The organism is Streptomyces sp. TRM49041, from assembly GCF_008271805.1.
GTDB lineage: Bacteria > Actinomycetota > Actinomycetes > Streptomycetales > Streptomycetaceae > Streptomyces.
In genome coordinates, this window is record NZ_VSRY01000166.1 from 169,756 (window position 1) to 225,258 (window position 55,503).

54 protein-coding genes, 1 pseudogene and 1 riboswitch (1 of these 56 only partly in view) are annotated in these 55,503 nt (G+C 71.2%); of the genes and pseudogenes, 30 read left to right on the top strand and 25 right to left on the bottom strand.

Annotated features, from left to right (window positions below):
* The 3 genes in view from rsgA to FVS66_RS29650 are tightly spaced (at most 27 nt apart) and all read right to left on the bottom strand, a layout consistent with a single transcriptional unit that may run on beyond the window.
* Positions 1-138: the 5' portion of a ribosome small subunit-dependent GTPase A gene (gene rsgA / locus FVS66_RS29640; RefSeq protein ID WP_149184321.1), read on the bottom strand. It extends 873 nt beyond the left edge of the window; the window shows 138 of its 1,011 coding nt (coding positions 1-138); the start codon lies at positions 136-138; the stop codon falls past the left edge of the window.
* A gap of 5 nt (positions 139-143) precedes the next feature.
* The gene (aroA, locus tag FVS66_RS29645; protein ID WP_149184322.1) at positions 144-1,490 is read right to left on the bottom strand and encodes a 3-phosphoshikimate 1-carboxyvinyltransferase; all 1,347 of its coding nucleotides are present in this window, start codon (positions 1,488-1,490) and stop codon (positions 144-146) included.
* A 27-nt stretch (positions 1,491-1,517) separates the two neighbouring features.
* The gene (locus tag FVS66_RS29650; RefSeq protein ID WP_149184323.1) at positions 1,518-2,222 is read right to left on the bottom strand and encodes a M50 family metallopeptidase; all 705 of its coding nucleotides are present in this window, start codon (positions 2,220-2,222) and stop codon (positions 1,518-1,520) included.
* Between the two features lie 50 nt (positions 2,223-2,272).
* Between FVS66_RS29650 and FVS66_RS29655 the strand changes: the two genes are divergently transcribed.
* The 8 genes from FVS66_RS29655 (at position 2,273) to def (ending at position 9,868) form a co-directional block, all read left to right on the top strand.
* Entirely contained in the window at positions 2,273-3,088 is an 816-nt protein-coding gene (locus FVS66_RS29655) for an SOS response-associated peptidase (RefSeq protein WP_149184324.1), read from the top strand.
* 35 nt (positions 3,089-3,123) lie between these two features.
* A complete protein-coding gene (locus FVS66_RS29660) occupies positions 3,124-3,765 on the top strand; it encodes an alpha/beta family hydrolase (RefSeq protein ID WP_149184325.1) in 642 nt (213 codons plus the stop codon).
* Between the two features lie 279 nt (positions 3,766-4,044).
* Positions 4,045-4,701 (top strand): sigma-70 family RNA polymerase sigma factor, encoded by a 657-nt coding sequence (locus FVS66_RS29665; RefSeq protein ID WP_187645750.1) that lies wholly within the window; start codon positions 4,045-4,047, stop codon positions 4,699-4,701.
* Positions 4,698-4,997 carry a mycothiol system anti-sigma-R factor gene (gene rsrA / locus FVS66_RS29670; protein WP_149184327.1) on the top strand — a complete coding sequence of 100 codons (300 nt, stop codon included), beginning with the start codon at positions 4,698-4,700 and terminating at the stop codon, positions 4,995-4,997. The genes FVS66_RS29665 and rsrA overlap by 4 nt, the downstream gene beginning before the upstream one ends.
* Positions 4,998-5,197: 200 nt before the next feature.
* Positions 5,198-6,832 carry an HD-GYP domain-containing protein gene (locus FVS66_RS29675; RefSeq protein WP_149184328.1) on the top strand — a complete coding sequence of 545 codons (1,635 nt, stop codon included), beginning with the start codon at positions 5,198-5,200 and terminating at the stop codon, positions 6,830-6,832.
* The gene (locus tag FVS66_RS29680; RefSeq protein WP_149184329.1) at positions 6,829-8,067 is read left to right on the top strand and encodes an HD domain-containing protein; all 1,239 of its coding nucleotides are present in this window, start codon (positions 6,829-6,831) and stop codon (positions 8,065-8,067) included. Before FVS66_RS29675 ends, FVS66_RS29680 begins: the two co-directional genes overlap by 4 nt.
* Positions 8,068-8,164: 97 nt before the next feature.
* Positions 8,165-9,145, top strand: a complete 981-nt coding sequence (locus FVS66_RS29685; protein ID WP_149184330.1) for a hypothetical protein — start codon at positions 8,165-8,167, stop codon at positions 9,143-9,145.
* Positions 9,146-9,217: 72 nt separating this feature from the next.
* On the top strand, positions 9,218-9,868 hold the full coding sequence (gene def / locus FVS66_RS29690; protein WP_149184331.1) for a peptide deformylase: 651 nt from the start codon (positions 9,218-9,220) through the stop codon (positions 9,866-9,868).
* Between the two features lie 90 nt (positions 9,869-9,958).
* Here the strand turns inward: def and FVS66_RS29695 are convergent, their stop codons facing one another.
* The 3 genes from FVS66_RS29695 to FVS66_RS29705 all read right to left on the bottom strand — a co-directional run bounded on the left by FVS66_RS29695 (position 9,959) and on the right by FVS66_RS29705 (position 14,222).
* Positions 9,959-10,975, bottom strand: a complete 1,017-nt coding sequence (locus FVS66_RS29695) for a ribonucleotide-diphosphate reductase subunit beta (RefSeq protein WP_149184332.1) — start codon at positions 10,973-10,975, stop codon at positions 9,959-9,961.
* Positions 10,975-13,401 carry a ribonucleoside-diphosphate reductase subunit alpha gene (locus FVS66_RS29700; RefSeq protein ID WP_149184333.1) on the bottom strand — a complete coding sequence of 809 codons (2,427 nt, stop codon included), beginning with the start codon at positions 13,399-13,401 and terminating at the stop codon, positions 10,975-10,977. Before FVS66_RS29700 ends, FVS66_RS29695 begins: the two co-directional genes overlap by 1 nt.
* A gap of 147 nt (positions 13,402-13,548) precedes the next feature.
* Positions 13,549-13,678, bottom strand: a riboswitch (cobalamin riboswitch).
* Positions 13,679-13,721: 43 nt separating this feature from the next.
* A complete protein-coding gene (locus tag FVS66_RS29705; RefSeq protein WP_149184334.1) occupies positions 13,722-14,222 on the bottom strand; it encodes a GNAT family N-acetyltransferase in 501 nt (166 codons plus the stop codon).
* 82 nt (positions 14,223-14,304) lie between these two features.
* Between FVS66_RS29705 and FVS66_RS29710 the strand changes: the two genes are divergently transcribed.
* Complete coding sequence (locus tag FVS66_RS29710) at positions 14,305-14,910, top strand: Uma2 family endonuclease (RefSeq protein ID WP_149184335.1); 606 nt, start codon at positions 14,305-14,307, stop codon at positions 14,908-14,910.
* 77 nt (positions 14,911-14,987) lie between these two features.
* Here the strand turns inward: FVS66_RS29710 and mctP are convergent, their stop codons facing one another.
* The 3 genes from mctP to FVS66_RS29725 form a co-directional block, all read right to left on the bottom strand.
* A complete protein-coding gene (gene mctP, locus FVS66_RS29715) occupies positions 14,988-16,592 on the bottom strand; it encodes a monocarboxylate uptake permease MctP (protein WP_149184336.1) in 1,605 nt (534 codons plus the stop codon).
* The gene (locus FVS66_RS29720) at positions 16,589-16,852 is read right to left on the bottom strand and encodes a DUF3311 domain-containing protein (protein ID WP_149184337.1); all 264 of its coding nucleotides are present in this window, start codon (positions 16,850-16,852) and stop codon (positions 16,589-16,591) included. The genes mctP and FVS66_RS29720 overlap by 4 nt, the downstream gene beginning before the upstream one ends.
* A 134-nt stretch (positions 16,853-16,986) precedes the next feature.
* Positions 16,987-17,772: a GntR family transcriptional regulator gene (locus FVS66_RS29725; protein ID WP_149184387.1), complete on the bottom strand. Its 786-nt coding sequence runs from the start codon at positions 17,770-17,772 to the stop codon at positions 16,987-16,989.
* A 303-nt stretch (positions 17,773-18,075) separates the two neighbouring features.
* Here FVS66_RS29725 and FVS66_RS29730 point away from each other — a divergent pair, with 303 nt between their 5' ends.
* The 4 genes from FVS66_RS29730 to FVS66_RS29745 all read left to right on the top strand — a co-directional run bounded on the left by FVS66_RS29730 (position 18,076) and on the right by FVS66_RS29745 (position 22,963).
* Complete coding sequence (locus FVS66_RS29730) at positions 18,076-19,380, top strand: sugar ABC transporter substrate-binding protein (protein ID WP_149184338.1); 1,305 nt, start codon at positions 18,076-18,078, stop codon at positions 19,378-19,380.
* Between the two features lie 113 nt (positions 19,381-19,493).
* Positions 19,494-20,567 carry a carbohydrate ABC transporter permease gene (locus FVS66_RS29735; RefSeq protein WP_187645751.1) on the top strand — a complete coding sequence of 358 codons (1,074 nt, stop codon included), beginning with the start codon at positions 19,494-19,496 and terminating at the stop codon, positions 20,565-20,567.
* Entirely contained in the window at positions 20,564-21,430 is an 867-nt protein-coding gene (locus FVS66_RS29740; protein WP_149184340.1) for a carbohydrate ABC transporter permease, read from the top strand. The genes FVS66_RS29735 and FVS66_RS29740 overlap by 4 nt, the downstream gene beginning before the upstream one ends.
* A 9-nt stretch (positions 21,431-21,439) precedes the next feature.
* Positions 21,440-22,963 (top strand): glycoside hydrolase family 3 protein, encoded by a 1,524-nt coding sequence (locus tag FVS66_RS29745; protein WP_149184341.1) that lies wholly within the window; start codon positions 21,440-21,442, stop codon positions 22,961-22,963.
* Between the two features lie 87 nt (positions 22,964-23,050).
* Here the strand turns inward: FVS66_RS29745 and nagB are convergent, their stop codons facing one another.
* Positions 23,051-23,836 (bottom strand): glucosamine-6-phosphate deaminase, encoded by a 786-nt coding sequence (gene nagB / locus FVS66_RS29750; protein WP_149184342.1) that lies wholly within the window; start codon positions 23,834-23,836, stop codon positions 23,051-23,053.
* A 141-nt stretch (positions 23,837-23,977) separates the two neighbouring features.
* Here nagB and FVS66_RS29755 point away from each other — a divergent pair.
* Both FVS66_RS29755 and FVS66_RS29760 read left to right on the top strand, forming a co-directional pair.
* A pseudogene (locus FVS66_RS29755) lies at positions 23,978-24,260 on the top strand (glucosamine-6-phosphate deaminase); the annotation flags it as partial.
* A 434-nt stretch (positions 24,261-24,694) separates the two neighbouring features.
* The gene (locus tag FVS66_RS29760; protein WP_149184388.1) at positions 24,695-26,164 is read left to right on the top strand and encodes a PAS domain-containing sensor histidine kinase; all 1,470 of its coding nucleotides are present in this window, start codon (positions 24,695-24,697) and stop codon (positions 26,162-26,164) included.
* A gap of 252 nt (positions 26,165-26,416) precedes the next feature.
* Here the strand turns inward: FVS66_RS29760 and FVS66_RS29765 are convergent, their stop codons facing one another.
* Positions 26,417-26,674 carry a WhiB family transcriptional regulator gene (locus tag FVS66_RS29765; RefSeq protein ID WP_003953983.1) on the bottom strand — a complete coding sequence of 86 codons (258 nt, stop codon included), beginning with the start codon at positions 26,672-26,674 and terminating at the stop codon, positions 26,417-26,419.
* A 317-nt stretch (positions 26,675-26,991) separates the two neighbouring features.
* A complete protein-coding gene (locus tag FVS66_RS29770) occupies positions 26,992-27,960 on the bottom strand; it encodes a diacylglycerol kinase family protein (RefSeq protein ID WP_149184343.1) in 969 nt (322 codons plus the stop codon).
* Between the two features lie 78 nt (positions 27,961-28,038).
* Here FVS66_RS29770 and FVS66_RS29775 point away from each other — a divergent pair, with 78 nt between their 5' ends.
* Positions 28,039-28,464, top strand: coding sequence for a hypothetical protein (locus FVS66_RS29775; protein ID WP_149184344.1), 426 nt, complete (start codon positions 28,039-28,041; stop codon positions 28,462-28,464).
* A 63-nt stretch (positions 28,465-28,527) separates the two neighbouring features.
* Here the strand turns inward: FVS66_RS29775 and FVS66_RS29780 are convergent, their stop codons facing one another.
* From FVS66_RS29780 to FVS66_RS29790, 3 genes are all read right to left on the bottom strand, one after another.
* Positions 28,528-29,445 (bottom strand): RNA polymerase sigma factor SigF, encoded by a 918-nt coding sequence (locus tag FVS66_RS29780; RefSeq protein ID WP_262387287.1) that lies wholly within the window; start codon positions 29,443-29,445, stop codon positions 28,528-28,530.
* Positions 29,446-29,492: 47 nt separating this feature from the next.
* A complete protein-coding gene (locus tag FVS66_RS29785; protein WP_149184346.1) occupies positions 29,493-29,906 on the bottom strand; it encodes an anti-sigma regulatory factor in 414 nt (137 codons plus the stop codon).
* Positions 29,907-30,169: 263 nt separating this feature from the next.
* Positions 30,170-31,090, bottom strand: a complete 921-nt coding sequence (locus FVS66_RS29790; RefSeq protein ID WP_149184347.1) for a 1-aminocyclopropane-1-carboxylate deaminase/D-cysteine desulfhydrase — start codon at positions 31,088-31,090, stop codon at positions 30,170-30,172.
* 197 nt (positions 31,091-31,287) lie between these two features.
* On the opposite strand from FVS66_RS29790, the gene FVS66_RS29795 reads away from it, so the two are divergent.
* On the top strand, positions 31,288-32,712 hold the full coding sequence (locus tag FVS66_RS29795; RefSeq protein WP_149184348.1) for a family 2B encapsulin nanocompartment shell protein: 1,425 nt from the start codon (positions 31,288-31,290) through the stop codon (positions 32,710-32,712).
* 120 nt (positions 32,713-32,832) lie between these two features.
* Positions 32,833-33,876: a family 2 encapsulin nanocompartment cargo protein polyprenyl transferase gene (locus FVS66_RS29800; protein WP_149184389.1), complete on the top strand. Its 1,044-nt coding sequence runs from the start codon at positions 32,833-32,835 to the stop codon at positions 33,874-33,876.
* 211 nt (positions 33,877-34,087) lie between these two features.
* Here FVS66_RS29800 and FVS66_RS29805 read toward each other — a convergent pair whose 3' ends face one another.
* The gene (locus FVS66_RS29805) at positions 34,088-34,663 is read right to left on the bottom strand and encodes a TetR/AcrR family transcriptional regulator (RefSeq protein ID WP_149184349.1); all 576 of its coding nucleotides are present in this window, start codon (positions 34,661-34,663) and stop codon (positions 34,088-34,090) included.
* Positions 34,664-34,781: 118 nt separating this feature from the next.
* On the opposite strand from FVS66_RS29805, the gene FVS66_RS29810 reads away from it, so the two are divergent.
* Both FVS66_RS29810 and FVS66_RS29820 read left to right on the top strand, forming a co-directional pair.
* Positions 34,782-35,369 carry a dihydrofolate reductase family protein gene (locus tag FVS66_RS29810; protein WP_149184350.1) on the top strand — a complete coding sequence of 196 codons (588 nt, stop codon included), beginning with the start codon at positions 34,782-34,784 and terminating at the stop codon, positions 35,367-35,369.
* 375 nt (positions 35,370-35,744) lie between these two features.
* The gene (locus FVS66_RS29820) at positions 35,745-36,209 is read left to right on the top strand and encodes a DUF6304 family protein (RefSeq protein WP_149184352.1); all 465 of its coding nucleotides are present in this window, start codon (positions 35,745-35,747) and stop codon (positions 36,207-36,209) included.
* A gap of 93 nt (positions 36,210-36,302) precedes the next feature.
* Here FVS66_RS29820 and snpA read toward each other — a convergent pair whose 3' ends face one another.
* Positions 36,303-36,980, bottom strand: coding sequence for a snapalysin (snpA, locus tag FVS66_RS29825; protein WP_149184353.1), 678 nt, complete (start codon positions 36,978-36,980; stop codon positions 36,303-36,305).
* 197 nt (positions 36,981-37,177) lie between these two features.
* On the opposite strand from snpA, the gene FVS66_RS29830 reads away from it, so the two are divergent.
* Positions 37,178-38,137, top strand: coding sequence for a LysR family transcriptional regulator (locus FVS66_RS29830; protein ID WP_149184354.1), 960 nt, complete (start codon positions 37,178-37,180; stop codon positions 38,135-38,137).
* A gap of 103 nt (positions 38,138-38,240) precedes the next feature.
* On the opposite strand, the gene sodN is transcribed toward FVS66_RS29830, so the two are convergent.
* Positions 38,241-38,636 (bottom strand): superoxide dismutase, Ni, encoded by a 396-nt coding sequence (sodN, locus tag FVS66_RS29835; protein ID WP_149184355.1) that lies wholly within the window; start codon positions 38,634-38,636, stop codon positions 38,241-38,243.
* A gap of 159 nt (positions 38,637-38,795) precedes the next feature.
* Between sodN and sodX the strand changes: the two genes are divergently transcribed.
* Entirely contained in the window at positions 38,796-39,221 is a 426-nt protein-coding gene (sodX, locus tag FVS66_RS29840) for a nickel-type superoxide dismutase maturation protease (protein ID WP_149184356.1), read from the top strand.
* Here the strand turns inward: sodX and FVS66_RS29845 are convergent.
* The 4 genes from FVS66_RS29845 to FVS66_RS29860 all read right to left on the bottom strand — a co-directional run bounded on the left by FVS66_RS29845 (position 39,125) and on the right by FVS66_RS29860 (position 42,773).
* Positions 39,125-39,754, bottom strand: coding sequence for a CGNR zinc finger domain-containing protein (locus tag FVS66_RS29845; RefSeq protein ID WP_149184357.1), 630 nt, complete (start codon positions 39,752-39,754; stop codon positions 39,125-39,127). The two genes, sodX and FVS66_RS29845, sit on opposite strands and share 97 nt — an antisense overlap.
* A 239-nt stretch (positions 39,755-39,993) precedes the next feature.
* Positions 39,994-40,770, bottom strand: a complete 777-nt coding sequence (locus FVS66_RS29850) for an amino acid ABC transporter ATP-binding protein (RefSeq protein ID WP_316248229.1) — start codon at positions 40,768-40,770, stop codon at positions 39,994-39,996.
* Positions 40,767-41,768: an amino acid ABC transporter permease gene (locus FVS66_RS29855; RefSeq protein WP_149184358.1), complete on the bottom strand. Its 1,002-nt coding sequence runs from the start codon at positions 41,766-41,768 to the stop codon at positions 40,767-40,769. The genes FVS66_RS29850 and FVS66_RS29855 overlap by 4 nt, the downstream gene beginning before the upstream one ends.
* Before the next feature lie 42 nt (positions 41,769-41,810).
* Complete coding sequence (locus FVS66_RS29860; RefSeq protein ID WP_149184359.1) at positions 41,811-42,773, bottom strand: ABC transporter substrate-binding protein; 963 nt, start codon at positions 42,771-42,773, stop codon at positions 41,811-41,813.
* 627 nt (positions 42,774-43,400) lie between these two features.
* Here FVS66_RS29860 and FVS66_RS29865 point away from each other — a divergent pair.
* The 5 genes from FVS66_RS29865 to FVS66_RS29885 all read left to right on the top strand — a co-directional run bounded on the left by FVS66_RS29865 (position 43,401) and on the right by FVS66_RS29885 (position 49,816).
* Complete coding sequence (locus FVS66_RS29865; protein ID WP_149184360.1) at positions 43,401-44,624, top strand: NADP-dependent malic enzyme; 1,224 nt, start codon at positions 43,401-43,403, stop codon at positions 44,622-44,624.
* 551 nt (positions 44,625-45,175) lie between these two features.
* Positions 45,176-45,745: a phosphoesterase gene (locus FVS66_RS29870; protein WP_149184361.1), complete on the top strand. Its 570-nt coding sequence runs from the start codon at positions 45,176-45,178 to the stop codon at positions 45,743-45,745.
* A complete protein-coding gene (locus FVS66_RS29875; protein WP_149184362.1) occupies positions 45,742-47,298 on the top strand; it encodes an alkaline phosphatase in 1,557 nt (518 codons plus the stop codon). Before FVS66_RS29870 ends, FVS66_RS29875 begins: the two co-directional genes overlap by 4 nt.
* An 88-nt stretch (positions 47,299-47,386) precedes the next feature.
* On the top strand, positions 47,387-48,355 hold the full coding sequence (locus FVS66_RS29880; protein ID WP_149184363.1) for a zinc-binding dehydrogenase: 969 nt from the start codon (positions 47,387-47,389) through the stop codon (positions 48,353-48,355).
* An 84-nt stretch (positions 48,356-48,439) separates the two neighbouring features.
* Positions 48,440-49,816 carry a cellulase family glycosylhydrolase gene (locus FVS66_RS29885; RefSeq protein ID WP_149184364.1) on the top strand — a complete coding sequence of 459 codons (1,377 nt, stop codon included), beginning with the start codon at positions 48,440-48,442 and terminating at the stop codon, positions 49,814-49,816.
* Positions 49,817-49,901: 85 nt separating this feature from the next.
* On the opposite strand, the gene FVS66_RS29890 is transcribed toward FVS66_RS29885, so the two are convergent.
* Positions 49,902-50,831 (bottom strand): PadR family transcriptional regulator, encoded by a 930-nt coding sequence (locus FVS66_RS29890; protein WP_149184365.1) that lies wholly within the window; start codon positions 50,829-50,831, stop codon positions 49,902-49,904.
* Position 50,832: 1 nt separating this feature from the next.
* A complete protein-coding gene (locus FVS66_RS29895; RefSeq protein ID WP_149184366.1) occupies positions 50,833-51,669 on the bottom strand; it encodes a DUF4097 family beta strand repeat-containing protein in 837 nt (278 codons plus the stop codon).
* A 139-nt stretch (positions 51,670-51,808) separates the two neighbouring features.
* On the opposite strand from FVS66_RS29895, the gene FVS66_RS29900 reads away from it, so the two are divergent.
* A complete protein-coding gene (locus tag FVS66_RS29900) occupies positions 51,809-52,648 on the top strand; it encodes a hypothetical protein (protein WP_149184367.1) in 840 nt (279 codons plus the stop codon).
* A 9-nt stretch (positions 52,649-52,657) separates the two neighbouring features.
* Here the strand turns inward: FVS66_RS29900 and FVS66_RS29905 are convergent, their stop codons facing one another.
* The gene (locus FVS66_RS29905) at positions 52,658-52,837 is read right to left on the bottom strand and encodes a DUF6104 family protein (RefSeq protein WP_003992906.1); all 180 of its coding nucleotides are present in this window, start codon (positions 52,835-52,837) and stop codon (positions 52,658-52,660) included.
* Between the two features lie 176 nt (positions 52,838-53,013).
* Between FVS66_RS29905 and FVS66_RS29910 the strand changes: the two genes are divergently transcribed.
* Positions 53,014-53,397: a CU044_2847 family protein gene (locus FVS66_RS29910; RefSeq protein ID WP_149184368.1), complete on the top strand. Its 384-nt coding sequence runs from the start codon at positions 53,014-53,016 to the stop codon at positions 53,395-53,397.
* Positions 53,394-55,502 carry a trypsin-like peptidase domain-containing protein gene (locus FVS66_RS29915; protein WP_149184369.1) on the top strand — a complete coding sequence of 703 codons (2,109 nt, stop codon included), beginning with the start codon at positions 53,394-53,396 and terminating at the stop codon, positions 55,500-55,502. Before FVS66_RS29910 ends, FVS66_RS29915 begins: the two co-directional genes overlap by 4 nt.
* The last annotated feature ends 1 nt before the right edge of the window (position 55,503 follow it).

The following is a 55,503-nucleotide window of genomic DNA, read 5'->3' on the forward strand; positions in this document are numbered from 1 at the left end:
GCCGCGGTCCACGGTCAGGACCATGCCGTCGGCCGCGTCCTCGTGCTTGGGGCGGATGCTGGTACGGGGTCGGTTCCCCTTGCGGTTGGGGCGGACGCGGATGTCGTCCTCGTCGGCGTTCCTGCCGTAGCGGCGCATGTCTTTCAGGCCTCGATCGCGAGCATCTCGGTCCACATCTGCGGGAAGTCGGGCAGGGTCTTGGCGGTCGTCGCCACGTTCTCGACGCGTACCCCCTCGACGGCGAGGCCGATGAGCGCGCCGGCCGTCGCCATCCGGTGGTCGTCGTACGTGTGGAACACGCCGCCGTGCAGCGGGCGGGGCCGGATGTGCAGCCCGTCCGCGGTCTCGGTGACATCGCCGCCGAGCTCGTTGATCTCCTTGGTCAGGGCGGCCAGCCGGTCCGTCTCGTGGAGCCGCAGGTGCGCGACCCCACGCAGCGTCGACGGGGAGTCGGCGAGGGCGGCGACGGCCGCGATGCCGGGGGTCAGCTCGCCCACCTCGCCGAGGTCCACATCGATACCGTGGATCCGACCCGAACCGGTGAAGGTGAGACCGGCCTCAGTCAGCTCGCAGGAGCCACCCATCTCGGTGAAGATCTCCCGCAGGGCGTCCCCGGGCTGGGTCGTCCGCTCCGGCCAGTCGGGGACGGTGACCCGGCCGCCGGTGACCAGGGCAGCCGCCAGGAAGGGCTGGGCGTTCGACAGATCCGGCTCGATGACCAGGTCACGGCCGAGCAGCGCGGACGGGGAGACCCGCCACACGTTCGGCTCGCCGCCCGTCTCCGGCTCGTCGACCTGGGCGCCCACCGCCCGCAGCATGTCGACGGTCATCCGGATGTGCGGCATCGAGGGCAGCCGGGGCCCCGTGTGCCGTACCTCGACGCCCTGGTTGAAGCGCGGCGCCGAAAGCAGCAGCGCGCTGACGAACTGCGACGACGAGGAGGCGTCGATGTCGACCTTGCCGCCGTCCAGGGCGCCGCCGCCGTGCACGGTCATCGGCAGGGCGCCGCGCCCACCGTCGTCGATCCGGGCGCCCAGCACCCGCAGGGCGTCGATCACACCGTGCAGCGGGCGCTCGTACGAACGGGGGTCGCCGTCGAAGTGGACCGGCCCGTCCGCGAGGGCCGCCACCGGCGGCAGGAAACGCATGACCGTGCCGGCGTTGCCCACGTCGACCGAGGCGGGGCCGTGCAGCCCGGCCGGAATCACCCGCCACGCCTCGCCCGTACCGTCCGGGCCACCCGTCGCGGACGAGCTGGACGACACCGTCTCCTCGATGCCGACGCCCAGCGTGCGCAGCGCCTCCGCCATCAGCAGCGTGTCCCGCGACCGCAGCGGGCGGCGCAGCCAGCCGGGCTCGGACGCCAGCGCGGCCAGCACCAGAGCGCGGTTGGTGACCGACTTGGAACCGGGCACGGCGACGGTCGCGTCGACCGCTCCGCTCGCGTGCGGGGCGGGCCAGAGGTCAAGGTGCGCGGGGGTTTCGGTCATGCCCTTCACTTTAGTGGGCCGAGCAGGTCACAGACCGAGCAGCCAGCGGCCACCGCCGATCAGTGAGCAGAGCGACACGGCGTGGAAGAGAAAGAGCCAGAGTGCCGGCGGTACGTGGGTGAGCCGGGCGAGCTGATCGGCGTCCGAGTCCCGCGCCTCCCCGCGCCGCCGCTTCGCCTGGAGCTCGAAGACCGGCCGTACCCCGCCGAGCAGCAGGAACCACACCGCGCTGTACGCGAACGCCGCCTGCACCTCCGGCGCGGTCAGCCAGGACACCAGCAGGAAGGCGCCGCCCGTCACCACGACCGTCAGTGCTCCGTAGGCGTTGCGGATCATCACCAGCATGACGAGCAGCAGCGCGGTCGCCACCCAGAGCAGCAGCGTGATCCGGTGCGCGGCCAGCAGCGACGCCCCGCCGAGCCCCAGCAGCGACGGCGCCGTGTAGCCGGCGGCGGCCGTGAGGATCATGCCTATGCCGGTGGGCTTCCCGCGGCTCACGGTCAGCCCGCTGGTGTCCGAGTGCAGCCGGATGCCCTCCAGCCGGCGTCCGGTGACCAGCGCGATCAGGCCGTGGCCGCCCTCGTGGGCGATCGTGATGGCGTTGCGGGCCAGCCGCCACACGGGCCGGGGCGCCGTCACCGCCAGCGCGGCGACGGCGGTCACGACGACCAGCCACACCTCCGGGGCGGGCTGGGTGCCCAGGACGTCGGACAGAATCTCGGTGGTGGCCATGTGGCTGACGGCTCCTCGGGGGACACTGGGACATGGCAGGGTGGGACAGTATGTGCGGACGTTACGCGGCCAGTCGAAAGCCCGAGGACCTCGCGGGAGTCTTCGGGATAGAGAAGTGGGAGCCCAAGGAGGCCCTGGACCCCGACTGGAACGTCGCCCCGACAAAAGAGGTGTACGCGGTACTCGACCGTCCTCTCAAAGACGCCGCCACACCCCGGCCGGTTCGCCAGCTGCGCACCCTGAAGTGGGGACTCGTACCGTCCTGGGCCAAGAACCCGGAGGGCGCCGCCAGGATGATCAACGCCCGGGCGGAGACCGTCCATGAGAAGCCCGCCTTCCGCCGGGCCTTCACGGCCCGCCGCTGCATCCTCCCCGCCGACGGCTACTACGAGTGGGTCACCGGCACCGCCGAGCGCGAGCTGGAGGTCGAGGGGAAGAAGAAGCGGGCCCGTAAGCAGCCCTACTTCGTGACCCCCGCCGACGGCTCCGTCTTCGCCATGGCAGGCCTCTACGAGTTCTGGCGCGACCCGACGCTGCCGCCCGACCACCCCTCCGCCTGGTGGGCCACCTGCTCGGTGATCACCACCGACGCGGAGCAGGGCCCCCTCGGTGTGGCCCCCGCCGAGGGCCCGCGCTCGCTCGCCGACATCCACCCGCGGATGCCGCTGATGCTCACCCCGGACCGCTGGGACGCCTGGCTCGACCCGGCCCGCACCGACGTGGACGAGCTGCGCGGACTGCTCGCCCCGCCTCCCGATGGCCTGATGCGGGCCTACCCGGTCACGACGGCGGTCAGCAATGTCCGCAACAACGGGCCCGAGCTGCTCACGGAGCTCGACGCCCCGGAGGAGAGCACCCTCTTCTGACCGGATTCTGGCCCCACGCGCGCGAGGATGGCCATGTGACACAGACCGAGATCATCCCCACCGGCGCCGGCGACGCCCGGATCACCTGGTACGCCGCCGGTCCCGACGCCCGGCTCGTCGTCGCGCTCGGCCACGGCGCCGGGGGCGGCGTCGAGGCACGCGACCTGCAGGCCCTGGCCGCTCAGCTGCCCCGCGCCGCCGCGACCACCGTCGCGCTCGTCGAACAGCCCTGGCGCGTCGCCGGCAAGAAGCTCGCGCCCGCGCCCAGGACCCTGGACGCCGCCTGGCGCGACCTGTGGCCCGCCCTGCGCGCTCCCGGCCTGCCCGTCGTCGCGGGCGGGCGCAGCGCAGGGGCCCGGGTCGCCTGCCGTACCGCCCGGGACCTGGGCGCCCACGCCGTCCTCGCGCTGTCCTTCCCGCTGCACCCTCCGGGCAGGCCGGAGAAGTCACGCGCGGACGAACTGCTCGGCACGGGCCTGCCCACGCTCGTCGTCCAGGGCGGCAACGACTCCTTCGGGAAGCCCGCCGAGTTCCCGCGCGGCGACCACGCGCTCGTGGAAGTGGCCTGGGCGGATCACGGGTTCGCCGTACCGAAACGGGCCACCGTCAGCCAGGAGGACGCCCTCCGGGTGATCACCGACGGGGTCGCGAAGTGGCTCGGGTCGCTTTCCGGGTGAACGGGAATGCGCGGTGGACCCCCGCTGTTGTCAGTGTGCGTCGGTAACGACCGACAGAACAGACAGACAGAGCCAGGAGAGGGAGTCCGCCGCATGGGTTCGACCATCTGCCCGAACCGGTCGCACACCGCTGAGCTGGACTGGACCGTGCTGTCCGGGCCCACGACCGGCTCTGTGCGGATGACAGGCGAAAAGAATCGACAGGGACGGTCGACCGACGGTCGACTATCCTCCGATTCGAGCGGGTCCGCACTCGGTCTCGCCGCGGCGAGAGAGGAGGTGGGTCCGGTCACTGGGACCGACAGGGGGACCAACGACGGCCCCGAGGAGACGGACGGCGAGCGCAACGCGCGCTTCGAGCGGGACGCCCTCGGTTACCTCGACCAGATGTACTCGGCCGCCCTTCGGATGACACGGAACCCGGCGGACGCCGAGGACCTGGTGCAGGAGACGTTCGCCAAGGCGTACGGCTCGTTCCACCAGTTCCGCGAGGGCACCAACCTCAAGGCGTGGCTGTACCGGATCCTCACTAACACGTTCATCAACTCGTACCGCAAGAAGCAGCGCGAGCCTCAGCGCAGCGCGGCCGAGGAGATCGAGGACTGGCAGCTCGCCCGGGCCGAGTCCCATATGTCGACCGGTCTGCGGTCCGCCGAGTCCCAGGCCCTGGACCGCCTCCCGGACTCCGATGTGAAGTCGGCCCTCCAGGCCATTCCGGAGGAATTCCGCATCGCCGTGTATCTGGCCGATGTCGAGGGCTTTGCGTACAAGGAGATCGCGGACATCATGGGAACGCCCATCGGCACGGTCATGTCCCGACTGCATCGTGGGCGCCGCCAGCTGCGCGGGATGCTCGAGGATTACGCCCGCGACCGCGGACTGGTCCCCGCGGGCGCCGGAGAGTCGACGAACGATCGGAAGGGCTCGGGCTCATGAGCTGCGGAGAGCCGCATGAGACGGACTGCTCGGAGGTCCTGGACCACCTCTACGAGTTCCTCGACCACGAGATGCCCGACAGCGACTGCACCAAGTTCGAGACGCACTTCGAGGAGTGCTCCCCGTGCCTGGAGAAGTACGGGCTGGAGCAGGCCGTGAAGAAGCTCGTCAAGCGGTGCTGCGGGCATGACGACGTACCGAGCGACCTGCGCGCCAAGGTCATGGGGCGGATCGAGCTGATCCGGTCCGGGGAGACCGTCCCCGACCACGACGTCACGGCCGCCACCCAGGAGTGACAGCGGCACGGACGACACCGGTACGTGACGGGGAGGGGAACGGGGCACCGCGGCGGTGCCCCGTTCCCCTGTCCGCACACATGGCCACCCCCTCCGTCACCCGAAGGTGCTAATCGGTTCTGTCCCGCCGCCCGCTCCGTACCGGCTCGTTAGCCTGGCCAGCCAGGCGCTCGGCAGGCCGAACGGGAGGCGGGAGAGCGGTGGCGGGGATTCCGGGAGCGGCGCGCGCGTACATCACGGGCGCCGTGCTGGGCGCCGCCGCCTGCGCGTTCCCCGCGCTCGCGCCCGGGGCCGCGACCCCGTGGGGCGCACTGGCACTGCTCGCCGGGCTGTACGCGTTCTGCGAGTGCCCCGCCCGCTGCTTCCTCGTGGGCCGCGCCACGGGCGGCCCCCCGCCGGTCGGCTCCGGGTCCTTCTTCCCCGTGCTGCTGGCCGCCGTGCTGCTGCTGCCGCCCTCCGCCGCCGCGCTCGCCGCCGTGCCGGGAGCGCTCGTCTCCCGTGTCGAGCAGCGGCCCGCCGCCCGGCTGCGGCGCGTCTGGCGGGCCGCCGAACTGGCCGTCGCCGCCTGGGCGGCCGCCCACGCCGCCACCCTCCTCGACGGGCCCGCCGCCCTCGGCGGCCCCGGACGCACCGGACCTGACGGGGCGCACCCACCCGACTTCCCGTACGCGCTGCTGCCCGCCGGCGCGGCGGTCCTCACCTTCTGCGTCGTCCTCACCGCCCTCGACGGCGGCATCCGCGCCGCCGCCGTGGGGGTACCTCCCGCGCCCTTCAGGAAGCGGGGGAGCGTACCGCCGCACACGGCCTGGCGCGGTCTCCTGGCCCGCTCGCTCGGCTCGCACGCCGTGCACGGGCTCGTCGGGCTCATGATGGCGGTGCTGTGGCGCAGCCCGTACGGCTGGCCGGCCGCGCTCTTCGTGATCCTGCCGATGTATGTCACCAGCTGGGTGTTCACCCAGTACCACCGAGAGCGCGCCGCCCACCAGGCGACCATCCGCGCCCTCGTCCAGGCCGTCGACCTCAAGGACACCTATACGCGCGGCCACAGCGAACGCGTCGGCCGGGCATCCGTCATGATCGGCCGCGAACTCGGCATGGACGAGGCCCGTCTGGAGATACTCCGCTTCGCCGGCACACTCCACGACGTCGGCAAACTGGGCGTCCCCACGCGCGTGCTCCGCAAGAACGGCCCCCTGACGCCCGAAGAGCGCCGGATCATCGAGCTCCACCCCGAATACGGACACGAGATGGTGCGCGGCATCGGCTTCCTCGGCGAGGCGCGCACCGCGATCCTCCACCACCACGAGCGGCTCGACGGCAAGGGCTACCCGTACGGGCTCCGTGGCTCCGAGATCCCGGAGTTCGCGCGGGTCGTCGCCGTCGCGGACGCGTTCGACGCCATGACCTCCACCCGTTCCTACAGCCGCGCCCGCCCCGTCGGAACCGCCCTCGCCGAACTGGACCGCTGCGCCGGCACCCACTTCGACCCCGCCATGGTCCGGGCCCTCACCGGGGCCCTCACCCAGCACGGCTGGCAGACGGCGGTCACCTCCGACGAGGCCCACCTCCCCACCACCCCGAACGCGACCGTCCCCCCGTCCCGCCCCACCCCCGACCAGGCGCCGGACACCACCGCCGACCAGGCCCCGGCCACCGCCCCGACCCCCGATCCGACCCCCGCCCCGACCCCCGCCCCGACCCCCGATCCGACCCCCGATCCGACCCCCGATCCGACCCCCGATCCGGCCACCGCCCCGGCCACCGCCCCGGCCACCGACCGGGCCACCGGCCCCGCGCCGGACCGTGACCCCGCCGCCCCGGGCGGCGCGCGGTGAGCGCCGCGCCCGCGCTCCGGCCGCCCCGTACCGTCCTCCTCGTCCAAGCGGCCGCCGCCGCGCTCACCGCCGCGTCCCTCGGGTGGACGCTCTGGCACGGGCTCGCCCAGCCCGGGATCGCGCTGGCGTTCGGGCTGCTGATAGCCGTCGGCGAGCTGGCCCGCTGGGGCGCACGGCCCGGCGAGCGGGAACCCGCGCCGCTCGGCGCCGCCGGGGCCCTGGCCTACGCGCTGCTGGGAAAGTCGGCCGGGGAGACCGCCGAGCACGGTGTGCCGCAGGTCGTCGCCGTCGTCGTCGCCGGCGCGCTCGTCGGCGCCGTACCGCATGTGGCGCTCGGGCGGGGACCCGATCCGGACCAGATGGCCCGGCGGGTCCTCACCGTCTCGTTCGCCGCGGTCTGCTTCCAGCCGCTGCGCACGGCCGCCGCCCCCCGGCACGTGCTGTACCTGCTGCTGATCCTCGCCCTGACCGCCCTGTGCGACGCCGTCCTCGCCGCGCTCCTCCTGCGCGCCCGCACCGGGTACCCGTACGGCCCGCTCCTCCGCGACGAGCTGCGCGCCCTCCCCGGCGTCGGATCCGCCGTGTGCGCGAGCGGCGCCGTCATGGCCCTGGCCGTGGCCGTCGCCGGACTGTGGGCGCTGCCCGTCCTCTGCGTACCGCTCCTGCTCACCCAGCTGGCGTTCCGCCGCTACGCCGCCGTGCGCCGCACCTACCGGCAGACCATCGCGTCTCTCGCCCGCGCCACCGAGGTCGCCGGGTACACCCCGCCCGGCCACGCCCACCGCGTCGCGGCGCTCAGCCGGGCCGTCGGCAGGGAGCTCGGTCTGGCGGGCGAGGACCTGACCGTCCTGGAGTACGCGGCGCTCATGCACGACATCGGGCAGCTGTCCCTCGTCGACCCCGTCCCGGAGGGCGCCACCGCCCTCCTCCCGGCCGCCGAACAGCGCCGTATCGCCCTCCTCGGCGGCGCCGTGGTCCGCCGGACCGGCGTCCCGGCCGCCGTCGCCGTCGTCGTGGAGCGGCAGGCGGACCCGTACTACGAACAGCCCCTGGCCGCACGGATCGTCCGCGCCGTCAACGCTTACGACGACCTCTCCGGGGAAAGCGCCCAGGGCGGGCTCCGGGCTCTGGAGCACCTCAGGCTCGGCACGGCCCGCGACTACCATCCCGCGGTGGTGGAATCGCTCGTCGGAGTCCTCGCCCGCGGCGGCGTCGAGGGGCGGGTGCCGGGGTAACCGATGGGTAATGAGCGGGCGTGCGACCGGGCATGGTTGGATGCCAACAAGAGGGTGTCCGGGGGCAGTGACCTTCAGTGACCGGTAGGCGGGAATCGTGAGGATCTTCGGGAAGGTACGGCATCGGCCCTCCGCCTCGTGGCGGCAGGCCACCGACCGCGCGTTCACGCTGATCGGGGACGGGCGGTACGAGGACGCGGGCGCGCTGCTGACGCGTGCGGCGGACCTGGAGCCCTGGCTGTCGGAGTCCTGGTTCAACCTCGCCCTGCTGCACAAGTTCCGGCACGACTGGGAGCAGGCCCGCGCCGCCGGCCTGCGCGCCGTCGCGCTGCTGGACAAGGAGACCGGGGCGCCCGACTGGTGGAACGTCGGCATCGCCGCCACCGCACTCCAGGACTGGCCGCTGGCCCGCCGTGCCTGGCAGGCGTACGGCCTGAAGGTGCCCGGTGGCTCCGCGCCCGGCGGGGAACCGACCGGTATGGAGCTGGGCAGCGCCGCCGTGCGGCTGTCGCCGGAGGGCGAGGCCGAGGTGGTGTGGGGCCGCAGGCTCGACCCGGCCCGTATCGAGGTGCTGTCCATCCCGCTGCCGTCGTCCGGGCGCCGCTGGGGCGAGGTCGTCCTCCACGACGGGGTCCCCAACGGTGAGCGCACCACCGCGTCCGGGCACAGCTTCCCCGTGTTCGACGAGATCGAGCTGTGGGCTCCCTCACCCGTACCGACCTGGGTGGTGCTCCTGGAGGCCGCGACCGAGGCAGACCGGGACGCCCTGGAACAGCTCGCCGCCGACGCCGGGTTCGCCGCGGAGGACTGGTCGTCGTCCGTGCGGCTGCTCTGCCGTGCCTGCTCCGAGTCCCGGATGCCCAGCGCCGAGGGCGACGGCGAGCACCTCGACCCGCACGACCACAGCGAGCCGGGCCACCCGGGCCCGCTCGGCCACCGCACCGCCGGCGACCTGTGGGTGCCGGAGCGCGAGTGCGGCATCGCCGCGCCCGCCGGGCTGGTCCGGGGGCTGCTGGACGGCTGGGTCGCGGACAGCCCGGACAACCGGGAGTGGCGGGATCTGGAAGAAGTCTGCTGATGCCCGTCAGCGCGGCCCCGTAGGCTGTACGGGCACATCGCAACGGGTACTCAGGAAGGCGCGAGAGCGGACATGGCGCAGCAGGAGACGGACCAGCAGGGCTTCGACGCCCTCCCCGTGGACGACGAGGGCTTCGTCGTCGACACGGAGCACTGCGAGGAGCGCGAGCAGGCGTACCGCGAGCGCGGCACGTCGCGTCCGATCACGGTCGTCGGCAACCCGGTGCTGCACAAGGAGTGCAAGGACGTCACCGAGTTCGACGACGAGCTGGCCCGGCTGGTCGACGACATGTTCGCCAGCCAGCGCACGGCGGAGGGCGTGGGCCTCGCCGCCAACCAGATCGGCGTCGACCTGAAGGTCTTCGTCTACGACTGCCCGGACGACGAGGGCAGGCGTCACACCGGCGTCGTCTGCAACCCGGTCCTGGAGGAGCTCGCCCCGGAGCAGCGCGTCCTGGACGACTCCAACGAGGGCTGCCTCTCCGTCCCCACCGCCTACGCCTCGCTGGCCCGCCCCGACCACGCGGTGGTGCGCGGCCAGGATGTGAAGGGCAACCCGATCAAGGTGCGCGGCACGGGCTACTTCGCCCGCTGCCTCCAGCACGAGACCGACCACCTGTACGGGTATCTGTACATCGACCGCCTGTCGAAGCGGGACCGCAAGGACGCCCTGCGGCAGATGGCCGAGGGCACGCCCCGCTACCCGGTCGTCCCCAACGACTGACAGGCGTCCTTCCGGGCGCCAGGGCGAAGGGGCGGGGCGGGTTTCCCCGCCCCGCCCCTTCCCGCATGCCGGGGCGGAACGTCCGATCCCCTAGAAGTCCTCGTCCAGGTCCACCGTGCCCTCGACGGCCACCTGGTAGGCGGACGGGCGGCGCTCGAAGAAGTTCGTCAGCTCCTGGACGCCCTGGAGCTCCATGAACGCGAACGGGTTCTCCGAGCCGTACACCGGGGCGAAGCCCAGCCGCTGGAGGCGCTGGTCGGCGACGCACTGGAGGTACTCGCGCATCGACTCGGTGTTCATGCCCGGCAGGCCGTCGCCGCACAGGTCGCGGCCGAACTGCAGCTCGGCCTCGACGGCCTCCTTCAGCATGTCGGTGACCTGCTGCCGGAGGTCGTCGTCGAAGAGCTCGGGCTCCTCCTTGCGGACGGTGTCCACGACCTCGAAGGCGAAGTTCATGTGCATGGTCTCGTCACGGAACACCCAGTTGGTGCCGGTGGCCAGGCCGTGCAGCAGGCCGCGGGACCGGAACCAGTACACGTAGGCGAAGGCACCGTAGAAGAACAGGCCCTCGATGCACGCGGCGAAGCAGATCAGGTTGAGCAGGAAGCGGCGGCGGTCGGCCTGTGTCTCCAGGCGATCGATCTTCTCGACCGAGTCCATCCAGCGGAAGCAGAACTGCGCCTTCTCGCGGATGGAGGGGATGTTCTCCACGGCGGCGAACGCGGCGGCACGGTCCTCCGGGTCGGGGAGGTAGGTGTCGAGCAGCGTCAGATAGAACTGGACGTGCACGGCCTCCTCGAACAGCTGACGCGAGAGATACAGCCGCGCCTCGGGGGAGTTGATGTGCTTGTAGAGCGTCAGCACGAGGTTGTTGGCGACGATCGAGTCACCGGTCGCGAAGAAGGCGACAAGGCGGCCGATCATGTGCTGCTCACCTGGGGTGAGCTTGGCGAGGTCGGCGACGTCCGAGTGGAGGTCGACCTCCTCGACGGTCCAGGTGTTCTTGATGGCGTCCCGGTAGCGGTCGTAGAAGTCCGGGTAGCGCATCGGACGCAGGGTCAGCTCGAAGCCCGGGTCGAGGAGGTTGGTGTTACGGGTGGTGCTCATTACTGGCAGGCCTCGCAGGACTCGGGGTTCTCAAGGGAGCAGGCCACGGCGTCCGTGTCGGGTGCCGCCTGCTGTACGGGGATGGGGGCGGCGGCCGTGGCCGTGCCCGACGCCGCGCGGGCGATGCGGGTCGCCGGGCGGGACCGCAGGTAGTACGTCGTCTTCAGGCCCTGCTTCCAGGCGTACGCGTACATCGACGACAGCTTGCCGATGGTCGGCGTCTCCAGGAACAGGTTCAGCGACTGCGACTGGTCCAGGAACGGGGTGCGGGCGGCCGCCATGTCGATCAGGCCGCGCTGCGGGATCTCCCACGCCGTGCGGTACAGCTGCCTGACGTCGGCCGGGACCCAGGTGAAGCCCTGCACCGAGCCGTTCGACTCGCGCAGCGCCTCACGGGTCTGCGCGTCCCACACGCCGAGCTTCTTCAGCTCCTCCACCAGGTACGAGTTGACCTGGAGGAACTCGCCGGAAAGCGTCTCGCGCTTGAACAGGTTCGACACCTGCGGCTCGATGCACTCGTAGACGCCCGCGATCGAGGCGATCGTCGCGGTCGGGGCGATCGCGAGGAGGAGCGAATTGCGCATGCCGGTCGTCGCGATGCGGGCGCGCAGCGCCGCCCACCGCTCCGGCCAGGTCAGCTCCACGTCGTAGTGATCCGGGTGCAGGACGCCGCGGGCGGTGCGGGTCTTGTCCCAGGCGGGCAGCGGGCCGCTGCGCTCGGCGAGGTCGGCGGACGCCTCGTACGCGGCGAGCATGATCCGCTCGGCGATCCGGGTCGACAGGGTGCGGGCCTCGGGGGAGTCGAACGGCAGCCGCAGCTTGAAGAAGACGTCCTGGAGGCCCATCGCGCCCAGGCCCACCGGGCGCCAGCGGGCGTTGGAGCGGCCGGCCTGCTCGGTCGGGTAGAAGTTGATGTCCACGACCCGGTCGAGGAAGGTTACGGCGGTGCGCACGGTCTCGTCGAGCCGCTCCCAGTCGATGTCGCCGGTCGCAGTGTCGACGAAGGCGCCCAGGTTCACCGACCCCAGGTTGCAGACCGCGGTCTCCCCGTCGTCCGTGACCTCCAGGATCTCCGTGCAGAGATTCGAGGAGTGGACCGTGTGGCCGGGCTCGGCGGTCTGGTTGGCGGTGCGGTTGGCGGCGTCCTTGAACGTCATCCAGCCGTTGCCGGTCTGCGCGAGCGTACGCATCATCCGGCCGTACAGGTCGCGGGCCGGCATCGTCCTGCGGGCCAGGCCCCTGGCCTCGGCGGCCCGGTAGGCGGCGTCGAACTCCTCGCCCCACAGGTCGACCAGCTCGGGCACGTCCGCGGGTGAGAAGAGCGACCACTCGGCGTCGGCGTTGACGCGGCGCATGAACTCGTCCGGGATCCAGTGCGCCAGGTTCAGGTTGTGCGTACGCCGGGCGTCCTCGCCAGTGTTGTCGCGGAGCTCCAGGAACTCCTCGATGTCCGCGTGCCAGGTCTCCAGGTAGACCGCGGCGGCTCCCTTGCGGCGGCCGCCCTGGTTGACGGCGGCGACCGACGCGTCGAGGGTCTTCAGGAACGGCACGATGCCGTTGGAGTGGCCGTTGGTGCCGCGGATCAGCGAACCGCGGGCGCGGATGCGCGAGTACGACAGGCCGATGCCGCCCGCGTGCTTCGAGAGCCGCGCGACCTGGTGGTAGCGGTCGTAGATGGAGTCCAGCTCGTCCTGCGGCGAGTCCAGCAGGTAGCAGGACGACATCTGTGGGTGGCGGGTGCCGGAGTTGAACAGGGTGGGGGACGAGGGCAGGTAGTCGAGCCGGCTCATCAGCCCGTACAGCGCCTCGACCTCCGCCACGGCCCGTACGCTGTCGTCCTCCGCGAGCCCGCAGGCCACGCGCAGCATGAACTGCTGCGGGGTCTCCACGACCTTCCGGGTGATCGGGTGGCGCAGCAGATAACGCGAGTAGAGCGTGCGCAGCCCGAAGTAGCCGAAGCGGTCGTCGGCCGCCGGGTCGGTCAGTGCGTCGAGGCGGTCCGCGTGGAGCTGTACGAACGCGGCCGTACGGTCCGCGATGAGCCCCTCGCGGTGGCCTACGGCCACGGACGCCGAGAACGCCACCGCGCCCTGGCCCGCGGCCTCCTCCGCGATGGTCCGGGCCAACAGCCGGGCGGCGAGCCGCGAGTACACCGGGTCCTCGGAGATCAGACCGGCGGCGGCCTCGGTGGCGAGCTCCCGCAGTTCCGCCTCGTCCGACCCGGCGTGCCGGCCGCGCAGGGCGGCGGCGGCGACCCGGCCGGGGTCGGCGTCGGGCAGGTCCGCGGTGAGGTCGGTCAGGGTCCGCAGCAGATCGGCACCGCGGCCCGAAGCGCCTCCGCTGAGGGCGGTGGTGGGAGACGGGCTGGCGGTTCCGGGCGCGTCGACTTCGGTGGCTGAGGCCGGATCCGCAGGCGCGATGGTCACGGTGGGGCTCTCCCTCGCTCGGCTCGGGGCCCTGCGGGCAGGCGGCGGGGGAGCGGGGCACGCGCCGCCAGGCGGCATCGGGGCGTGCGTGACCGCGTCCACCGGCCCATTCCGCGAGGCCCGGACGTCTGGGGCACCCGGGCCGGACGGTCCGGGCGCACTGACGGCAGGTCATCGGACTGCGGGTGCGCGAAAGTACACCGATCACACCGTTGCGGGACAGTTCCGGATTCTCACCGGATTCCCCTGCGCGACAGCGAGCATGAGCATACATGTGGGGGGCGCCTGATGCGGCACCCCCCACATGTAGTGGCCGCGTGTCAGAGCGTCAGCTCGTAGGCAAGCAGCAGAACGCCCTCCAGAGGGTCCCAGTCACGGTGCGGGGTCCGCACGAAACCCATCCGCTCGTACAGCGCGCGGGCGGCCGTCGCGACGCCGAGGACGGACAGGACGAGCCGTACGCACCCGTCGAGCGCACGCGCCCGGTCCGCGCAGGCGTGGACGAGCGCCTCGCCCACGCCCCGGCCGCGCGCGGCGGCCGAGACGGCCAGCACCCGGAACTCGGCCTCGCCGGGCTCCGCGATGTCCGCCCACGGGCCGCCGCCGGGCACGAACGTCACACCGCCGAGCACGGTCCCGTCCGCGTCGACGGCGACCAGCACCTCGGCCTCGGCGGCGCGCCGCCCCACGTCCCGGAGCACGTCCAGGTAGCTGTCGTCCTCGCCGTACGTCAGCAGCCCGCCGTCGAGATAGGCCCGGGCACTGATCTCCCCGAGCGCTTGGTGCTCCTCGGGGCGTATTCCTCGGATCGTGAAGTCCATGGGGAGGCAGTCTGCCCGACGGGAGCCGACCCCGCCGTCAGTCGTCTCCGCTATCGTCGGACGACGAGGGAAGGAGGTCCCCATGACCACGCCCGAGCTGCTGGAGATCACGGATCGGTTCCACGTCCGCCCCGAGGATTTCGACGAGAGCACGCGCATACTCGCCGGGAAGTCCCGGCCCATGCACATGCGTGTCGAACTCATCGACGGCAGGATCAGGAGCAGGGCAGTGCCCGACGGGGACCACGGACGGATCATCGAGTGGCTGACGCGCATCTGCATGCAGTCGCGCCCCGAGCTGTGGCTCTACGCCGAGCAGGGGCTCAGGATCCAGGAGTACCGGCTCGGCCGTGCCCGACCGGACGGTTCGCTGGCTCCGAGCGGTGCCTTCGTCGGTCAGGGTGAGTGGGCCGACCCGAGCCCCGTCCTGATGGCTGTCGAGGTGACGTCGTACGACGTGGACACCGATCAGCGCGCCAGGGTGGAGAAGCCGCGCGCCTACGCCGAGACCGGCATTCCGGTCTATCTGCTGATCGACCGGGACAGCTGCGAGGTGACGGTCTTCAGTGGGCCGGACGGTGTCCGCTACGAGAGCGCCCACACGGTCCCGTTCGGCAAGGAGATCGCATTGCCGGACCCGGTCGGTATCACGCTGCGGACCGAGCAGCTGAAGGACTGGGTGCGCTGACCCGTACGGCGAGGGCCGCCGTACGATCCCGGACGACCGGGACGTACGGCGGCCCTCGCCGCCTTCGCGGCTGCCCGTCAGTGGCCGGCGCCGACCTTCGGGAGGTCCTGCCTGACGCCCGGGTCGCCCGCGTCGGCGGTGTAGTCCGACGGGGATGTCTCGTCGACGCCCTCCGGTGCCCTGACCGCCCGCAGGACGAACGTCAGGACGATCGTGACCAGCAGGTTCAGCACGAACGCGGTGAGCCCGATGTAGCCGATCTCGCCGATGCCCGGGATCGCGGCGGAGGAGCCGCCGAAGTGCTTCTGCGCGGGGCTCGCGACGTTGTACGCGGTCCACGTGCCGTACACCATGCCGACCGCCCAGCCGCCGAGCAGCGCCCAGCGGTGGAACCAGCGGGTGAACAGGCCGCCGACCAGCGCGGGGAAGGTCTGGAGGATCCAGATGCCGCCCAGCAGCTGGAAGTTGATGGCGACGGTCTTGTCCAGCGTCAGGACGAACGCCAGCGCGCCCACCTTCACCAGCAGCGACACCAGCTTGGACACCTTGGTCTCCTGCGCCGGGGTGGCGTCCGGCTTCAGGAAGTCCTTGTAGATGTTGCGGGTGAAGAGGTTCGCCGCTGCGATGGACATGATGGCCGCCGGCACCAGCGCTCCGATGCCGATCGCGGCGAAGGCGACGCCCGCGAACCAGTCCGGGAACATGTTCTCGAAGAGCTGTGGGATGGCCAGCTGGCCGTTCTGCACATCGACCCCGGCGGCGATCGCCATGAAGCCGAGGAACGCCAGCAGACCCAGCATCACCGAGTACAGCGGCAGGATCGTGGTGTTGCGGCGGATCACATCACGGCTGCCGGACGACAGCGTCGCCGTGATCGAGTGCGGGTACATGAACAGTGCCAGCGCCGAGCCGAACGCCAGCGTGGCGTACGTCCACTGGCCCGCCTCGCCCGGGACGAGGGCGCCCTTGCCCGTGCTGGTGAACTTGTCGCTCGCCGCGCCGAAGACGGCGTCGAAGCCGCCCAGCTTGATGGGGATGTAGATGATCGCCACCGCGATGACGATGTAGATCAGGGTGTCCTTGACGAACGCGATAAGCGCGGGGGCGCGCAGCCCGGAGGAGTATGTGTACGCGGCGAGGACACCGAAGGCGATGAGCAGCGGAAGGTCGCGGACGAACCAGTGCGTCGACTCGCCGCCGCCGACGCCCATCACGTCCAGCACGGCCTGGATGCCGACGAGTTGCAGCGCGATGTACGGCATGGTGGCGAGGATGCCGGTGACGGCGACCGCCAGCGACAGGCCCTTGGAGCCCCAGCGGCCGCGGACGAAGTCGGAGGTGGTGACGTATCCGTGCTTGTGCGAGACCGACCACAGGCGCGGCAGGAAGGTGAAGATCAGCGGGTAGACGAGGATCGTGTACGGCACGGCGAAGAAGCCGGCCGCGCCCGCCGCGTAGATGGCCGCGGGGACGGCGACGAACGTGTACGCCGTGTAGAGGTCGCCGCCGAGCAGGAACCAGGTGACCCAGGTGCCGAACGAGCGGCCGCCCAGGCCCCATTCGTCCAGGCTGTTCTCGTTCTCGGCCCTGCGCCAGCGCGCGGCCATGAAGCCCAGGACCGTGACGAGCAGGAAGAAGAAGACGAAGACGCCGAGCGCGACGCCGTTGACACCGTCCTTCATCGGTCCGCACCCCCGTCGCGCGCGGCGCGACCGCGCTGGTCACGGTGCCAGAGCCGGTAGGCGACCATCGTCAGCGCCGTGGACACCACGACCCACAGCATCTGGTACCAGTAGAAGAACGGGATGCCGATGAACACCGGCTCGACCCGGGCGTAGGAGCTCACCCAGAGCATCGCGACGAACGGGGCGACCAGGCAGAGCGCGATCACCACCCGGACGGGTGTGACGACCGGTTGTCTCTCTTGCGTCACTTCTGGCATACGGCGGGTACCGTCCCCTCGTGATCAACCGTGATGCGGCGAATCTAGGGGACGGCCCCGCCCCAGGGAAGCAGCCGCTCGGCAAAGGCGTGACTGCAGCGGCAGTTGGGACTACAGAGGTTGACGGACACCACCTAGTCGGTGGCCGGGCGCTTGAGCCTGGCCACGAACTTGTAGCGGTCGCCGCGGTAGACCGACCGCACCCACTCCACCGGGGCGCCGTTCTCGTCGACCGAGTGGCGCGAGAGCATCAGCATCGGCAGGCCCACGTCCGTACCGAGCAGCCCCGCCTCGCGCGGCGAGGCCAGCGACGTCTCGATGGTCTCCTCGGCCTCGGCCGGCCGCACGTCGTACACCTCGGCCAGCGCCGTGTATAGGGACGTGTACTTCACCAGTGAACGGCGCAGCGCCGGGAAGCGCTTGGCCGACAGATGGGTCGTCTCGATGGCCATCGGCTCACCGCTCGCGAGGCGGAGCCGTTCGATGCGCAGGACGCGCCCGCCCGGCTGGATGTCGAGCAGTCCCGCGAGCGTGTCGTCCGCGGTGACGTAGCCGATGTCCAGCAGCTGGGAGGTCGGCTCCAGGCCCTGCGCGCGCATGTCCTCGGTGTACGAGGTGAGCTGGAGGGCCTGCGACACCTTGGGCTTGGCCACGAAGGTGCCCTTGCCCTGGATCCGCTCCAGCCGGCCCTCGACGACCAGCTCCTGGAGGGCCTGGCGCACGGTGGTGCGCGAGGTGTCGAACTCGGTGGCGAGGGTGCGCTCCGGCGGTACGGGGGTGCCGGGGGGCATCGTCTCGGTCAACTCGAGCAAGTGCCGCTTGAGCCGGTAGTACTTCGGCACGCGAGCCGTGCGGGTCGCCGTCCCGTTCTCGGGCGGCGTCGTGTTCCCGGTCTCCGTACCGCCACTGTCCGTGGCCATGGCCTGCCTCTCCGACTCCTGTGTTGCTGCCGTCACCGGCTCCTCCGTCTGTCGCGGCTCACATGGTGGCACGGACCGGTCACGGGTCGTCGCCCCTCCTCGGGTGTCGGTCCGGTAACGGACGCGACAGCCCTTCTTATACACCCTTGACACCCTTAAAGGTCTAGGCCAAGCTCCCGGTACTGGTCTAAACCATTAAAGACCAGGTCCCAGCCCCACGGGCAGAGTTCGAGCGCACTTCCCAGTACGGCGCGGCTCCCGGGCGGTGGGGGGAAACTCGTTCATCCCTGTGAGGAGGGTGGCGTGAAGCGCAAGCTCATTGCTGCGATGGGTGTGGCCGCGATGGCGGCCTCGGTCACGGCCTGTGGTGACAACACCGGTGGGGGCGACTCAGCGGCGGACCCCAAGGACCGCAAGGAGACGCTGACGGTCTGGCTGATGAGCGACGCCCAGAGCACCTGGCCGGAGCTCGTCAAGGACGTCAACGCCCAGTTCAACAAGAAGTACCCCGGCGTCAAGGTCAACGTTCAGTACCAGCAGTGGGGCGACAAGGCCAAGAAGCTGGACGCGGCCCTCGCCGGCGACAAGTTCCCGGACGTCGTAGAACTCGGCAACACCGAGACCATGACGTACATACTCAACGGCGCCCTCGGCGAGATCGACGAGAAGAAGTACGAGACCTCCGGCACCTGGATCAAGGGCCTCAAGGACACCTGCACCTTCGAGGGCAAGCTCTACTGCGTGCCCTACTACGCCGGCGCGCGCGTGGCCATCTACAACAAGGACATGTTCAAGGCCGGCACGGGCTCCGACGCCCTGCCGGGCACCGAGGCCGAGCTGACCGCCGCCCTGGACAAGATCCAGGCCGAGTACGGCAAGGACAAGGCGTTCTCGCCGCTCTACCTGCCCGGCCGCTACTGGTACGCCGCCCTCTCCTACGTCGCCGCCTACGGCGGCCAGGTCGCCACCTACGACGAGGGCAAGAAGGAGTGGAAGGCCGGCCTCTCCACGCCCGAGGCGCGGCAGGGCATCAAGCACTTCATCGACCTGGTCGGCAAGTACAACCACGGAGACAAGACCAAGGACGAGCAGGACCACGCCAACGTCATGGCCAACGAGAAGGCCGCCCTTCTCTACGGCAACGGCTGGGAGGCCGGCAGCGTCGTCGACTCACAGGCGAACGGCAACCCCAAGCTCGAGGGCAAGATCGTCACGGCCGGCATGCCAGGCCCGAACGGCAAGCCGCTCCCGTCCTTCATCGGCGGCTCGGACCTCGCCACCATCTCCAAGTCCAAGGTCCAGGACCTCGGCCAGGAGTGGATCTCGCTGTTCACCAGTGAGAAGTCCCAGGAGGTCCTCGCCTCCAAGAACATCCTGCCGAACAACACCAAGCAGCTGGAGCCGCTGAAGGCCAAGCCGGAGACCGCTCCGATCGCCAACGCCGTGCCCGACGCCTGGTTCACCCCGATCGCGCCCGGCTGGACAGCGGTCGAGAAGTCCGAGGTGCTCGAGCTGATGCTGCTCGACATCATCAAGGGCAAGTCGGTCGAGGAAGCGACCAAGAAGGCCGACGCGGAGATCGACAAGCTGATCAACGAGAAGTCCTGACCCTCTCCTGATCACCCGGCGGGGGCGGCGCACCCGGCACGACGCGGCGCCGCCCCCGCACTCCGGTACCGGTCTGTCGAAACGGAAGGTCCAGCACAGTGAGTGCCGCCGACATGCTGCAGACGCCCGGGGGCAATCCCCCGGACCCCCGGTCGGCCGACCCGGCGGTGCCCGATCCGCGGCACCCCGACGTGGCCGGCTCCCCGCCGCCCGGTGACGGGACGGCCACATCCGAGAAGGCCGCGCGGAAGAGCGGGCCAGGCGGCAGTCCGGGCGGGAGGAACCCGGCGGCCCGCGGTCGTGGCGCGCTCCTGCCGTATCTGCTGATCGCCCCCACGATCGTCGCCATCGCGGCCGTCTTCGTCTGGCCGCTGGTCAAGACGACGATCATGTCCTTCCAGGACGTCGGACGGAAGGAGCTGTGGACCGGCGACCCCGCCCCCTGGGTGGGTTTCGACCAGTTCACCGAAATCCTCGGCGACACCGCGTTCTGGGACTCGGTGGTCCTGACCGTCGTCTTCATGATCGCCTGCGTGATCGCGACGCTGGCCCTCGGCCTCGCCGTCGCCCTGCTCATGCAGCGGATGTCCACCTGGGCTCGGCTGCTGGTCACCGGCGCGCTGATCGCCGCCTGGTCCATCCCGCTGATGGTGGCCGCCTCGATCTTCCGCTGGTTCTCCGACTCCGACTACGGCGTCGTGAACATGGTGCTGACCGAGTATCTGGGCCTGGACTTCCAGGGCCACAACTGGTTCCTCGACCACAAGCAGGGCTTCCTCGTCATCGGCGCGGTGGTCGTGTGGGGCGCCATCCCCTTCGTGGCGATCACCCTGTACGCCGCCCTCACCCAGGTCCCCAGAGAGCTGGAGGAGGCCGCCGCCCTCGACGGCGTCGGCGCGTTCGGGAACTTCCGCTATGTCGTCTTCCCGGTGATCAAGCCGGTCTTCCAGATGGTCGCGACCCTCTCGGTGATCTGGGACTTCAACGTCCTCGGCCAGGTCTGGCTCATCCGCGGCGGCAAACCGGAGCCCGAGTACGAGGTCCTCGGCCTCTACGCCTTCAACAAGGCGTTCGAGTCCAACTCGTTCAGCCAGGGCGCCGCCATCTCGCTGATCACGGTGCTCCTGCTCTCCGGCGTCGCCGTGTACTACCTGCGCCAGCTCCTGAAGATCGGAGAGGTCGAGTGAGCACCACCACCTCCACCCCGAAGGCCGTCCGGGCGGACCGCAAGAAGAAAAGCCGGCACGTCTACAACGCCCTCGGGCTGCTGACCTTCGCGGTCATGATCTTCCCGGTCTACTGGCTGGTGATCAGCGCCCTGCGCCCGAACCACGAGATCCGCAGCTACGACCAGACGCTGTGGCCGTCGTCGGTCACCTTCGACAACTTCGTCCGGGCCGTGAACTTCCCCAACTTCGGCACGGCCATCAAGTCCAGCCTGATCATCTGCCTCACCGCGGTCGTGGGCGCCATGCTGATGGCCACCATCGCCGCCTACGCCATCGGCCGCTTCCGGTTCGCCGGGCGCAAGGGCTTCATGATCGTCCTGATCCTGGTCCAGCTGCTGCCGCCGACCGCGATGCTCATCCCGATCTACCTCCAGCTCAACGACCTGGGCGCGCTCAATGAGTACTGGGGCGTGACGATCATCTATCTGGTCTCCACGCTGCCCTTCGCGACCTGGATGATCCGTGGCTTCGTGGTCAACATCCCCAAGGAGCTGGAGGAGTCCGCGATGGTGGACGGATGCAGCCAGATGGGCGCCTTCTGGCGGGTCGTCTTCCCGCTGCTCGCCCCCGGCCTCGCCGCCGCCTCCATCTACTCGCTGATCAACGCCTGGAACGAGTACCTCCTCGCGTACGTCGTGCTCCAGGACAACGACAAGTACACGCTCAACGTCTGGCTGATGAGCTTCACCACCGAGCGAGGAGTCGACTACGGCGCACTCATGGCCGCGTCGACGCTGATCGCCATCCCGGTCGTCGCCTTCTTCATGTTCATCCAGAAGAAGATGGCGGCGGGCCTCACCTCCGGCGCTGTGAAGGGATAACGCCACCTCATGACGACACTCGTACGAGGCTCGTCCGACACCCTCACCCGCGACGCGCTCACCGTCCTCCAGCCCGGCTTCGTGGGCACCACGGCGCCCGACTGGCTGCTGCGCCGCATCGGCGAGGGTCTCTCCTCCGTCGGCCTGTTCGGCCGCAACATCGCCACCCCCGAGCAGCTGACCGCGCTCACGGCCCGGCTGCGGGCCGAGCGGGACGACGTCCTCGTCGCCATCGACGAGGAGGGCGGCGACGTCACCCGCCTGGAGGTGCGCACCGGCTCCTCCTTCCCCGGCAACCACGCCCTCGGCACCGTCGACGACACCGAGCTGACCCGGGCCGTCGCCCACGAGCTCGGCCGCCGCCTCGCCGCCTGCGGCGTGGACTTCAACTGGGCACCGTCCGCCGACGTCAACTCCAACCCGGACAATCCGGTCATCGGAGTGCGGTCCTTCGGCGCCGACCCCCGGCTGGTCGCCCGGCACACCGTGGCGTACATCGAGGGCATGCAGTCCGCCGGTGTCGTCGCGTGCACCAAGCACTTCCCCGGGCATGGCGACACGAACGTGGACTCGCACCACGCGATGCCCCGTATCGATGTGGATCCGGACACACTGCACGCCCGTGAGCTGGCACCTTTCCGCGCGGCCATCGCGGCGGGTTCCAAATCGGTGATGAGCGCGCATATCCTGCTGCCCGCGCTCGACCCCGATCGCCCCGCCACCCTGAGCCCGCGGATCCTCACCGGACTGCTGCGCCAGGAGCTGGGCTACGAGGGCCTGATCGTCACCGACGGCGTGGAGATGCGGGCCATCGCGTCGACGTACGGGATCGAGCGCGGCTCCGTCCTCGCGATCGCGGCGGGCGCCGACGCCGTCTGCGTCGGCGGCGGCCTGGCGGACGAGGAGACCGTACTGCGCCTGCGCGACGCGCTGGTGGAGGCGGTACGGACCGGCGAACTGCCCGAGGAGCGGCTGGCCGACGCGGCGGCGCGGGTACGCGCCCTCGCGTCCTGGACCCAGGCGCACCGGGTCAGGGGGGCCGTTTCGGAGCCGGGCGCGGCTGAGCAGGAGGGGACCGCGCCCGGCGCCGGCGTGGGTCTGGTGGCGGCACGCCGCGCACTGCGCGTGACGCCCGGGGAGGAGCCGTACACACGGCCGACGGGAGCGCCGTACGTGGCGTCTTTCACACCCGTCGCCAACATCGCCGTCGGCGACGAGACCCCGTGGGGCGTCGCCGCGGAACTGGAGCGGCTCCTGCCGGGCACCCGTACGGGGAACCACGGCGCGGACGCCGCCGTCGAGGACGTGCTGCGAGCGGCGGGAGACCGCCTGATCGTGGCCGTCGTGCGCGACGCGCACCGTCACGCCTGGATGAGGGAGGCGCTTGACGGGCTGCTCGCCGCACGCCCCGGCACGGTCGTGGTGGAGATGGGCCTGAACCAGGCTCCACCGCGCGGGGCCCTGCACATCGCGACGCACGGCGCGGCGCGGGTGTGCGGGATCGCGGCGGCGGAGGTCGTCGCCGGCGTGTGAGCGCACGCGGCGGAGGGGCCGGGCACATGACGTGCCCGGCCCCTCCGCCGTTTCGGTGCGTACCCGGTGAGACGTGGTCGTACCGGCCTACAGCCCTTGCCAGGAGGGCTTGTGGGCGTATGTGTGGCGGAAGTAGTCGGCGAGCTTCAGCTTGGACGCGGCGGCCTCGTCGACGACGACCGTGGCGTGCGGGTGCAGTTGGAGCGCCGAGGCCGGCACGAGGGCGGCGACCGGGCCCTCGACGGTCTGTGCGACGGCCTCGGCCTTGCCCTCGCCGGTGGCGAGGAGCACCAGGTGGCGGGCCTCCAGGATGGTGCCTATGCCCTGTGTGATGACGTGGTGGGGCACCTGGTCGAGACGGCCGTCGAAGAAGCGGGCGTTGTCGATCCGGGTCTGCTCGGTGAGCGTCTTGATGCGGGTGCGGGAGGCGAGCGACGAGCACGGCTCGTTGAAGCCGATGTGCCCGTCCGTGCCGATGCCGAGGATCTGGAGGTCCACGCCGCCCGCCTCGGCGAGCGCCGTTTCGTACGCCTCGCAGGCCGCCTGGACGTCCTCGGCTGTGCCGTCGGGACCCATGAAGGAGTCCGGGCTCAGCCCGAGAGGCTTTACGACCTGGCGGAGCACGGTGGAGCGGTACGACTCGGGGTGGCCCGCGGGCAGCCCGACGTACTCGTCGAGCTGGGCGATCCGGGCACGTGAGACGTCCACCGCGCCGGAGCGGACCTTGGCGGTCAGTGCGTCGTAGACGGGCAGCGGGGTCGAGCCGGTGGCCACGCCGAGCAGAGCGTCGGGCTTGCGGCGCAGCAGGCCGGCGACGGCCTCCGCGATGAGTTCGCCGCCTGCCTTGGCGTCCTGGACGATGACAACTTCCACGCTGGGCCTGCCGATCTGGGAGGAGTGGGAAAGGGGAGTCGGGTACGGTGGTATAGACCAATCTAGCAGAATCGGGCCCTAGAACCCATGGTCCCGCCGCACGGCCGGCGGGCCGCCCGGATCCCTGGTCGACTCGGGTCCATGAGCGACGAGCCTGGCCGGATCGCGGCGGGGGAGATGGCGGAGCAGCCCGCGATGCTCCGCCGGATCCTGGAACGGGGCGCGCCGCCGATCCGCGCGGTTGCGGAGGCCGTCGCCGCACGCGGGCCGCGGTTCGTGCCGCTGACCGCGCGCGGCACGTCCGGCAACGCCGCGCTGTACGCCAAGTACCTCCTGGAGATCCGCGTGGGGCTGCCCGTGCGGCCTCGCCTCCATGTCGACGACCGCGACGCACGGCGCGAAGCCGGACCTCACCGACGTCCTGGCTGCAGTTCCTCGCGTACGAGGTGACGATCGCCCGCGGTCGGGGCCCGGACGCTCCCCGAGCCCTGACGAAGGTGACGGGGCCCGGTAGCGGCCGGCGGCACGGCCGGCGGCACCCCCGAAAACACCCGCGGGCCGCGGCGCCAGGACGGGACCCTCAACCCGTCCGGCACCGCAGCCCGGAGTTGCAACGGCCGAGGGTGTGCGGTTCCCGCGGCCGCAGGCGAGGCTTCGGCGCAGTCAGGGCAGAGAGCGCCGGTGCCTCGGTCCCGCCCTCCTGTGCGGGGAGGGCGGAAGTCTTTACTCAAGCATTGTGGACTAGACCATTCTCGGATGTCCATCCACATGTGACATGGAGTTCCTGGTCCATCCTCCACCACGGACCGGTAAAGCACCAGGTTCAACCGCACAGGTACGCTCACAGATGTGCCGTCCATGAACGACCTCGTACGCCAGCACACCGCTCTGAGCGAGTCCGACCTGGACTGGCTCCATCTGCTGGTCTCGGAGTGGCAGCTGCTCTCCGACCTCTCCTTCGCCGACCTCGTGCTGTGGGTCCCTACCCACGACGGTACCCGCTATGTCTCGGTCGCCCAGATGCGCCCCAACACCGGGCCCACCTCCTACCAGGACGACATGGTCGGCCATCTCGTTCCGCGCGGCCGCCGGCCGCTGCTGGACGCCGCCCTGGACGAGGGCCGGATCGTGCGTGAGGGCGACCCGGAGTGGCGCGAGGAGGTCCCCGTACGGGTCGAGTCGATCCCCGTACGCCGCGAGGGCCGCGTACTCGGCGTGATCGCCCGCAACACCAATCTGCTCACCGTCCGCACCCCGTCGCGGCTGGAGCTCACCTACCTCCAGTCGGCCTCCGACCTCGCCCAGATGATCGCCGCAGGCAGCTTCCCCTTCCCGGAGCAGCAGGTCGACATGGACGCGTCGCCGCGCGCCGGTGACGGCCTGATCAGGCTCGACGCGGACGGCGTCGTCCAGTACGCCTCGCCCAACGCACTCTCCGCGTACCACCGCCTCGGCCTCGCCGCGGACCTGGTCGGCCAGCACCTCGGCCATGTCACGGCCGAACTGGCCCCCTCCCGCGGCCCGGTCGACGAGGCCCTCGTCAAGCTGGCCAGCGGCTACGCGCCGCGCGAGACGGAGGTCGAGGGCAACGGCGGCGTCATCCAGCTGCGCGCCATCCCCCTCAAGCCCAAGGGCTCCCGCATCGGTTCCCTCGTCCTGCTCCGCGACGTCACCGAACTGCGTCGCCGCGAACGCGAGTTGATCACCAAGGACGCCACCATCCGGGAGATCCACCACCGGGTGAAGAACAACCTCCAGACGGTCGCCGCGCTGCTGCGCCTCCAGGCCCGCCGGATGGACTCGGACCAGGGGCGCGAGGCGCTCAACGAGGCGGTGCGCCGGGTGGGCTCGATCGCCATCGTGCACGAGACGCTCTCGCAGAACCTCGACGAGCGGGTCGAGTTCGACGACATCGCGGACCGGGTGATCTCGATGGTCGCGGAGATCTCCCCGGGCAAGGTCGACTGCCGCCGCAACGGCCGCTTCGGCATCCTCGACGCCGAGGTCGCCACGCCGCTGTCGATGGTGCTCACCGAGGTTCTGCAGAACGCCCTGGAGCACGCCTTCGCCCCGGCCGGGCACGGCACGGTCGAGGTCACGGCGGTGCGGGGCGACGCGCGCGCGGTGGAGCCCCGGCTGCTGATCACCGTCCAGGACGACGGCCGCGGGCTGCCGGAGGGCTTCGACCCGCAGCGCACCGGGAATCTGGGGCTGCAGATCGTACGGACGCTGGTGGAGGGGGAGTTGGGCGGCACGTTCGACATGCGCCCGGCCCCGGAGCGCGGGACGCGCGTCGTCCTCGACATCCCGGTGCGCCCGCATAAGTGAGCCGCCCGCCCAGGGGGGGCGGCCCCTCCCACGGAGGGCAGCCCCGCCCGAGCCCCGCGCGTGGCGACAGCCCTGCCCGCAGGGACAGCGCCGCCCGTGGGGACAGCGCCGCCCGTGGGGACAGCGCCGTGCATGTGAACAGCGCCGTGCATGTGAACAGCAGCGAGCCCCGGACCGTTTCGTCACGGTCCGGGGCTCGAACGCTTTGGGTTACTGCTGCGCGCTGCTACTCGGGAGGCGCGGTGGCGGTGCTCAGGCGCTGGCGTTCCGCGCCCGGTTACGGGCGGCGCGGCGCTTCATCGCGCGGCGCTCGTCCTCGCTGAGGCCACCCCAGACGCCGGAGTCCTGGCCGGACTCGAGCGCCCACTGCAGGCACTGCTCCATCACGGGGCAGCGTCGGCAGACGGCCTTGGCTTCCTCGATCTGCAGCAGCGCAGGACCGGTGTTGCCGATGGGGAAGAACAGCTCGGGGTCTTCCTCACGACAAACGGCGTTGTGACGCCAGTCCATGGCTGCTACCTCTCCTTGGTGTTGCATGCAAGTTGCTTGTGAATGTGAACGCTTTCACGAATCCCCCCCAAGTGAAGGGCCGACGGCCAGATGAACTGGTGTGGTCCTGGATTTGAGGAGGGATTCTGGCTCTCACTGGAGGCCGGTGTTGCGGGCCGTCCCGATCGCCATGTAGAGACTCGCAAACCTCGGCGGCGGATACAACCCCTTCCGGAAAGTTTTTTTTGATTCCTCGGTGTCGGCTAGGTCACAGCCGTACTTCTATGGGGTGGACCCCAGCCCATACGTTCGAGATAAAGGGTCAAAGGCCCTTCCACTCACACAATCACACCTAGTGCACGGCGAACGCCTGTGAACGTCACGCTTCTACGGAGTCCCAGGTGGTCTCCGTCCATCTGGAACGGCAGAGCGACCTTCGAATGCAAGGTGAAGTCCGTCTCGTCGTGCAGCGAGACCGCGTGCTTGCCGTGCGGGCCGCGCTCCGGGGTCGATGTCAGCAGCTGAGTCGCGTACCGGGCGACGGCCGACGTCGACAGCCGGCTCAGTCCGAGCACGTCGAGCGCGGTGTCGAAGGACGCCTCGGGCGAGGCGTACACCGGCCGGTTCCCCAGGAAGGTCCAGGGGGAGGTGTTGCAGATTATCGACAGCACGAGGTCCTCGACCGGGGCGTGGCCGGGCCGCTCCAGGGTGATCGTGCCATGACGGCGGTGCGGGTCGTCCAGGAGCTGGCGGACCACCTGGCGCAGATACAGCGCATGCGTCGACCGCTTCCCGCGCTCCCGCTGCTGCTCGACCCGGCCGATCACCCCGGCGTCGAAGCCCAGGCCGGCGCAGAAGGTGAACCAGCGGGCGGGCACCGCCTCGTCCTCCGTGCCGGGCGTGCCGGCGGCGAGGCCGAGCCCGATGGTGCGGGTGCGGTGCTCGCGCAGGGCGTCGAGGATGGCGCCGGTCGCCTCGACTGCGTCGTTGGGCAGGCCGAGGGCGCGCGCGAAGACGTTCGTGGAACCGCCCGGCACGACCGCGAGGCGCGGCCGTCTGTCCGGATCCGGACCGTGGTGCAGAAGCCCGTTGACGACCTCGTTGACCGTGCCGTCGCCGCCGAGCGCCACGACCAGATCGACGTCCTCGGACTCGGCGGCCCGCCGGGCCAGGTCGCGGGCGTGGCCCCGGTACTCGGTCGTCACGGCCTCCAGCTTCATCTCGCTGGCCAGCGCGTGGATCAGTACGTCACGGGTGCGGGCACTTGTGGTGGTGGCTGCCGGGTTGACCACGAGAAGTGCGCGCATGCCGCCAGGTTACCTACCGCGCGGTACCGCGCCCAAGGGGCCGGGTGCGGGGCGGGCGCGGGCGGCTACCCTGCTGGGGTGAGCAGCACCGAACAGAACCCCGCCCCCCTGTCGCGTCCCACCCGTGTGACGGCCGCCGCGGCGGTGGCCGGGCTGGAGGCGCTGGCCCTCTTCGCCGGGGGCCTGTACGTCCTCGTGAGTACGCTGACCGGCACGCCCGACGGCGTCACGCAGGCCCTCATGGGCGCGGCCACACTGATCGCGCTCGGCCTGATCCCGCTGCTGGCGGCGCGGGGGCTGCTGCGGCTGCGCAGCTGGAGCAGGGGGCCGGCGGCCATCACCCACATCATGGCGCTGCCGGTCGCGTGGACACTGCTCAACGCGGAGGCGGCGGCGATTCCGGTGGGCATCGCCCTGGCGGCCGCGGCGGTGACGGGCCTGGTGCTCCTGGTCCACCCGACCACCACCCGGGCCCTCGGTATCGGGCGCACGACCGACGCCTGACCTCGCGGGCCGGCCCCGTCCCGTTGCGGACACCCGTCCGCCGGGGCGGAACGGGTGTGGTGCTCACTCCTCGACCAGGAGCTTCTCGCGGAGCTGGGCCAGGGTCCGGGCCAGCAGCCGGGAGACGTGCATCTGGGAGATGCCCACCTCCTGGGCGATCTGCGACTGGGTCATGTTGCCGAAGAAGCGCAGCAGCAGGATGCGCTTCTCGCGCGGGGGCAGATCCTCCAGCAGCGGTTTCAGGGACTCCCGGTACTCGACCCCCTCCAGCGCCTCGTCCTCCGCGCCCAGCGTGTCGGCGACCGCCGGTGACTCGTCGTCGGTGTCCGGGACGTCCAGGGACAGCGTGGAGTACGCGTTGGCGGACTCCAGGCCCTCCAGGACCTCCTCCTCCGAGATGCCGAGCTTCTCGGCCAGCTCGTGCACCGTCGGCGAGCGGCCGTGCAGCTGGGACAGCTCCGCCGTCGCCGTGGTCAGGGACAGCCGCAGCTCCTGCAGCCGGCGTGGTACGCGGACGGCCCAGCCCTTGTCCCTGAAGTGGCGCTTGATCTCGCCCACGACCGTCGGTGTCGCGTACGTCGAGAACTCGACGCCCCGATCCGGGTCGAACCGGTCCACCGACTTGATCAGACCGATCGTCGCGACCTGCGTCAGGTCGTCCAGCGGCTCACCCCGGTTCCGGAACCGGCGCGCGAGATGCTCGACGAGCGGCAGATGCATCCGGACCAGCCGGTTGCGGAGCTCCGCCCGCTCCGGCGAACCGTCCGGCAGCCCGCGCAGCTCGATGAACAGCGCCCGCGCGCCGCTCCGGTCCTGCGGATCGTGCTGGTGCTGGTTCCTGCCCTGCCGCTGCTGCTCGTGTTCGCTCATCTGCGCCGCCCGCTCTGCCTGCGCCTGCTCCGACGCCTCCACAAGACCCTCCACCGGGTGCGGCCGCGCCTGCTGTTCCGGGATGCCCGTGATGCCCTCCGCCGCGCTCAAGGCCCGAGGGCCGCGCTCCTCGTTCCGCACCGGACCGTCCCCGTCCCTCACGCCGGCCCGGGTCCCGCGCCGCGCTGTTTGTACAGGCTGATCGAGACCGTACGGTCGTCGGCGACCGAGGAGTCCACCTTGCCCGCCAGGGCGGACAGCACCGTCCAGGCGAAGGTGTCGCGCTCGGGCGCGCGGCCGTCGGTCGTCGGGGCCGACACCGTGACCTCGAGAGAGTCGTCGATGAGCCGGAAGACGCAGCTGAGGACCGAACCCGACACGGCCTGCTGCAGCAGGATCGCGCAGGCCTCGTCGACCGCGATGCGCAGGTCCTCGATCTCGTCGAGGGTGAAGTCCAAACGCGCCGCCAGGCCGGCCGTGGCCGTACGCAGCACGGACAGATAGGCACCCGCAGCGGGCAGCCGGACTTCCACGAAGTCCTGGGTCCCGGGCTCGCCTGCGATCTGGGACACCCTCACCTCCAAGGTGGCACAAACTCATTCGGGTTCCGGCGGGAAGGGAGATCCCCCCGGAACCTTGCGGTACGCAGGAGTGCGTAGTCGCCGTGACGCTATCGCGATCCATAATGCCGTGTCGCCGGGGCCCCCGATCCAACAGTGTCACTCATGGTAAGCATATGAGTACGGAAAGTGGCTAGAGGTCTGCGGCGTCCAATCCTGAGACACCGGCGGAGGGTTGACGTACCCAGACGCCGAGCGATCGAACCGTCCACGTCTCACCCATGGTGCCCCCTGTCCGGTTCCGGGCGGCCCGTCACCACGGCGGCGACGGCCGTACCGGGCGCGAAGGCGCCCTCCTCGGCCAGTGTGACCAGCCCGTACAGCATTTTGGCGACATATATGCGCTCGACGGCGATTCCGTGCCGTGCCCCGAAGTCCTCGGCGAACTCCTCCAGCCGCGGCGACGTGCGCGCGTAGCCGCCGAAGTGGAAGCGGCCGTCCAGGCTCCACTCACCGGCCGGTCCGCCGAACGCCCGCTCCTGCAGCGCCCGTATCTCGCCGCCCAGGAATCCGCCCTTCAGAACCGGAACGCCCAGCGCGCGCTGCCCCGGCCCGAGCCCCGCCGCCAGCCCGGCCAGCGTCCCGCCCGTACCGCACGCGACCGCGACGACGTCCGCCCGGCCGCGCAGCTCCCGGCCCAGCTCCGCACAGCCCCGTACGGCCGCCTCGTTGCTGCCGCCCTCGGGCACGACCACCGTCCCGTCCGGCGCATCCCGCAGCAGCCGTGCGACCACCTCCGGGTCCGCCTTCGCGCGGTACGTCGACCGGTCGACGAACACCAGCCGCATCCCGTCCGCCGCGCAACGCGCCAGCGACGGGTTCAGCGGCCGCCCGGCCAGCTCCTCGCCCCGTACGACCCCCACCGTCGGGAAGCCGAGCAGCCGCCCCGCCGCCGCGGTCGCCCGCAGATGGTTCGAGTACGCCCCGCCGAACGTCAGCACCGGCCGCCCGGCCGCCGCGGCCAGGTTCGGCGCCAGCTTGCGCCACTTGTTGCCCACCAGGTCCGGGTGGATCAGGTCGTCGCGCTTGAGCAGCAGCCGCAGCCCGCGCCGGGCGAACCGGTCGTCGTCGGCCGGCCGCAGCGGCGAGGGCAGCCGCGGCTCCAGGGCGGCGGCGGGATGATCGTGGGCGTCCATCCGTCCATTGTCCGGCTTCGTGCGCCGTGGGATTCGATCAGGACAAGCCGATGTCTTTCCGCCTCGGCGATTCGAAAATCCGGTGCGGCTGCCCGGCGTATCTTCATCCAGTCCCACTCATTTGTGTAATGGCGTACTCACGCCGTGTACTGAAAGGCTTCTTCCGCAGGTCAATCAGTTGATCGAGAGGGACATCCATGTCGGTTGGTTCGGTTGGTTCGGTCGGCGACGAGGTCCGGACCGAGCAGGCGCCACCGCAGCAGAGCCTCGGCACCGCAGCGGCGCGGAACCTGGCCACCACCACCAAGTCAGCACCGCAGATGCAGGAGATCACCTCCCGGTGGCTCCTGAAGACGCTGCCCTGGGTACAGGTGCAGGGTGGTACGTACCGGGTGAACAGGCGGTACACCTACGCCGTCGGCGACGGCCGCGTGACCTTCGTACAGACCGGCGAGCGGGTCGAGGTGATCCCGGCCGAGCTGGGCGAGCTGCCCGCGCTGCGCGGGTACGAGGACCAGGCGGCGCTCACCGAACTCGCCCAGCGGTGCACACAGCGCGAGTTCGCCCCCGGCGACGTCGTCGTCGAGGCCGGGTCGGCCAAGGACCGGGTCTTCCTGCTCGCGCACGGCAAGGTCGAGAAGATCGGCACCGGCCCCTACGGCGACGAGGCCGTCGTCGACGTCCTCGCCGACGGCGCGTACTTCGGCGACACGGCCCTCCTGGACGGCGCGGCCGACTGGGCGTACACCCACCGGGCCGCCACCGCGTGCGTGATGCTGGAGCTCACCCGCGCCGACGTCCTGAACCTCGCGGAGCGCGCCGGCTCCCTCGCCGCGCATCTCGCCGGCCTCGCCGCCGTCCCGCACCAGCGGACGAACAGGTTCGGCGAGAAGGAGATCGACCTCTCCTCCGGGCACAGCGGCGAACCGCTCATCCCGCACACCTTCGTCGACTACGACCCCGCCCCGCGTGAGTACGAACTGAGCGTCGCCCAGACCGTGCTGAAGGTCCACACGCGCGTCGCGGACCTCTACAACCAGCCGATGAACCAGACCGAGCAGCAGTTGCGGCTCACGGTCGAGGCCCTGCGCGAACGCCAGGAGCACGAGCTCGTCAACAACCGCGAGTTCGGCCTGCTCTCCAACTGCGACTACGGGCAGCGGCTCCAGCCGCACGAGGGCGTGCCCGGCCCGGACGACATGGACGAGCTGCTCTCCCGCCGGCGCGGCAGCAAGATGTTCCTGGCCCACCCCAGGGCCATCGCCGCGTTCGGGCGCGAGTGCAACAGGCGCGGACTGGTCCCGGAGAGTATCGACGTCGGCGGGCACCGCATCCCGACCTGGCGCGGCGTCCCGATCTACCCGTGCAACAAGATCCCGATCAGCGACGCGCGCACCACGTCCATCATCTGCATGCGTACCGGTGAGGCCGACCAGGGCGTGATCGGCCTCCACCAGACCGGTATCCCCGACGAGATCGAGCCGAGCATGTCGGTCCGTTTCATGGGTATCGACGAACAGGCGATCATCTCGTACCTGGTCACGGCCTACTACTCGGCGGCCGTCCTGGTACCGGACGCCCTGGGCGTGCTGGAGAACGTCGAGGTCAGCCGCTGGAGGTGAGGGCCGGGTACGGGCCGGGGCGCCCCGCACCGACGCCCCGGCCCGTATCCCCGCCCAAGAGACAGGCAGACCGCAGGCGCACGAGCGGAGGAGGAGACCGTGACGACGACCAGCTCGGACATGACCGGTACGCGGCACGAGGGCGACGGCCGGGACGCGGTGGCGCTCCTCGACCGCACCCACGCCGTCGTCACCCCCCGGCTGCGCGCCGACCTCGCCACCCTGCCGGACCCCCTGCGGCGCGTGGCCATGTACCACTTCGGCTGGGAGCACGCCGACGGCAGCCCCGCCGCGGGCCGGGCCGGCAAGGCGATCCGCCCGGCGCTCGTTCTTGCCTCCGCCCGCGCCCTGGGCGGTGATCCCGCCCTCGCCGTACGGGCGGCCTCCGCCGTGGAGCTGGTGCACAACTTCACGCTGCTCCACGACGACATCGTCGACGAGGACCGGACCCGCCGGAACCGGCCCACCGCCTGGACGGTCTTCGGCATGCCGGACGCCCTCGTCACCGGGGACGCCCTCCACGCCCTCGCCCTGGGCGTCCTCGCCGAGGGCGGCGACCCGGTCTCGGCTGCGGCCACGGCCCGGCTCGGCGCCTGCGTGGTCGAGCTGTGCGCGGGCCAGCAGGCCGACTGCGCCTTCGAGGAGCGCGGCCCGCTCGACGTCTCGCTCCAGGAGTGCCTGGCCATGGCCGAGGCCAAGACAGGGGCGCTGCTCGGCTGCGCCTGTGCCCTCGGCGCGCTGTACGCGGGCGCCGGGGAGGCGGAGGTCGCGGCGATGGACGCCTTCGGGCGGCAGGCGGGCCTGGCGTTCCAGCTGATCGACGATCTGATCGGCATCTGGGGCGACCCGGAGCGCACCGGCAAGCCGGCCGGGGCGGACCTGGCCGCGCACAAGAAGTCGCTGCCCGTCGTGGCGGCGCTCACCTCGGGCACGGACGAGGGCGCGGAGCTGGCCGAGCTGTACCGGCGGCCGGTCCTCGACGACAAGGACGTGGCCCTTGCCGCGGAGGCCGTCGAGCGGGCGGGCGGCCGGGACTGGGCGCAGGCGGAGGCGGCCGACCGGATGGCGCGGGCGATGCATCAGCTGTCCCACGCGGTGCCGGACCTCGGGGCGGCGGGAGAGCTGCTGGCGCTGGCGGAGTTCGTCACACGGCGTACGCACTGAGTGCGCACGCACCGAGTGGGCGCCCCGTACGGGGTGCACGCACTGAGTGGGCACCCCGTACGCACCGAGTGCGCCCTGCGTATGTCCTGGCCGCGCCTGCGGTACGGCACTGATCACACAGCCGGCTCACCGCGGCCCACCGTGGCGCGTGCGCCGTGGCGCGCCGGTCGTACCGGCCGCCCGGTGGGCCCTTCAGCCTTGAGCAACGCGCTCAGCGGGCGGGCACGATCCGTTCGACGACCGTCTCGATCACCCGGTCGAGCTCCTCGCCGGGGAGCATCCCCGGCAGCGTGAGGTGCTCCAGCAGCAGGCCCGTCATGGCCAGGTAGAGGACCAGCACCGTATCGGCGTCGCCGGGCAGCCCCGCGTCGAGATGGAAGCGGATGTTCCGGTCGAGCTCCTCGCGGACGGTCCTGTTCAGCCTGGCCTGGAGTGCCGGACGGCGGGTCGCCTCCAGACGCAGCTCCAGCATCGCCAGATGGCCGGTGCGCTCCTCCGTCATCCGCCGGACCAGCCACTTCATCAGCTCGGCGACCAGCTCACGGCTGGGCTCCGGGCGCAGCGCCGTGTCGATCTGCTCAGGCGCCGGCGTCATCCGGACATGGATACGGGACCCCGCCTGGGTTAGGAGATCGTCGCGGCCGGTGAAGTAGTTGGACGCCGTACCCGCCGGGACCCCGGCCTGGGCGTCCACGGCCCGGAACGTCAGACCCCGGGCTCCTTCGCGGGCCAGTACGTCGATGGCGGCGTCGAGCAGCGCCAGCCTGCGCTCGGGGTTTCTGGCCATGGGCCTTCCCTTCCTTCTCCTCGTCCATCGGGTGTCCGTAAAACGCGCTTGCAGAACCACTACGCTCGGAGCACTATATCCGCAGTGGTTATCTCTGATCCGAGACCGAAGGGCCCCTATGCGCAAGCTCACCTACCTCGTCGCCTGCTCGCTCGACGGCTTCATCGGCGATCCGAAGGGCGACGCCTCCTCGATGTTCCAGTTCCTGGACGAGGAGTACCTGGACTATCTGAAGACGGAGTATCCCGAGACTCTCAATATCGAAGGGCGTCGGATGCTCGGCGTCGCCGATGCGCCCCCCAGGCACTTCGACACCGTCATCCAGGGCCGGGCCAGCTACCAGCTGGGCCTGGACGCCGGACTGCCGAGCCCGTACGGGCACCTCCGGGAGATCGTCGCGTCCCGCACCCTGGGGACCTCCCCGCACCCGAACGTGGAGATCGTCTCCGACGGCCTCGTCGCCCGTGTCCGGGCCCTCAAGGCCGAGGACGGCCCGCTCGGTATCTGGCTCTGCGGCGGCTCGCGCGTCGCCGGAGAACTGCTCGACGAGATCGACGAGCTGGTCGTCAAGACATATCCGCAGGTGTACGGCTCCGGCATGCCCATGTTCGGCGACACCGGCTTCGCCGTCACCGACTTCACCCTGGGTGATCTGCGCACGTTCCGTAACGGCGTCGTCGTCCGCAGCTACAGCCGTAATCGCTGAACAGCAATATCCTTGAGGTATGGGCAGCGAACGAAGCCGAACCGTCCGCGGCCCGCAGACGGATCAGGCGCGGGAGCCTGTCTGTCCCGCCTGCGGACAGCCTGTCGGCACGGCCATACAGCGACGCAAGATACTGGGCGCCTGGGTTCCGATCTGGCGCCCCCTCCCCTGTCCCAACCCCGACTGCGAGCGCTTCGGCAGGACGCCGCGCGAGGCCGGGAACCTGTCCCACCGGAGAGCCGCAAAGAAGGCCAGGAGGGCGAAGCGACGAGCATCCCGGAACGAGCCGGGCAACAGCACCAAGATCGGCTGAAGTCAGGCTCCTGGGGTGTCCGGCGTCACGTCGGAGGCAGTCATACCGCTACAGTCCGCGCCATGTCATCGGAGTCATCGGAGTCATCGGAGTCGAAGGAAGTCTGGACCGGCTGGTACCGGGACCGGCGAGGTGCGGAAGCGATCGTCATCACGGCGGACGGTCCTGGTGTCAGCACCCGCATCAGGGGTGTGCGCTACACCGGCGGCGGCTTCGCCGCGCTGCGGGCGGCCGAGGAGAACGGCGGCCTGCCGTTGACCGGCTGTGTCCTGGAATGGGATCTGCCGCTGCCGGTCGTCACCGACGGCACACCCCAACAGGGCACCCTGAGCTGCCTGTTGGCGCTGGGTGAAGCACTGTCCGACGGCTCACCCGAGCGGGTGGACCTACAGCTCACGCTGCACTGCGGGGGCGCCGCGTACGAATCCGGGGTCACCGGGGGCGACTTCGACCAGGCCCTCGACCGGATCCTGCGGCAGCTGCCGCCCGGGGCGCGGTTCGCGCGGAACCTCATCGAGGCGGCATAGCGGCGAGGCGCCCCGCGTGGAACGCGGGGCGCCGGCGTACGTCCGGGTGTTGCCGCCCGGCCGTGCTCAGGAGGCCGTGCTCAGGAGGCCGGGTCAGGAGGCCGGGGTCAGGGCGGCCGCCAGGCCGTTCCGCCACAGGTAGTCGACCCGGGAGCGCTCCCGCGTGTTCGGGACCGCGTTCTGGCATGACGGGCCGGGGCCGCCACCCGACATCAACTCGCTGCACGGGCCCGAGTAGTGGTCCGGCAGGCCGAGGACGTGCCCTGTCTCGTGTGCGGTGACGCGGGTCGAGTTGTAGATCTGGTTCTGCCGGTAGTCGAGGAAGATGTAGCCGCGGCCGTGCCCGTCGGTGCTGGCGTACGAGCCGCGCGAGTCGTTGCCCTCGTAGTACCGGAAGTCCGGGTTGCCGCCCTCCTGGAGCTTCACATTCCTGACCGAGCTGTTCCAGATCTGCGTCGAGCGGGCTATCTGGGTGCGGAAACTCGGGGCGTTGGCGGCAGAGTAGACCACCGTGACGGCCTGGGTCCCCGGTGTCGCGGCGCGCTTCTCCGCGACCGACTTCATGACCGCCTCGAAGAACGCCTTGTTGGCCCTCGCGTCCTCCGCCGAGCCGGCGTAGGCGGCATAGGAGGAGTACGCGGCGGGGACGGAGGCGGTAGTGCCGCCCGATGCGGGGGGTGCGGCGGCGGTGGCGGTCGTGGCGGCGGGCACGGCCGCGAGTGCGGCGGCGACGCTCAGCGCGGCGGCCAGTACGGCCCTGGGGTGTCTCATGGGGGGCTCCTACTCGTCCTGAACGGTTGGGTGGACGCGTTCGGTGGACTGAGTGTCGGGGAGCCCGGAGCCCGTGCGGATGATGTCAAGGGTCAATAGCACGAACGCATCCCCCCGACAACTCCCTTTTGTCTCAGGGCAATTCATGGGGTCGGGATGTCTGGTGCGGTGCACGGTGAGCGCCCTACGCTCGGGGCATGGAGCTGGAGGTGAGGCATCTGCGGGCGCTGTGCGCCATCGCCGACACGGGCAGCCTGCACAAGGCCGCACGCTTCCTGGGCATGAGCCAGCCGTCGCTCACGACGCAGTTGCGGCGCATCGAGAACGCGCTCGGCGCGGAGCTGTTCATCCGTGGGCGCACCGGCTGCCGGCCCACCCCGCTGGGCCGCGACGTCCTGAGCCGCGCCCGCCCGCTGGTCGCCCAGATGTCCCTGCTCGTCAGCGAGACCCGCGCGGCCGCCGCGCGCGCCGACGGCACCAGGCTCCGTATCGGCTCCACAGCCAGCCGCGCACTGGCCGGCTGGCTGCGCAGGCTGCGACAGCGGCTGCCCGGCACGGACCTCACCCTGCACATGGACGTCTCGGCCAACGCCCTGCTCCGAGCTGTCGCGGCCGGCCAACTCGATGTCGCGTTCGTCCACGAGGTGGAGGGCTGCCCGCTACGGGTCCCGGACGGCCTTGAGGAGCACGTCATCGTCCAGCGGGAGCCCCAGTTCATCTCCATGGCCCGCGACCACCCGGCCGCCGCCGCGCCCGTCGTCGACCTCGCGGACCTCGCGGACGACCGCTGGATGGTCGACCCCACGGTCGACGGCGAATGGGACGGCCTGCGCCGCGTCCTGAACGCGGCCGGAATCGACCCGCCGGTCCTGCACGCCGACTACCACACGGCGGCTTCCCTCATCGTGGTCGGCGAGGCCGTCGCCCCCTGCCAGCCCACGTCGGGCCCTCGCGACGACATGGCGATCCGCCCGTTACGCGACGACCCCCTGGCCGTAAGGCTCCTTCTCTACCACCGCCCGGGTGACGGAACGATCCCCGTGTACGGGACCGCCCGCACCGAACTCTCCGCCGCCTATCGCGAGGCCGCCCTCCGCACCGTCACATACCGCCAGTGGCTCCTCCGGCACGGCAGCCCACTCCTGTGCGCGGGATGAGCCCGACGGACGTTGAGGGACACCCGGCGAAAGCGGAACGGCCCGGCCCCCATGCGGGGGCCGGGCCGTTCCGTGACTGCCGTGTCGGACGATTGAGCCGACGTCAGGCCTTCTTGGTCTCCCAGAAGATGCGGTCGATCTCGGCGATCAGCTCCAGGGCCTTGGCGCCGGTCTTCGGGTCCGTGGACCCCTTGGCGGCCGACAGGGCCTTCAAGGTGTCGTTGACCAGGACGTGCAGCTCCGGGTACTTCTCGAAGTGCGGGGGCTTGAAGTAGTCGCTCCACAGCACGGAGACGTGGTGCTTGGCGAGCTCGGCGCGCTGCTCCTTGATCACCGTGGCGCGAGCCTGGAAGTGCGGGTCGTCGTTCGCGGCCATCTTCTCCTGGATGGCCTTGACCGAATCGGCCTCGATACGGGCCTGGGCAGGGTCGTAGACACCGCAGGGCAGGTCGCAGTGGGCGCTGACCTTCACCTTCGGGGCAAACAGGCGGGAGAGCATGCTGCTGTCCTTCCTCGTGATCGTCTTCTCAGGTGGGACATTACTCGGTGACAGACCGGTTTTCGCGAGTGCCCCCTGGGGCTTAGGACAAAAGTCCAGGGAGATCATGGGACTCGTGGAGGAACCGCACGAGGAATGCCCGGCAGGTGGTGGACGCTGATGACGGATCGAGGGCGTGGGCCCGTGCTGCCCTTCGGGGTGGCGGAGGTGACGGGGCCGTCCATGGTGCCGACGCTGCACCACGGAGACCAGCTGCTGGTGCACTACGGGGCGGCTCTGCGGCCCGGGGTGGTGGCGGTGCTGCGGCATCCGCTCCAGCAGGATCTGCTGATCGTCAAACGGCTGGTCGAGCGCCGTGACGGGGGCTGGTGGGTGCTGGGCGACAACAGGGGCGCCGAGGCGGTGGACAGCAGGGCCTTCGGGGCGGTGCCGGCCGAGCTGGTGCTGGGGCGGGTGCGGGCCCGGTACCGGGGCATCCGTCCCGGGCGTCAGCGGTCCCTGGGCGTCGTACTGGCGTGGCTGCTCTCCGCCGTGCGGCCGGTGCTCGCCGACCGCTCGCTCTCCAGGCGCTTGCGGGCCCGGTAGGCGGCCACGTTGGCGCGGGTCGCGCACCGGTCCGAGCAGTAGCGGCGGGAGCGGTTCGTGGAGGTGTCCAGGTAGGCGTTACGGCACGGGGCGGCCTGGCACAGGCCGAGCCGGTCGGCGCCGAACTCCGTCAGGTGGAACGCCAGGCCCATCGCGGCGATCGCCGCGTACCCGGCGGTCGCGTTCGACGGGTGCTCGGCCAGATGCATGTGCCAGCGCGGCCGCCCCTCGTCGTCCAGCAGGTCGTGGCCGGAGATCTGCGGGCTCACCGGGAACTCCAGCAGCAGCGAGTTCAACAGGTCCACCGCCCGCGCCTGGTCCCCCGTGTCGGCCGCGCCGAAGACGGCCCGCAGACGGCCCCGTACGGCCCGGAAACGCGTCACGTCCGCGTCCGCCACCCGCCGCGCCATCTGCGACATGTCACCGAACAGCTCCCGTACCGCCTCGACCGACGTGAGGGAGTCCTTGTTGCGCGCCGGCTCCTCGGTGTTCACCAGTCGCACGGCGTAATCCGAGTAATAGGCCAGTTCCACTTCTAATCCTTACCGGGGCGGTGTGGGGTTCCGACAGGTCAAGGGTAAGAGATGAGCCCGTGACGAGGGTGTTACGGAGGATGCCTTGGTCCGGCACCGGCCACCGCTGCCGCCTGTGGCACAGGAAGTATCACGAAAGGGCCGGGCCGGCGGTTCCCGGAGTCTCTGGCTCCGCATGTGAGAGGGGCGGTACGGGTGTCCACCCGTACCGCCCCTCTCCCCACAGCTCACCCGGCCGGTCAGAGCACCTTCGACAGGAACGCCTGTGTGCGCTCGTGCTGCGGGTTCGTGAGGACGTCCCGCGGGTTGCCCGACTCGACGACGACACCGCCGTCCATGAAGACCAGCGAGTCGCCGACCTCCTGGGCGAAGCCCATCTCGTGCGTGACGACGACCATCGTCATACCCGACTCGGCCAGGTCGCGCATGACGTCCAGGACGTCACTGACCAGCTCCGGGTCCAGCGCCGATGTGGGCTCGTCGAACAGCATCAGCTTCGGCTCCATGGCCAGCGCGCGGGCGATCGCCACACGCTGCTGCTGGCCGCCGGAGAGCTGCGACGGATAGTGGTTGGCGCGGTCGCCCAGACCCACCCGGTCCAGCAGCTTCAGCGCCCGCTCCCGGGCCACGGACTTGGACTCGCCCTTGACCTGGACCGGCGCCTCCATGACGTTCTCGACGGCCGTCATGTGCGGGAACAGGTTGAAGCGCTGGAACACCATGCCGATGTCCCGCCGCTTCAGCGCGACCTCGCTGTCCTTCAGCTCGTACAGCTTGTCGCCCTTCTCGCGGTAGCCGACGAGTTCCCCGTCGACGTACAGCCGCCCGGCGCTGATCTGCTCCAGGTGGTTGATGCACCGCAGGAACGTCGACTTGCCGGACCCGGACGGGCCGATGAGGCAGAACACCTCGCCGTTGTTCACCTCGAGGTCGATGCCTTTGAGGATGTGCGCCGCGCCGAACGACTTGTGGACACCCTCGGCCTTCACCATGGGGTGACCGCTCGCGGAACTCATACGCTGACCTTTCCGACCTTGCTCGGCACGCGGAACCTGGTGAGCTGCCCCTTGATCCGCTGGAGCGGAGTGGGCGGCAGCGCGCGGTTGGATCCGCGGGCGTAGTACCGCTCCAAGTAGTACTGGCCGATGCTGAACACAGTGGTCAGCGCCAGGTACCACAGGGAGACCACGATGTAGCCCTCCATGATGGCCAGGGTCCGCGAGCCGAACTCACGGCCCCGCAGGAAGAGCTCGCCGTAGCCGATGGCGAACGCCAGCGACGAGGTCTTCAGCATGTTGATGAACTCGTTCCCGGTGGGGGGAATGATCACCCGCATGGCCTGCGGCAGCACGATCCGCCGCATGGTCTGGGTGCCCTTCATGCCGAGGGCGTGCGCCGCCTCGGTCTGGCCCTGGTCGACCGACTGGATGCCGGCCCGGGTGATCTCCGCCATGTACGCGGCCTCGTTCAGGCCGAGCGCGAGGAGCGCCGCCACGAACGGCGTCATGACCTCGTTCATCTCGTTCTTGTAGATGAACCCGAGGTCCAGGGTCTGGAAGATCAGGGACAGGTTGAACCAGAGCAGGATCTGGACGATCACGGGGGTGCCGCGGAAGAACCAGATGTACGCCCAGGCGACGGAGGAGAGCACCGGGTTCGGCGAGAGCCTCATGACGGCGAGGATCGTGCCGAGGACCACACCGATCACCATGGCCAGGACGGTGATCTTCAGGGTCTCCCAGGCGCCCCAGGCGAAGGTGCCGTTGGTGATCTGCTCGCCGACGACGCTCCACTGGATCTGGGCCCCGGCGAAGGCGTTCACCAGCAGAGCGAGGAGCACCAGCACCACGGCCGTGCCGATCCAGCGGCCGTAGTGACGCACGGGGATGGCCTTTATGGTCTCCGGCGGGATGCCGGAGTCCTCGGGCGCGGGGGAGGAGCCCCCGGGGTTGGAGGAGTCCCCGCCGCCGTCCGGTGGGACCGCGGCGGAGTCCTTCTTGAGGGGGTCAGTCACGGAGTTGCCTTACGTGGGTGGGACGGGTCGAGCGGTGGCGCGTCACTGGCCGGCGTTGATCGTGGCCTTCTCGATGGCCCCGGACTCGGCCTTCCACTTCTTCAGCACGTCCATGTAGGTGCCGTCGTCGATGATCTTCTGGACGGCGGCCTGCAGGGCGTCGCGGAGCTCGGTGTTCTTCTTGCTGACCGCGATGCCGTACGGAGCGGCGTCGATCTGGTCACCCACGACCTCGAACAGGTTGCCGCCGCCGGCCTCCAGCTCGTTGTACAGCGCCACCGGGAAGTCCGTGATCACGGCGTCGGCGCGCTTGGTCTGCAGCTGGGTGATGGAGTCGGTGTCCTGGTCGGAGATGAACTCCTTGATCTTCTTGTCGCCGCACTTCGCCTGCTGCGCCTTCAGCAGGTCCTCGTTGGCCGTACCGCGCTGCGCGGCCACGGTCAGGCCGCACAGGTCGTCCAGGCCCTTGATGTTCTTGGGGTTGCCCTTGTGGGTGAGGATGGCCGAGCCGGCCTTGAAGTAGTTGACGAAGTCGGCGCCGCCCTTGGCGTCCTCGGTCGCGCCCTGCTGGCGGGCCTTGGTGTCCGTCATCGACGACATGACGATGTCGTGGCGGCCGTTGTTCATGCCGAGGACCAGCTGGTCGAAGGTGGCGTTGGTGAACTTGAACTCCACGCCGAGGACCTTGCCCAGCTCCTTGCCGAGGTCGACGTCGACGCCGGCCGGCTGGTTGTTCTCGTCCATGAACTCCATCGGCGCGTACGCGATGTCCGAGCCGACCGTGATGACGCCCTTGTCGCGGATGGACTGCGGCAGCTTGTCCGCGAGCGGGGCGGCCGTCGCCGTCCCCTTCTTCTCCTGGTCCGAGGCGCCGTTCGTCTGGTCGCCGCAGGCAGTGAGCAGCAGGGCGCCGGCGACCGCGGTCGCTGCGACCGCGACGGTCCGGGACGTCCGCGGCGTCCGGTGCTTCGTGGCGGTCCAGCGGCGGGTGGTGCTTGCGGTCATGGTCGGTTTCCTCCGGCGGGTGAAAGGAATGCCAATGGGACGGGCACGCACCTTCGGGTGTCGCGACCTCGTGTGATTACGGCATCTTGCCATTCGGACCACCCGTAACAAGGGCCTCAGCATGTCAAAATCGGGTAACGGGTGACCCTCGAACCTCAACGACCCGGCCCACCATGGCCGGACCTTCTGCGGGATCTTCGTCTGCGGGCCGAAAAATCTCCTGTCGATCTCGACATCTGGACTGGATTGCGGTAGCAATCCGGGGCTCACGATGACTTGTCCAGACATTCGCCTATGAGTCATGTCACCGTGAGGCGGTGCGATCCGTACCGATTGTCCTGATATCTCGCCACAGGATACCTGGCCATGCCACGGAGTGCCGTCCCGGATCCGTGACCCGCGTCGCGGGAAACCGACTCGTCTGCGGTGCCCTCCGTCGGGTAAGAAGGATCCTTACACCCCTCATCCGGGGCTCAGGGCGCGTTGTGCGGCGCGCCCGCGCGTACGTACCCATCCCCGCAAGGGCGGGCCAACCGCCGGCGCGGGGCACGGACGCGGTGCCAGCCCACCCCTCCTCAACCAGGAGTGGACACCCTCAACTGATGAAGACCTAAGGGGTCAACCCACATGGCAGCGGAGATCGTCAACCCTCGTAGCGACAGCGATACCGACGACGGTACGCAGAACGCTTCGGACGAACCCTTCGATCCGGCTTTCGCCCTCCACCGGGGCGGGAAGATGGCCGTGCAGGCCACCGTGCCGGTCCGGGACAAGGACGACCTGTCCCTCGCGTACACACCCGGCGTCGCCAAGGTGTGCAGCGCGATCGCCGAGCAGCCCGAGCTCGTGCATGACTACACCTGGAAGTCCCAGGTCGTCGCCGTGGTCACGGACGGTACGGCCGTCCTCGGCCTCGGTGACATCGGGCCCGAGGCCTCGCTCCCCGTGATGGAGGGCAAGGCCATCCTGTTCAAGCAGTTCGGCGGCGTGGACGCGGTGCCCATCGCGCTCGCCACGACCGACGCCGACGAGATCGTCGAGACCGTCGTCCGGCTCGCCCCGTCCTTCGGCGGTGTGAACCTGGAGGACATCTCGGCGCCGCGGTGCTTCGAGATCGAGCGCAGGCTTCAGGAGCGCCTCGACATCCCCGTCTTCCACGACGACCAGCACGGCACCGCGATCGTCACCCTCGCGGCCCTGCGGAACGCGGCCAAGCTGACCGGGCGGGGCCTCGGCGAGCTGCGCGCCGTGATCTCCGGTGCGGGCGCGGCAGGCGTCGCCATCGCGAAGTTCCTGCTGGAGGCCGGTATCGGCGACGTCGCGGTCGCCGACCGCAAGGGCGTCGTCAGCCGGGACCGCGAGGACCTGACGCCGGTCAAGCGGGAGCTGGCCGAGATCACCAACCGTGCGGGCCTGTCCGGCTCCCTGGAGAGCGCCCTGTCCGGTGCGGACGTGTTCATCGGCGTCTCCGGCGGTACGGTGCCGGAGCCGGCGGTCGCGTCGATGGCACCGGACTCGTTCGTGTTCGCCATGGCCAACCCGAACCCGGAGGTCCACCCGGACGTCGCGCACAAGTACGCGGCGGTCGTGGCCACCGGCCGGTCGGACTTCCCGAACCAGATCAACAACGTGCTGGCCTTCCCCGGGATCTTCGCGGGCGCGCTGCAGGTGCGGGCGTCCCGGATCACGGAGGGTATGAAGATCGCGGCGGCCAACGCGCTGGCGGACGTCGTCGGCGACGAGCTGGCGGCCGACTACGTGATCCCGTCGCCGTTCGACGAGCGGGTGGCCCCGGCGGTCACCGCGGCCGTCGCGGCCGCGGCCCGCGCGGAGGGCGTCGCCCGCCGCTGACCGACCCACCACGCAGGGCCGCGTCGCTTCCCGTGCGGGGTGCGCGACGCGGCCCTGTGGTCTGTCTGCGCCCGCGGGTCTCGTCGAGGGGGCCGGCGCACACCGCCAGGCCGGTACCCGGCCGGGGCGGTGTGCGCCGGGGCCTCGTTCCGGGGGAGCGGTCCCGTACAAGCGCCTGACAGGGCACCCGTGCCGGTCCGTCGCGCCCCGGCCGAGCCGGGTCCGGCCGCGGCGGCTGCTTCAGCGGCACTCGGGGACCGCTACCGACGACTCACCCGCCGTGGGCCTCATCCGCGCGAAGACGGGCGCCCCGGCCGGTGTGAACGCGCTCGCGGACACCACGGACGTCACGGACACCGCGCGGCACTGCCGACAGTCGTATCCCGGCCTTCGCGTTCCCGGCCGGCGGCATGCGGCGCCGCACGACCGCCCCGGTCGCCAGGCCCGGTGGTCGGCGGCGTACGCCGGGGCGCCACCCGGAAGTCTTGGTTCCGTCACTCGCGTCTGGTCTGATGCGCTCGCCCCACCCCCAACAGCCCCGGGAGGCGCGAGTGAATCTGGTCGTCAACGGAGACGCCGAGAGCGGGCCCGGAGGGACGCCCGAGCCCGTCGGTGCCGTGACCGGCTGGCAGGTCGTCCAGGGCGCGCCCGCGCTCGTCGCGTACAGCTACGGCGGGGGCTACCCCACCGCCAGGGACCCGGGCCCGGCCCGCCGCGGCAGCCGGTTCTTCTCGGGCGGGAACTCGCCCCGGACGGCGCTGCTCCAGGACATCGCGCTGCCCGCGGCCGGGCACGCCGCGATCGACGCCGGACAGGTGCGGTACACCCTCGAGGCCTGGCTCGGCGGGTATGCCGCGCAGGAGGACGGCGCCCGGCTGTCCGTGGAGTTCCGCGACCGCAGGGGCACCCCCGTCGCGCTGAGCGTCCTCGGGCCGGTCACATCCCGCGAGCGGCACGGCCGTACCGGCCTGGTGGAGCGCACCGCCGAAGCCGCCGTACCGCCCGGCGCCCGTAGCGCGCGGCTGCTCCTCGTCCTCACCCGCACCGGCGCCGGCACCTCCAACGACGGGTATGCCGACGGGATCTCCCTCTCCCTCACCACCACCGGGGGCGCGCTGTGACGCTCAATCGACGTGATCTGCTGAAGAGCGCCGCCGCCGTCGGCGGCCTGAACCTGGCGTGGCCGCTCAGCGCCGGGCTCTCACCCGCCCAGGCCCGGGAGGCCGCCGAAGCCCTCGGCGCCACCTACGAGGCCGCGCCCTTCACCCTGGGTGTGGCCTCCGGTGACCCCACCGCGACCGGGGTGCTGCTCTGGACCCGTCTCGCGCCCGAGCCTCTTGCCGCCGAGCAGCCGCTGCCCGAGGTCGTCGAGGTCGGGTGGGTCGTCGCCGAGGACCCGGCGCTCGACCGGGTCGTCGCCCGCGGCACCGCGCCCGCCTCCGAGACGCTCGGGCACAGCGTGCACGTCCCAGTGGGCGGGCTCGCCCCGGGGCGGCACTACTGGTACGCGTTCACCGCGCTGGGGCGCACCAGCCGGGTCGGGCGGACCCGGACCGCGCCCGCCGGGCCCGTGCCCCGCGTACGGTTCGCCGCCGCCAACTGTCAGGCCTTCCACGACGGGTACTACGCCGCGCACCGCGGCATCGCCCGCGAGGACGTCGACTTCGTCGTCCACCTCGGGGACTACATCTACGAGCACGGGCCCGTGGGCGGGGACCATGTCCGGGACCACGAGGGCCCGGCCGTCCTCACGCTCCCCGACTACCGGCGTCGGCACGCCCTCTACAAGGGCGACCCGTCCCTGCGCGACGCGCACGCCGCCCACCCGTGGTTCCTCACCTGGGACGACCACGAGGTGGCCAACGACTACAGCGGTACGGGCGGCGGGGCACCGTTCCTGCGGCGCCGGGCCGCCGCGTACCAGGCGTGGTACGAGAACATGCCGCATCGCGACCGGTCGGCGACCTCGGCCCTGCCCGACCCGGAGATCCACCGGGTCCGCCGCTGGGGCGACCTGCTGGAGCTCACCGTCCTGGACCTGCGCTCCCACCGCTCCGCGCAGAACCTGCCCGACGGCACCATCCTGGGCGCCGAGCAGAAGTCCTGGCTGAAGGGCACCGTCGACCGGGCGCCCGACTCCTGGCACGTCTGGGCCAACTCGATCATGCTCAGCCAGCTCCGCTCGCGGCCGGGCGGCTCATACATGTTCACCGACCAGTGGGACGGCTTCCTCGCCGAGCGGAAGGAGGTCCTGGGCCATGTGCACGGCAGCGGCCTGGAGGACCTCGTCGTCATCACCGGCGACTGGCACTCGGCGTTCGTCGACGACCTTCGCGTCGACTTCGACGACGACTCCTCGCCGCTGGTGGGCACCGAGTTCACCGCCCACTCGGTGAGCTCGGGCGCGTACTCGCCGGACTGGAACGCCACCAACGGCCCCCTCATGGGCCGCGGCAACCCGCATCTGAAGTACTTCGAGGGCAACCGCTACGGCTACGACGTGTACGAGGCCACGCCGGAACGTTTCAGCGCCCATATGCGGGTCATCGCCGACCGGCGGGACCCCGCCTCGCCGGTCACCACCCTGACGTCGTTCCACATCGACCGGGGGAGGGCCGGGTCGTACGAGGACCCCGCCACCGAGAACTCGCCCGCCCAGTGGCGCCGCGACTGACGGACCGACGGGCCGACACGCTGACGGGATGCGTGTCACACCGGTGCGTGGTTCCGCCACGCACCGGCCCGCGCCTAGTCTCAGGGCCATGTTCGCTGCCTATGCCGCACGTATCGACCGCGATCAGCCCCTCAACGGCCTGGAGCTGGGCGACCGCCCGGAGCCCGAGGTACGGCCGGGCTGGACCACCGTCACCGTCAAGGCCGCCTCCCTGAACCACCACGATCTGTGGACCCTGCGGGGGGTCGGTCTGGCCGAGGACAAGCTGCCGATGATCCTCGGCTGCGACGCCGCCGGCCTCGACGAGGACGGCAACGAGGTCGTCGTTCACTCCGTCATCGGCCAGACCGGCCACGGCGTCGGGCCGCGCGAGCCGCGCTCGATCCTCACCGAGCGCTACCAGGGCACGTTCGCCGAGCGGGTCGTGGTGCCCGCCTGGAACGTGCTGCCGAAGCCCGCGGAGCTGAGCTTCGAGGAGGCCGCCTGCCTGCCCACGGCGTGGCTGACCGCATACCGGATGCTGTTCACCAACGCCGGGGTCCGCCCGGGCGACTCCGTGCTCGTGCAGGGCGCGGGCGGCGGCGTCGCGAGCGCCGCGATCGTGCTGGGCAAGGCGGCCGGGCTGCGGATGTACGCGACCAGCCGCGACGAGGCCAAGCGGAAGCGGGCCGTCGACCTGGGCGCGATCGACGCGTTCGAGCCGGGGACGCGGCTGCCGCGGCGCGTCGACGCGGTGATCGAGACGGTCGGCGCGGCCACCTGGTCGCACTCGGTCAAGTCCCTGAAGCCGGGCGGCACCCTGGTGATCTCCGGCGCGACGAGCGGCGACCGGCCCTCGCACGCCGAGCTGACCCGGATCTTCTTCCTGGAGCTGAAGGTCGTCGGCTCGACGATGGGTTCCAAGGACGAGCTCGAGGACCTGCTCTCCTTCTGCGCCGCGACCGGGGTGCGGCCGGTGATCGACGAGGTGCTGCCGCTGGACCGGGCCCGGGAGGGCTTCGCGAAGATGGAGTCGGGGGATCTCTTCGGGAAGATCGTGCTGACCCCGGGGAACTGAGCCCGCACCAGCTATTGATGGTTCGTCAGATCTACTGATGGGATCTCCGGCATCGCGTACGAGTCACGCCATGCCGGAGGTCTCATGCGTACCACCGCAAGCGCCGTAGCCCTCTCCGCCGTCCTCCTCGCGGCGGCGGCCCCCACCCCCTCCGTCGCCGGTGAGCCGGGTGTCCCGCGTCTCACCGACGACCGCGGCCGCGTCCTCACCCTGCGCGGCTGGAACATCGAGGACAAGGCCAACCGCGGTGACGCGGCCCTCTCCGCCGTCACCGAGCGCCACTTCCGCGACCTGTCCGCGCACGGCTTCGACTTCGCCCGGCTGCTCGTCTTCTGGGACGACCTGGAGCCGCGCCCGGGCCGGTACAGCGAGGCGTACCTCCGGAAGATCGAACGGATCCTCGACTGGGCGCACAAGTACCGCGTCCAGGTCGTCATCGACGCCCACCAGGACGTCTTCGGTCCGGCCTTCGGACACCGGGGCGTACCGGAGTGGGCGACCCGCACCGACGGGCTGCCGTTCACGCCGCACCCGGACGACTGGTTCGCCGAGTACTTCGAACCCGCCGTGCAGCGCGCCTTCACCCATCTCTACGAGGACGAGGACCTGCGGCGCGCCCAGGCCGCGATGTGGCGGGTGCTCGCGGACCGGTTCGAGCACCATCCGGCAGTACTGGGCTACGACCTGATCAACGAGCCGATGGGCGAGCTGCGGCCCGGCGAGGACCTGCCGTCGGCGGCCCGCCGGATCGAGGCCGACCAACTGACGCCGATGTACAACCGGCTCGCGGCGGCCGTGCGCTCGGTGGACCGGGACAACTGGCTGTTCGTGGAGCCGACGCCGATCGTCGGGGAGGGCGTCCCGACCGCGCTCGGCAAGATCAAGGACCCGAAGGTCGTCTACGCGCCGCACTTCTACAACACCGCCATGGAGGCGGGCGCCGACTACGACCCGGCGGCCGGCTGGATCGAGGCGTACGAGGCGGCGGTCGTGGCGTACCCCAAGGCGCACAAGGTGCCGGTGGTCGTGGGGGAGTGGGGCCCGCTGAACAACGCCCTGCCCAACATGGGCCGGTTCTACCGGGACGCGATGGCGTCGCTGAACCGCTACAGCTCGGGCTCGGCGGGCTATGTGTGGTGCTACGGCGGCGGGTACTGCGCGGTGGACGCGGAAGGGCGGTTCCGTACGAACAAGGAGCTGACGGCGGCGCCGTACGCGGCGGCTGTGGCGGGCGCCGTACGGGAGGAGACCCACGCGGCGGACGCGTACCGGGTGACGTACACCGCCGTGCGCGGGGCCACGGAGCTGTCCCTGCCGCCGAGCCCGCGCGGATGGCGGGTCGAGGTGGCGGGGCGGGCGTGGCCGCGGGCGCGGGAGGTGGCGCCGGGGGAGCGGGCGACGCGGGTGGTGGTGCGGGCGGCGCCGGGGGCGGTGGTCACGATTCGCGTCAGCCGGCGTTGACGGGAGGTATACCGGTTCGCTGCGGGCGGGCGTTCCGCAGGCTGGAACGGGCGGGCACGGCGAACCGGCCGGGTGCGCCGTCCCGTTACTCCGCGTCGGGACGCAGGAGCGCCGTGATGCGGGCCGCCGCCGTCGACAGGTGGTGGCGGGTCTCCCTCAGTTGGGAGTCCGTCACGCCGTGGTCGCGGGCCGCGTCGCGGATTTCGTCGCGGAAGCGGTCGAGGAGGCGCTCCAGGTCGCGGGCCGCGTCCCCGGTCGGAGCCGGCTCCTCGGCCCGGTCGGGGGTGCGGGACGGGTCCGGCTTCACGTGCGGGGGGGACGGGGGCGGCGGTGTCGCGCCGAAGAGGCCGCCGAGGCGGTTCGTCAGCTCCGCGAGGCCGTCGCGCACGCCGGACGGCCAGTCGCCCTGGGCGATGTGCTCCTGGACCTGCTGGGCGACCCGCTGCATCTCCTGGCGGGCCCGCTCCTGCGCCTCCTTCGCCTGGTGGCGCGCGTTCACCGCCTCTTCGCGGGCGCGGCGTGACTCGTCCTTGGCCCGCCGGGTCTGCTCCCGCCACTCCAGCTTGGCCCGCCGCAGCTCCTCCTTGGCGCTGCGCCACGCCTCCCAGTCCTGGCCGCCTCCCGTGCGCCGGTTCTCGCCCGCCGCCGTGCGCATCTCGCTGCGCAGCCGGCCCGCCGCGCCGCGTACATCGTCGCGGATCTCGGCGGCCAGTTCGGACACCGACTCGCGGATCTCCTGCTCCAGGTCGGCCAGCTCGCCGCTGCGCGCGGCGAGTTCGGCGCGCCCGGCGTCGGTGATCGAGTACACCTTGCGGCCGCCCTCGGAGGCGTGCGTGACCAGGCCCTCGGCCTCCAGCTTGGCGAGCCTCGGATACACGGTCCCGGCCGATGGCGCGTAGAGGCCCTGGAAGCGCTCCTCCAGGAGCCGGATCACCTCGTAGCCGTGGCGGGGCGCCTCGTCGAGGAGCTTCAGCAGATAGAGGCGGAGACGGCCGTGGGCGAAGACGGGGGGCATGTCACAGGACCTTTCCGGAAGGGACTTCGGCGTCCTCGGGGCGGCGCAGCAGAGCGATCGCACCGGACAGGGTCGTCGCCTCGAGCGTGCCGGTGCCCGCGCCGAGCGTGCCGGTGATCTGCTTGGCGCCCCACGTCCCGCCGACCCGGAGCGTGTCGAACGCGTTCGACACCGCGCCGCTCGTCGTGTTGGCCTCGACCCGCGCGTCCGTCCGGTGCGGCAGCCGGATCGCGATCTCCCCGGACACGGTGGTGACCCGGATGTCCGTGGGGTCGCCCGCCGGGCCGACGTCCACGACCATGTCGCCGCTGACCGACTCCGCCCGTACGGACGTCCCGGAGCCCTCGACGACCGTGAGGTCCCCGGACACGGACCGGAAGCGGAGGCCCCCGGTGACAGCCTGCGCCTCCAGGCCGCCGGACACGGTCTCGGCCCGCACCGGGCCGGAGAGCCCGACGAGGGTGACGCCGCCCGACACGCCGCGTACGCCCGTACGTCCCCGTATCCCGGAGACCATCGCTCCGGCGCCGACCGCCTCCACCTCGACCGACGCGTCGGCCGGCACGGCGAGTGAGATGACCGCGCCGCGGTTCCGGGCGTTCGGCAGGAGCCCGCTCAGGAAGCCCTTCCGGGCCAGATCCTCGTACGCGACGGTGAGCGTCCCGCCCTCGTGCGTCACGGCCAGCGGCGGACCGTGCAGCTCCGACACCTCCAGGCGGGCCGCGCCCTCGTCCGTGCCGACGACATTGACCGCGCCGTCGACGATCCGCACGCGCAACGTCGTCACGGGGTCGTCGAGGGTGAGTTTCATCGGCTCGGTGACGGACCACTCCGGCATGGTGCTGACCCCCTCGGCTGCTCGACGCCGCCGCTCGTCGCGACAACGCGGCATATCGCGTCTCTCCCGATACACGATATATCGCGGCCGGGGTAAGTCAAGCCCGTCGTAAACGGACAAATTGACCTAGCGTAGGCTCATGAACGCGACATCGACGGGCGCGCTGCTGCTGTGCCGGGCCGACCCGGACGCGGTCCAAGCCCCGGCCCAGCTGCTGCGCGAGTACGTGGTGCTCGCCCCCGCGGGTGCCGGCTGGAGCCTCCTCGTCCCCGAGGGCCGCCCGTGGCTCGACGGCTCCGAACCGGTCGAACGGGTCGCCGCCGGATGGGCCACCGCTCTCGCGGTCGGCGCGCCCTGGCCGGTCGTCGCCCTGTGGTGGGACGCCGACCGGGCGGGCTACACCCTCGCGTCCGGGTTCCGCAGGCCCGTCGGGTACACCTGGCTCGCGGACGGCACGCCCGTCGGCGAGGACGAGGCCATGGTGACGTTCGCCGAGCGGCTCGGCCTCGACCCGGTCTTCGACGTCCAGGCGCTCCGCCCCCTGACGCGCGCCGACCGGGACGCCGACGCCCGCGCCCGCCTCCTGGGGCTCATCGCCGTACTGGCCCGCCTCGACCTGGCGCTCCCGCCCGGCGTACAGCCCGGCGAGCCCACCACGCACCTGCGCGCCGCGGCCCAGGCGGGCCCGGACGCCCGGCACGTCGAGGGCCAGGGCTGGCGCGACACCGTACGGGCCGAACTCGACATCGTCGAACACGGCCGCTTCGGACCGTGGCTCCGCGGCCCCCGAGCCCGGCTCCTGGCGACCGCTCAGCTCACGGCCGGGCTCCCGCTCCTCGCCTGGGCACTCGCCCGGCGCACCCCGAGCCCCGGCTGGGCGGCCACCGGGGCGCTGCTCGTCGTCCAGGGTGTGCTGGGGCTCACATACGACCGGATGCGGGCACACAGGCAGGCGCCCGTTCCCGGGCGGACGGGCTGACCGCTCGTCCTACTCGTCGTCCTCGTCGTCCAGCCGCGCCAGCCACGTCGCGAGCCGCTCGACCGGCACCTCGAAGTCCGGGTTCAGATCGACGAACGTCCGCAGCTGCTCGGCGAGCCACTCGAAGGTGACCTCCTCCTCGCCGCGCCGCTTCTCCAGCTCCTCGATGCCACGATCGGTGAAGTACAAGACACGCTCTCCTGATCCTGCGGGGGCTCGGCCCCGGGTGTTCCCCCTCAGGGTAGGACGACCTCACCGCCGACCGGACAATCGGCCGGATTTGTTCGCCGCGACCCCCTCGTCCCGGACCGCCCGGACCAGTAGCCTCGTTCTTTGGATCATCGGCCCGGCGGGGGGAGCGCGTGATGGACGGACAGATCCGCGAGATCGACCTGGGAAACGGCGAGATCGTCCACGCCCGGGTGAGCGCGGTCCCCGGCTACGGCGGGTCCGACCGTGACGTCGGCGTCGGCGACCGCGCCGCGGCAAGGCTGGAGCAGCTCACGGAACTGATCCAGCGAGTCGGCGGCACCGTCCTGGACGCCGCGTCGGCCGTGAAGCCGGACGAGGCGTCGATCTCCTTCGGTGTCGAACTCGCCACCAAGTCGGGCAAGGCCCTCGCCGTACTCGCCGAGGGTGAGGCCAAGGCGTCCCTCCAGGTCACCCTGACCTGGCAGTTCGGTGACGGCGGGCGTGCCGACGGGCGTGCCGGCCGACGCGACGGCGCCTCCGGCCCCGGCAGTGAATGACCGACCGCAACGATCTCGACGCCCTGGTCCAGGCCGCCACGGTCCGCTTCCTCCCCGCCGACCCGTCCCACCGCGACATGTGGGGCAGCGGCTTCTTCGTGGCGCCCGGCTGGGTGCTCACCTGCGCCCATGTACTGGCGCCCGCGCTGCGCGAGCGGGGGCGGGACCTTGAGTTCCGCGTGGCGGGCTCACCGACGTACCACGGAGTGGAGCCGGTACGGGCGCGGCTGGAGGACTGGCTGGTCCGCGACCCGTGGGCGGACATCGCGCCCCAGCACGACCTGGCGTTGGTGCGGCTGCTCGACGACGGGGTGGAACACGAATGCGTCTGGATCGGCGACCGGGCCATCCCGAGGTCCGGCGACCGCAGACGCGTCTTCGGCTTCCGGCCGGAGGAGGAGTACGCGGAGGAGCACAGGGGGCCGTACGGGGAGGGGCGCGCGGAGACTTACGGAGAGACGTACGGGGAGACTTGCGGAGAGACGTACGGGGACACCGGCCCGTACGAGCTGTGGAGCTGCGACATCGAGGACAACGTCCTCGACGGGCGGTACGCCGTCCGCTTCACACCGACCGCCGACTTCCCGGGCGGCGTGTCCGGAGGCCCCGTCCTCGACCTCGCGACCGGCGCCGTCGTCGCCCTGACGAAATCGGGCCGGTACGGCAAGGACGGCGGCCGTGCCGTACCGCTGAGCGCGCTGCGCGGCTTCGGCGACCTGTACCGGGAGGTGACGGGCGCACACGACCGCTGGCACGCCGAGCGGGCCGGGGCCGCGACCCCCGGCAGCTGGCTCGTCCACCAGCGGCGGCTGCTCGGGCCCGCCCCCAACGGCGACGAGGCATGGACGCCCGACGACCGGATGCGGGCACTCGGACTGCTCGCCAAGCTGACGGACCCACCCCCGCGCGGCGCCGTGGGGAGACTTGCCCACCACGTCCACAACAACGAGCGGCAGCAGCTGCCCTACCCGCCGCTCGCCGCCTGGCGGGACGGCCACGGACTGCTCCGCGCGAGCGACGGCGGCCTGCTCCCCGCCATCGCGTTCCTCCGCTATCTGCGCCTCGTCGTCAGACTCGTCCAGGAGCGCGGCGGCAAGGACGCCGGAGCCCCGGCCGTCGATGAGCTCGACGCCTGGATCACCGAGCGGATGCACCGGCTCCAGTCCTACCAGCACTTCCTGGTGACCGATGCCGCGCTGCCCGAGTCCCTTTCCGGTGACGCCGACCGGGACGGCGCGCTGTGCGGACCCGGACGGGTCGTCATCCCGTACCCCCGCGCCGGGGAGAAGACCCGCGTGGTCGTCGTCGAGATCGAGCCGCTGCCGTACCAGACCGTGCACTGGCAGATCCGGATCGACGACGGAAGCGGCGAGGACGAGATCTTCGAGGCGGAGACGGACCCGAACGGAGTGCCGCCCGACCGGCTCCTGGAGCGGCTCCGGCAGCCGCTGGGAGTGGCGTTCCAGGTCGCGGACGAGGCCGGCGAACACCCGGCGGCCTGCGAAGTCGTCCTGTCTGCCGAGGAGTTCGACCGGCCGGTGCACCGCTGGCAGCTCGCCGAGATCGCCCGCCTCGGCGACGAGGCCCATCTGCCGCTCGGCGTACGCCGCCGTGTCGTCCTGCGCGACCTCAACCGCCGGGGCGCGCCGGACGAGGCATGGACGCGCCGGTGGAGCGCGGCCACGACCGGCGGGCCGCTCACCGCCACCCGTACGGCCCCCGCGCAGGCCCGGCGCCGCCACTTCGAGGACATGGCCCCGTCCGCCATCCCCGTCCTCTGCCACCAGGCCGGCCGGGGCGCCGGACGCAAGGCCATGGAGCTGGCACTCGAAACCGGCCACGGCATCGCGCTCTGGCACATCGAGGGTCACCCGCGCTCCGCCGCCTGCGCGCCCGACTGCGAGGCGTTCCACCAGGGCGTCGCCGAACTCCTCGCCGAAACGGCCACCGCCGATGAACTCCCCGACCGTCTGCGACGTGTAAGAGAAGAGCTGCACGAGCGCCGCGCCCCGGGGCACTGGGCCGAAGCGGTCGCCGTGCTCTACGACGACCCGGACCGACCCGTGCCCGCGGGTCCCACGGGGGTCTGGAACTCACCGGCATGAC

What these genes read in the sequence shown, in the direction of transcription:
- aroA (WP_149184322.1), bottom strand. Translation starts at nt 1,490, where the DNA reads ATGACCGAAACCCCCGCGCACCTTGACCTCTGGCCCGCCCCGCACGCG.
- FVS66_RS29650 (WP_149184323.1), bottom strand. Translation starts at nt 2,222, where the DNA reads ATGGCCACCACCGAGATTCTGTCCGACGTCCTGGGCACCCAGCCCGCC.
- FVS66_RS29655 (WP_149184324.1), top strand. Translation starts at nt 2,273, where the DNA reads ATGTGCGGACGTTACGCGGCCAGTCGAAAGCCCGAGGACCTCGCGGGA.
- rsrA (WP_149184327.1), top strand. Translation starts at nt 4,698, where the DNA reads ATGAGCTGCGGAGAGCCGCATGAGACGGACTGCTCGGAGGTCCTGGAC.
- def (WP_149184331.1), top strand. Translation starts at nt 9,218, where the DNA reads ATGGCGCAGCAGGAGACGGACCAGCAGGGCTTCGACGCCCTCCCCGTG.
- FVS66_RS29695 (WP_149184332.1), bottom strand. Translation starts at nt 10,975, where the DNA reads ATGAGCACCACCCGTAACACCAACCTCCTCGACCCGGGCTTCGAGCTG.
- FVS66_RS29705 (WP_149184334.1), bottom strand. Translation starts at nt 14,222, where the DNA reads ATGGACTTCACGATCCGAGGAATACGCCCCGAGGAGCACCAAGCGCTC.
- FVS66_RS29710 (WP_149184335.1), top strand. Translation starts at nt 14,305, where the DNA reads ATGACCACGCCCGAGCTGCTGGAGATCACGGATCGGTTCCACGTCCGC.
- mctP (WP_149184336.1), bottom strand. Translation starts at nt 16,592, where the DNA reads ATGAAGGACGGTGTCAACGGCGTCGCGCTCGGCGTCTTCGTCTTCTTC.
- FVS66_RS29720 (WP_149184337.1), bottom strand. Translation starts at nt 16,852, where the DNA reads ATGCCAGAAGTGACGCAAGAGAGACAACCGGTCGTCACACCCGTCCGG.
- FVS66_RS29725 (WP_149184387.1), bottom strand. Translation starts at nt 17,772, where the DNA reads ATGGCCACGGACAGTGGCGGTACGGAGACCGGGAACACGACGCCGCCC.
- FVS66_RS29735 (WP_187645751.1), top strand. Translation starts at nt 19,494, where the DNA reads ATGCTGCAGACGCCCGGGGGCAATCCCCCGGACCCCCGGTCGGCCGAC.
- FVS66_RS29745 (WP_149184341.1), top strand. Translation starts at nt 21,440, where the DNA reads ATGACGACACTCGTACGAGGCTCGTCCGACACCCTCACCCGCGACGCG.
- FVS66_RS29760 (WP_149184388.1), top strand. Translation starts at nt 24,695, where the DNA reads ATGAACGACCTCGTACGCCAGCACACCGCTCTGAGCGAGTCCGACCTG.
- FVS66_RS29765 (WP_003953983.1), bottom strand. Translation starts at nt 26,674, where the DNA reads ATGGACTGGCGTCACAACGCCGTTTGTCGTGAGGAAGACCCCGAGCTG.
- FVS66_RS29770 (WP_149184343.1), bottom strand. Translation starts at nt 27,960, where the DNA reads ATGCGCGCACTTCTCGTGGTCAACCCGGCAGCCACCACCACAAGTGCC.
- FVS66_RS29790 (WP_149184347.1), bottom strand. Translation starts at nt 31,090, where the DNA reads ATGGACGCCCACGATCATCCCGCCGCCGCCCTGGAGCCGCGGCTGCCC.
- FVS66_RS29795 (WP_149184348.1), top strand. Translation starts at nt 31,288, where the DNA reads ATGTCGGTTGGTTCGGTTGGTTCGGTCGGCGACGAGGTCCGGACCGAG.
- FVS66_RS29800 (WP_149184389.1), top strand. Translation starts at nt 32,833, where the DNA reads ATGACCGGTACGCGGCACGAGGGCGACGGCCGGGACGCGGTGGCGCTC.
- FVS66_RS29805 (WP_149184349.1), bottom strand. Translation starts at nt 34,663, where the DNA reads ATGGCCAGAAACCCCGAGCGCAGGCTGGCGCTGCTCGACGCCGCCATC.
- FVS66_RS29810 (WP_149184350.1), top strand. Translation starts at nt 34,782, where the DNA reads ATGCGCAAGCTCACCTACCTCGTCGCCTGCTCGCTCGACGGCTTCATC.
- FVS66_RS29820 (WP_149184352.1), top strand. Translation starts at nt 35,745, where the DNA reads ATGTCATCGGAGTCATCGGAGTCATCGGAGTCGAAGGAAGTCTGGACC.
- snpA (WP_149184353.1), bottom strand. Translation starts at nt 36,980, where the DNA reads ATGAGACACCCCAGGGCCGTACTGGCCGCCGCGCTGAGCGTCGCCGCC.
- FVS66_RS29830 (WP_149184354.1), top strand. Translation starts at nt 37,178, where the DNA reads ATGGAGCTGGAGGTGAGGCATCTGCGGGCGCTGTGCGCCATCGCCGAC.
- sodN (WP_149184355.1), bottom strand. Translation starts at nt 38,636, where the DNA reads ATGCTCTCCCGCCTGTTTGCCCCGAAGGTGAAGGTCAGCGCCCACTGC.
- sodX (WP_149184356.1), top strand. Translation starts at nt 38,796, where the DNA reads ATGACGGATCGAGGGCGTGGGCCCGTGCTGCCCTTCGGGGTGGCGGAG.
- FVS66_RS29850 (WP_316248229.1), bottom strand. Translation starts at nt 40,770, where the DNA reads ATGAGTTCCGCGAGCGGTCACCCCATGGTGAAGGCCGAGGGTGTCCAC.
- FVS66_RS29860 (WP_149184359.1), bottom strand. Translation starts at nt 42,773, where the DNA reads ATGACCGCAAGCACCACCCGCCGCTGGACCGCCACGAAGCACCGGACG.
- FVS66_RS29865 (WP_149184360.1), top strand. Translation starts at nt 43,401, where the DNA reads ATGGCAGCGGAGATCGTCAACCCTCGTAGCGACAGCGATACCGACGAC.
- FVS66_RS29880 (WP_149184363.1), top strand. Translation starts at nt 47,387, where the DNA reads ATGTTCGCTGCCTATGCCGCACGTATCGACCGCGATCAGCCCCTCAAC.
- FVS66_RS29885 (WP_149184364.1), top strand. Translation starts at nt 48,440, where the DNA reads ATGCGTACCACCGCAAGCGCCGTAGCCCTCTCCGCCGTCCTCCTCGCG.
- FVS66_RS29890 (WP_149184365.1), bottom strand. Translation starts at nt 50,831, where the DNA reads ATGCCCCCCGTCTTCGCCCACGGCCGTCTCCGCCTCTATCTGCTGAAG.
- FVS66_RS29895 (WP_149184366.1), bottom strand. Translation starts at nt 51,669, where the DNA reads ATGCCGGAGTGGTCCGTCACCGAGCCGATGAAACTCACCCTCGACGAC.
- FVS66_RS29900 (WP_149184367.1), top strand. Translation starts at nt 51,809, where the DNA reads ATGAACGCGACATCGACGGGCGCGCTGCTGCTGTGCCGGGCCGACCCG.
- FVS66_RS29910 (WP_149184368.1), top strand. Translation starts at nt 53,014, where the DNA reads ATGGACGGACAGATCCGCGAGATCGACCTGGGAAACGGCGAGATCGTC.
- FVS66_RS29915 (WP_149184369.1), top strand. Translation starts at nt 53,394, where the DNA reads ATGACCGACCGCAACGATCTCGACGCCCTGGTCCAGGCCGCCACGGTC.